The sequence below is a fragment of the Zeaxanthinibacter enoshimensis genome (assembly GCF_004362865.1).
Lineage (GTDB): Bacteria > Bacteroidota > Bacteroidia > Flavobacteriales > Flavobacteriaceae > Zeaxanthinibacter > Zeaxanthinibacter enoshimensis.
This window is the reverse complement of record NZ_SNYI01000002.1, coordinates 173015-230685: the sequence shown is the minus strand read 5'-3', so window position 1 is coordinate 230685 and position 57671 is coordinate 173015. Positions and strand designations below refer to the sequence as shown.

General features: G+C 47.1%; 50 protein-coding genes (2 of these 50 running past the window's edge). 34 read left to right on the top strand and 16 right to left on the bottom strand.

Features of this window, described 5'->3' with window-relative positions; all coding sequences use genetic code 11:
- The 5 genes from CLV82_RS07245 to CLV82_RS07225 form a co-directional block, all read left to right on the top strand.
- Positions 1-647, top strand: partial view of a D-alanine--D-alanine ligase gene (locus CLV82_RS07245; protein ID WP_133643663.1) — the 3' portion only. It extends 328 nt beyond the left edge of the window; only the last 647 of its 975 coding nucleotides appear in the window; the start codon falls outside the window, past its left edge; the stop codon is at positions 645-647.
- A gap of 33 nt (positions 648-680) precedes the next feature.
- Complete coding sequence (gene coaD, locus CLV82_RS07240) at positions 681-1136, top strand: pantetheine-phosphate adenylyltransferase (RefSeq protein ID WP_133643662.1); 456 nt, start codon at positions 681-683, stop codon at positions 1134-1136.
- A gap of 182 nt (positions 1137-1318) precedes the next feature.
- Entirely contained in the window at positions 1319-3169 is a 1851-nt protein-coding gene (locus CLV82_RS07235; RefSeq protein ID WP_133644480.1) for a PAS domain-containing protein, read from the top strand.
- Positions 3156-3569 (top strand): response regulator, encoded by a 414-nt coding sequence (locus CLV82_RS07230; RefSeq protein WP_133643661.1) that lies wholly within the window; start codon positions 3156-3158, stop codon positions 3567-3569. The genes CLV82_RS07235 and CLV82_RS07230 overlap by 14 nt, the downstream gene beginning before the upstream one ends.
- 50 nt (positions 3570-3619) lie before the next feature.
- Entirely contained in the window at positions 3620-5365 is a 1746-nt protein-coding gene (locus CLV82_RS07225; RefSeq protein WP_133643660.1) for a M14 family metallopeptidase, read from the top strand.
- Positions 5366-5382: 17 nt separating this feature from the next.
- On the opposite strand, the gene CLV82_RS07220 is transcribed toward CLV82_RS07225, so the two are convergent.
- Positions 5383-5970, bottom strand: a complete 588-nt coding sequence (locus CLV82_RS07220) for an NUDIX hydrolase (protein WP_133643659.1) — start codon at positions 5968-5970, stop codon at positions 5383-5385.
- Positions 5971-5977: 7 nt separating this feature from the next.
- Here CLV82_RS07220 and pyrE point away from each other — a divergent pair, with 7 nt between their 5' ends.
- Together pyrE and CLV82_RS07210 are read left to right on the top strand one after the other, a co-directional pair.
- Positions 5978-6619 (top strand): orotate phosphoribosyltransferase, encoded by a 642-nt coding sequence (pyrE, locus tag CLV82_RS07215; protein WP_133643658.1) that lies wholly within the window; start codon positions 5978-5980, stop codon positions 6617-6619.
- Between the two features lie 3 nt (positions 6620-6622).
- Positions 6623-7015, top strand: a complete 393-nt coding sequence (locus CLV82_RS07210) for an SRPBCC family protein (RefSeq protein ID WP_133643657.1) — start codon at positions 6623-6625, stop codon at positions 7013-7015.
- Positions 7016-7036: 21 nt separating this feature from the next.
- Here the strand turns inward: CLV82_RS07210 and CLV82_RS07205 are convergent, their stop codons facing one another.
- Positions 7037-7768 carry a biotin--[acetyl-CoA-carboxylase] ligase gene (locus CLV82_RS07205; protein ID WP_133643656.1) on the bottom strand — a complete coding sequence of 244 codons (732 nt, stop codon included), beginning with the start codon at positions 7766-7768 and terminating at the stop codon, positions 7037-7039.
- Positions 7769-7862: 94 nt separating this feature from the next.
- Between CLV82_RS07205 and rsfS the strand changes: the two genes are divergently transcribed.
- Genes rsfS through CLV82_RS07175 form a run of 6 tightly spaced genes read left to right on the top strand, consistent with a single transcriptional unit; the run spans position 7863 to position 12632 of the window.
- The gene (gene rsfS / locus CLV82_RS07200) at positions 7863-8240 is read left to right on the top strand and encodes a ribosome silencing factor (RefSeq protein ID WP_133643655.1); all 378 of its coding nucleotides are present in this window, start codon (positions 7863-7865) and stop codon (positions 8238-8240) included.
- Between the two features lie 9 nt (positions 8241-8249).
- Positions 8250-10241 carry an ATP-dependent zinc metalloprotease FtsH gene (ftsH, locus tag CLV82_RS07195; protein WP_133643654.1) on the top strand — a complete coding sequence of 664 codons (1992 nt, stop codon included), beginning with the start codon at positions 8250-8252 and terminating at the stop codon, positions 10239-10241.
- Positions 10242-10300: 59 nt separating this feature from the next.
- Positions 10301-10912 (top strand): LUD domain-containing protein, encoded by a 612-nt coding sequence (locus tag CLV82_RS07190; protein WP_133643653.1) that lies wholly within the window; start codon positions 10301-10303, stop codon positions 10910-10912.
- Positions 10913-10914: 2 nt separating this feature from the next.
- Positions 10915-11718, top strand: a complete 804-nt coding sequence (locus tag CLV82_RS07185) for a phosphatidate cytidylyltransferase (RefSeq protein ID WP_133643652.1) — start codon at positions 10915-10917, stop codon at positions 11716-11718.
- On the top strand, positions 11708-12376 hold the full coding sequence (locus CLV82_RS07180; RefSeq protein ID WP_133643651.1) for a phosphatidylserine decarboxylase family protein: 669 nt from the start codon (positions 11708-11710) through the stop codon (positions 12374-12376). The genes CLV82_RS07185 and CLV82_RS07180 overlap by 11 nt, the downstream gene beginning before the upstream one ends.
- On the top strand, positions 12366-12632 hold the full coding sequence (locus CLV82_RS07175) for an acyl-CoA-binding protein (protein ID WP_133643650.1): 267 nt from the start codon (positions 12366-12368) through the stop codon (positions 12630-12632). The genes CLV82_RS07180 and CLV82_RS07175 overlap by 11 nt, the downstream gene beginning before the upstream one ends.
- A 3-nt stretch (positions 12633-12635) precedes the next feature.
- Here CLV82_RS07175 and CLV82_RS07170 read toward each other — a convergent pair whose 3' ends face one another.
- From CLV82_RS07170 to CLV82_RS07155, 4 genes are all read right to left on the bottom strand, one after another.
- Positions 12636-13409, bottom strand: coding sequence for a creatininase family protein (locus tag CLV82_RS07170; RefSeq protein ID WP_133643649.1), 774 nt, complete (start codon positions 13407-13409; stop codon positions 12636-12638).
- A 3-nt stretch (positions 13410-13412) separates the two neighbouring features.
- The gene (locus CLV82_RS07165) at positions 13413-14681 is read right to left on the bottom strand and encodes a sterol desaturase family protein (protein WP_133643648.1); all 1269 of its coding nucleotides are present in this window, start codon (positions 14679-14681) and stop codon (positions 13413-13415) included.
- Between the two features lie 40 nt (positions 14682-14721).
- Positions 14722-15312 carry a hypothetical protein gene (locus CLV82_RS07160; RefSeq protein WP_208107973.1) on the bottom strand — a complete coding sequence of 197 codons (591 nt, stop codon included), beginning with the start codon at positions 15310-15312 and terminating at the stop codon, positions 14722-14724.
- Between the two features lie 116 nt (positions 15313-15428).
- Positions 15429-18062 carry a valine--tRNA ligase gene (locus CLV82_RS07155; RefSeq protein ID WP_133643647.1) on the bottom strand — a complete coding sequence of 878 codons (2634 nt, stop codon included), beginning with the start codon at positions 18060-18062 and terminating at the stop codon, positions 15429-15431.
- A 196-nt stretch (positions 18063-18258) separates the two neighbouring features.
- Here CLV82_RS07155 and CLV82_RS07150 point away from each other — a divergent pair, with 196 nt between their 5' ends.
- The gene (locus CLV82_RS07150; protein ID WP_394346159.1) at positions 18259-18648 is read left to right on the top strand and encodes a DUF1573 domain-containing protein; all 390 of its coding nucleotides are present in this window, start codon (positions 18259-18261) and stop codon (positions 18646-18648) included.
- A 48-nt stretch (positions 18649-18696) separates the two neighbouring features.
- Here the strand turns inward: CLV82_RS07150 and CLV82_RS07145 are convergent, their stop codons facing one another.
- A complete protein-coding gene (locus CLV82_RS07145; RefSeq protein WP_317128275.1) occupies positions 18697-20034 on the bottom strand; it encodes an aspartyl protease family protein in 1338 nt (445 codons plus the stop codon).
- Between the two features lie 152 nt (positions 20035-20186).
- Between CLV82_RS07145 and CLV82_RS07140 the strand changes: the two genes are divergently transcribed.
- The 9 genes from CLV82_RS07140 (at position 20187) to CLV82_RS07100 (ending at position 29138) form a co-directional block, all read left to right on the top strand.
- Entirely contained in the window at positions 20187-21380 is a 1194-nt protein-coding gene (locus CLV82_RS07140) for a pyridoxal phosphate-dependent aminotransferase (RefSeq protein ID WP_133643644.1), read from the top strand.
- Positions 21377-22396, top strand: coding sequence for a UDP-N-acetylmuramate dehydrogenase (gene murB, locus CLV82_RS07135; protein ID WP_133643643.1), 1020 nt, complete (start codon positions 21377-21379; stop codon positions 22394-22396). Before CLV82_RS07140 ends, murB begins: the two co-directional genes overlap by 4 nt.
- Positions 22397-22655: 259 nt before the next feature.
- The gene (locus CLV82_RS07130) at positions 22656-23222 is read left to right on the top strand and encodes an RNA polymerase sigma factor (RefSeq protein WP_133643642.1); all 567 of its coding nucleotides are present in this window, start codon (positions 22656-22658) and stop codon (positions 23220-23222) included.
- A gap of 11 nt (positions 23223-23233) precedes the next feature.
- On the top strand, positions 23234-23992 hold the full coding sequence (locus tag CLV82_RS07125; protein WP_133643641.1) for an anti-sigma factor: 759 nt from the start codon (positions 23234-23236) through the stop codon (positions 23990-23992).
- 69 nt (positions 23993-24061) lie between these two features.
- Complete coding sequence (locus CLV82_RS07120; protein ID WP_133643640.1) at positions 24062-24265, top strand: membrane or secreted protein; 204 nt, start codon at positions 24062-24064, stop codon at positions 24263-24265.
- Positions 24266-24301: 36 nt separating this feature from the next.
- Positions 24302-24868, top strand: a complete 567-nt coding sequence (locus tag CLV82_RS07115; RefSeq protein ID WP_133643639.1) for an RNA polymerase sigma factor — start codon at positions 24302-24304, stop codon at positions 24866-24868.
- 111 nt (positions 24869-24979) lie between these two features.
- Positions 24980-25861 carry a lipoyl synthase gene (gene lipA, locus CLV82_RS07110; RefSeq protein ID WP_133643638.1) on the top strand — a complete coding sequence of 294 codons (882 nt, stop codon included), beginning with the start codon at positions 24980-24982 and terminating at the stop codon, positions 25859-25861.
- Positions 25862-25908: 47 nt separating this feature from the next.
- The gene (gene gap / locus CLV82_RS07105; protein ID WP_133643637.1) at positions 25909-26919 is read left to right on the top strand and encodes a type I glyceraldehyde-3-phosphate dehydrogenase; all 1011 of its coding nucleotides are present in this window, start codon (positions 25909-25911) and stop codon (positions 26917-26919) included.
- A 23-nt stretch (positions 26920-26942) separates the two neighbouring features.
- On the top strand, positions 26943-29138 hold the full coding sequence (locus CLV82_RS07100; RefSeq protein ID WP_133643636.1) for a tetratricopeptide repeat-containing hybrid sensor histidine kinase/response regulator: 2196 nt from the start codon (positions 26943-26945) through the stop codon (positions 29136-29138).
- On the opposite strand, the gene lpxK is transcribed toward CLV82_RS07100, so the two are convergent.
- A complete protein-coding gene (gene lpxK, locus CLV82_RS07095; protein WP_133643635.1) occupies positions 29133-30125 on the bottom strand; it encodes a tetraacyldisaccharide 4'-kinase in 993 nt (330 codons plus the stop codon). The two genes, CLV82_RS07100 and lpxK, sit on opposite strands and share 6 nt — an antisense overlap.
- Before the next feature lie 49 nt (positions 30126-30174).
- Between lpxK and CLV82_RS07090 the strand changes: the two genes are divergently transcribed.
- The 3 genes from CLV82_RS07090 to CLV82_RS07080 are packed head-to-tail and all read left to right on the top strand — an operon-like array spanning position 30175 to position 32532.
- Positions 30175-31269, top strand: a complete 1095-nt coding sequence (locus tag CLV82_RS07090; protein WP_133643634.1) for a Nif3-like dinuclear metal center hexameric protein — start codon at positions 30175-30177, stop codon at positions 31267-31269.
- A gap of 3 nt (positions 31270-31272) precedes the next feature.
- The gene (locus tag CLV82_RS07085; protein WP_133643633.1) at positions 31273-32052 is read left to right on the top strand and encodes a zinc ribbon domain-containing protein; all 780 of its coding nucleotides are present in this window, start codon (positions 31273-31275) and stop codon (positions 32050-32052) included.
- Positions 32053-32112: 60 nt separating this feature from the next.
- Positions 32113-32532, top strand: a complete 420-nt coding sequence (locus CLV82_RS07080) for a DUF4174 domain-containing protein (protein WP_133643632.1) — start codon at positions 32113-32115, stop codon at positions 32530-32532.
- Between the two features lie 4 nt (positions 32533-32536).
- Here the strand turns inward: CLV82_RS07080 and CLV82_RS07075 are convergent, their stop codons facing one another.
- Complete coding sequence (locus CLV82_RS07075; protein WP_133643631.1) at positions 32537-33877, bottom strand: FAD-dependent oxidoreductase; 1341 nt, start codon at positions 33875-33877, stop codon at positions 32537-32539.
- A 141-nt stretch (positions 33878-34018) separates the two neighbouring features.
- Here CLV82_RS07075 and CLV82_RS07070 point away from each other — a divergent pair, with 141 nt between their 5' ends.
- From CLV82_RS07070 to CLV82_RS07060, 3 genes are read left to right on the top strand one after another with little or no spacing between them, the layout of a single operon-like run.
- On the top strand, positions 34019-34156 hold the full coding sequence (locus CLV82_RS07070) for a DUF2256 domain-containing protein (RefSeq protein ID WP_133643630.1): 138 nt from the start codon (positions 34019-34021) through the stop codon (positions 34154-34156).
- Positions 34157-34173: 17 nt separating this feature from the next.
- A complete protein-coding gene (locus CLV82_RS07065) occupies positions 34174-35499 on the top strand; it encodes a DASH family cryptochrome (protein ID WP_133643629.1) in 1326 nt (441 codons plus the stop codon).
- A gap of 1 nt (position 35500) precedes the next feature.
- On the top strand, positions 35501-37033 hold the full coding sequence (locus tag CLV82_RS07060) for a cryptochrome/photolyase family protein (RefSeq protein WP_133643628.1): 1533 nt from the start codon (positions 35501-35503) through the stop codon (positions 37031-37033).
- Between the two features lie 60 nt (positions 37034-37093).
- Here CLV82_RS07060 and CLV82_RS07055 read toward each other — a convergent pair whose 3' ends face one another.
- Positions 37094-37645 (bottom strand): ClpP family protease, encoded by a 552-nt coding sequence (locus CLV82_RS07055; RefSeq protein ID WP_133643627.1) that lies wholly within the window; start codon positions 37643-37645, stop codon positions 37094-37096.
- 493 nt (positions 37646-38138) lie between these two features.
- On the opposite strand from CLV82_RS07055, the gene CLV82_RS07050 reads away from it, so the two are divergent.
- The 4 genes from CLV82_RS07050 to CLV82_RS07035 all read left to right on the top strand — a co-directional run bounded on the left by CLV82_RS07050 (position 38139) and on the right by CLV82_RS07035 (position 50785).
- Positions 38139-47096, top strand: a complete 8958-nt coding sequence (locus tag CLV82_RS07050; RefSeq protein WP_166636680.1) for a Calx-beta domain-containing protein — start codon at positions 38139-38141, stop codon at positions 47094-47096.
- A gap of 10 nt (positions 47097-47106) precedes the next feature.
- The gene (locus CLV82_RS07045; protein ID WP_133643625.1) at positions 47107-48012 is read left to right on the top strand and encodes a PorP/SprF family type IX secretion system membrane protein; all 906 of its coding nucleotides are present in this window, start codon (positions 47107-47109) and stop codon (positions 48010-48012) included.
- A gap of 10 nt (positions 48013-48022) precedes the next feature.
- Positions 48023-49975, top strand: a complete 1953-nt coding sequence (locus tag CLV82_RS07040) for an OmpA family protein (RefSeq protein ID WP_133643624.1) — start codon at positions 48023-48025, stop codon at positions 49973-49975.
- A gap of 132 nt (positions 49976-50107) precedes the next feature.
- Complete coding sequence (locus tag CLV82_RS07035) at positions 50108-50785, top strand: hypothetical protein (protein WP_133643623.1); 678 nt, start codon at positions 50108-50110, stop codon at positions 50783-50785.
- A gap of 4 nt (positions 50786-50789) precedes the next feature.
- On the opposite strand, the gene CLV82_RS07030 is transcribed toward CLV82_RS07035, so the two are convergent.
- From CLV82_RS07030 to CLV82_RS07020, 3 genes are all read right to left on the bottom strand, one after another.
- On the bottom strand, positions 50790-51935 hold the full coding sequence (locus CLV82_RS07030; RefSeq protein ID WP_133643622.1) for an MFS transporter: 1146 nt from the start codon (positions 51933-51935) through the stop codon (positions 50790-50792).
- Between the two features lie 69 nt (positions 51936-52004).
- Positions 52005-53279, bottom strand: coding sequence for a kynureninase (gene kynU, locus CLV82_RS07025; RefSeq protein ID WP_133643621.1), 1275 nt, complete (start codon positions 53277-53279; stop codon positions 52005-52007).
- A 64-nt stretch (positions 53280-53343) separates the two neighbouring features.
- Positions 53344-53805 (bottom strand): GNAT family N-acetyltransferase, encoded by a 462-nt coding sequence (locus CLV82_RS07020; RefSeq protein WP_133643620.1) that lies wholly within the window; start codon positions 53803-53805, stop codon positions 53344-53346.
- Positions 53806-53860: 55 nt separating this feature from the next.
- On the opposite strand from CLV82_RS07020, the gene CLV82_RS07015 reads away from it, so the two are divergent.
- Positions 53861-54502, top strand: coding sequence for an O-methyltransferase (locus tag CLV82_RS07015; protein ID WP_133643619.1), 642 nt, complete (start codon positions 53861-53863; stop codon positions 54500-54502).
- Here the strand turns inward: CLV82_RS07015 and CLV82_RS07010 are convergent.
- The 3 genes from CLV82_RS07010 to CLV82_RS07000 all read right to left on the bottom strand — a co-directional run.
- Positions 54465-55040, bottom strand: a complete 576-nt coding sequence (locus CLV82_RS07010) for a phosphatase PAP2 family protein (RefSeq protein ID WP_133643618.1) — start codon at positions 55038-55040, stop codon at positions 54465-54467. The genes CLV82_RS07015 and CLV82_RS07010 overlap by 38 nt on opposite strands.
- A gap of 8 nt (positions 55041-55048) precedes the next feature.
- Complete coding sequence (locus CLV82_RS07005; protein WP_133643617.1) at positions 55049-55330, bottom strand: Sec-independent protein translocase subunit TatA/TatB; 282 nt, start codon at positions 55328-55330, stop codon at positions 55049-55051.
- A 92-nt stretch (positions 55331-55422) separates the two neighbouring features.
- Positions 55423-57671: the 3' portion of a M1 family metallopeptidase gene (locus tag CLV82_RS07000; RefSeq protein ID WP_133643616.1), read on the bottom strand. The gene runs 49 nt beyond the window's last position; only the last 2249 of its 2298 coding nucleotides appear in the window; the start codon falls outside the window, past its right edge; it ends in the stop codon at positions 55423-55425.

Sequence of the window (57671 nt, the reverse complement as noted above, 5' to 3'; positions counted from 1 at the left end):
AGGCCGCCCTGACCTTCAATAAAAGAGACCTGCTGAGCGTACTGAAACCCTACGGCATTAAATCGGCCACCTCGTATTACCTGAATTCGGGCGACACTTACAGGGAAGAGGAAATCATCGCAAGAGTCGGACTACCTTGTTTTGTTAAAGCTAACAAAGCAGGCAGCAGTTTCGGGATCACCAAAGTTTATAAGAAAGAAGAATTTGCAGACGCTATTGAGAAGGCATTTGCAGAGGATGACGAAGTCCTTATCGAGGCATTCCTGGACGGAACCGAGGTTTCTGTCGGGGTCATCAATTATAAAGGCAAGACCACGGTATTACCCATTACAGAGATCGTATCAGAAAATGACTTCTTCGACTTTGCCGCTAAATACGAAGGCAAGGCCCAGGAGATCACCCCGGCACGGCTGGGTGTTCAGCAGGAACGCAGGGTGACCGAGGTTGCCCGCAAAGTTTACGACCTTTTGAAAATGAAAGGGTTCTCCCGGAGCGAGTTTATTTTCGTCGAAGATGAACCTTATATGCTGGAAATGAACACCACCCCCGGGCTTACGGAAGAAAGCATCCTCCCGCAGCAGGCCAGGGCAGCGGGGATCTCCCTTCCACAACTCTTTGAAAATGCCATAACGGAGGCTTTAAAGTAATTTGAGTAAATTGGATAGCAGAAACACTGAAGTATGAGACGAGCCATTTTTCCCGGATCTTTTGACCCTATAACCCTGGGGCATTATGATATCATCCAGAGGGGAATCACACTTTTTGACGAACTCATCATTGCTATCGGTATCAATGCAGAAAAGAATTATATGTTCACCCTGGAAGAACGGCTGCGCTTTATTGAAGATGCTTTCCGTGATGAGCCCAAGATCCGGGTGCTGACCTATGAAGGACTAACCGTTGATTTCTGTAAGAAAGTCGATGCAGGATTTATACTCCGTGGCTTGAGAAACCCCGGGGATTTCGAATTTGAAAAAGCCATTGCGCATACTAACCGGAAACTTTCAGAAATAGAAACGGTATTCCTGCTTACCTCATCAGGGAAATCATACATCAGTTCCTCCATTGTCCGCGATGTGATCCGGCACGGGGGTGATTATACCGGTTTAGTTCCGGATACCGTCAGGATATCCTGAATTTCGAAGGATAAAATTCTTTCCTGTTTCCTGAGTCCCACGTCGATAACCTTTAATAATACAAGGATTTCAAAACTGTTCTTATCGGTAATTCAGGAACACACCACAAAATTAGAGCAATTCACAACAATGATTGCCATGTTCCCCGGATGCCCTATACATTAGTAGGAAATTTCAACATTATGCTGCGAGGCACCCCCACCACCGCTGCCAATTATTTGATCAAACAGCTGCCCAAGGCAACTGCTTTTATCAATTCAAAATTTGAGGTCGTCCACGTCTCTGACCGATGGATCACCGATTTTGATTTCGGTAAGAGAAATGTCCTGGGGAAATCCATATTTGATCTTTTTGATTCGGTCAGTGATGACCTGAAAGAATTGCTGGAATCCTGTCTTATGGGATCCGGGGGGGAAACCGGTGTGGAGCGCTTTGTTGACCGATCCAAAAAAGAACGCTGGTTTGAATGGACCAATATCCCCTGGTTTGACGATAAAGAGAATATTATCGGGATCATAATACAGGCTGAGGAAGTAACCGCACGTATCTTACAATCGGAAAAACTGAAAAAACTGGAACTACTGCTCCAGAATAAATCAGAGGTTGCCGGGATAGGCAGCTGGGAATACGATACTTTTACCCAACAGCTTCACTGGTGCCCTACGATCCGGAAGATCAAAGGGGTTGCTGATGATTATATTCCCACTGCAGAAGAAGCCATTAATTTCTACAAGGAAGGATATAGCCGGAATACTATAGCCATGGCCGTTGAGAATGCTAAAAATAATGGTACTCCATGGCACGAGAAATTAGAAATGATAACCGCTGACGGACGAGAGATCTGGGTGATCGCAGCGGGTAAACCCCTTTACCGGGATGGCCAGTACATCGGGTTACTGGGTACCCTGCAGGAGATCACAGAGCATGTGAATTCCGAAAATAAGATCAAAGAAAGTGAAACCTTACTCAGGACTGTTATAGACAACCTACCTCTTAACCTTTATATTAAAGACCGAGATTCCAGGAAGACCCTGGTTAACAGGGCTGAATGTGAGTACCTGGGGGTCTCCAGCCCCGAGGAAATATTAGGAAAAGATGACTACGATCTTTACGATAAAGAGATCGCAGACATCTCCCGGCAGGAAGATCTGTCCGTCATGCGAAGCCTGACCCCGATTTACAGCAGGGAAACACTTAATGTCACTTCCGATGGCTCAGCCACCACCTTCCTGACTTCGAAAATACCATTGATAGGCAAGGACGGGCGTGCCAGTGGCCTGATGGGCATAAGCCTTGATATCAGCAACCTGAAGAGGCAGGAAAGTGAACTCAGGAACCTGATCAACGTTACCTCCCTGCAGAATAAGAAATTAGTAAACTTTGCGCATATTGTATCGCATAACCTGAGATCACATACGGCTAACTTCTCCATGTTACTTGATTTCCTGAAAGATGAGAAGGATGAAGCAGAAAAGGAGAATATCCTGAAAATGCTTACTGCCGCTTCTAACAACCTGTTGGAAACCCTGGAGAACCTCAATGAGGTGGTAACCATAAATACGAATGTCAACCTGGACAAGAAGCCTGTCAGGCTTTATGAAAGAGCACATACCATTGTGGAAAGTCTGTCAGGCTTCTTGCAGAATGCCGATGCGAAGATCGATAACCGGATCTGCCCCGACCTTGACGTCAAAGTCGTTCCTGCATACCTGGATAGCATCCTGATGAACTTTATTACGAATGCCGTTAAATACAAGGATCCATCCAGACCTCCTCAGATCACCCTGACCACGGAGAAAAAGGACAACTATATTGTCCTGGGCATAGCGGACAACGGGCTGGGGATAGACCTTGAACGCTATGGAGAAAAGCTCTTCGGGATGTACAAGACTTTCCATGAGAATGATGAAGCCAGGGGAATTGGTCTGTATATTACCAAGAACCAGGTAGAAGCCATGGGTGGTTTTATCACCACAAGCAGCGAAGTAGGAAAAGGCACTACATTTAAAATACATTTTAATGACAAAGATTAATACGGTCAGTATTATTGATGACGACCCTATAACCATATTTGGAATTACTAAAATGCTGAATGCCCTGGAATGTTGTGAAAGCATTGAGACCTACATGAACGGTGAACAGGCAATCCAAGCGATCCGCGAACAACTGGACACGCAGCAGGCTGTCCCGGAAGTGATCTTCCTCGACATCAATATGCCTATTATGGACGGTTGGCAGTTCCTGGACCAGTTTATCGAGTTGAATATCAGCAGGACTATAAGGATCAATATCGTAACCTCCTCTATAGACCCCGTAGACCGGCAGAATTGGAAAGATTACAGGAGCAGGACCCACCACCTTATAGAATTCAGAAATAAACCAATTACCAGGGATGAAATTGCTTTGATCACAGAAGCAGTAAAGCAGTCTTAATTTTATTTACATTTGGGTACGCTCTTTCCGGAGCTTTAGCTTATTAAACCATGAGGTACCTGATCATCCCCGTTCTGATTTTCTTTTTCATATCCTGTGAAACTGAAAAGGAGAATAAGACCGACGATTTCACAACGCATTTTGAAAACAGCAGTGGCAATGAGACTGCCACCTACCTGCAGGTCATTGAATTCTATATCCGCCTGGCCAGGGAATTCCCGGAAGTGAATGTACAGACCATCGGGCAGACAGACAGCGGCAGGCCGCTGCACCTGGTCACCCTAAACCCGGAAAGCGATTTCAATTTCAGGAAATTGCAGCAGGAGAAACTGGTCATCTTCATCAACAACGGCATACATCCAGGGGAAAGTGATGGTATAGATGCCAGTATGATGTTATTCCGGGATTACGCGACCGGTAAACTGGAACTACCCGAAAATACCATTATTGTTACCATCCCCGTATACAATGTAGGCGGAGCACTAAACCGGAACAACAGCAGCAGGGCAAACCAGGAAGGCCCTGAATCTTACGGGTTCCGTGGCAACGCAAAGAATTTTGACCTCAATCGCGACTTTATCAAGAGCGATTCTAAAAATTCAAGAACCTTCGCCCAGATCTTCCATCTTGTGAAACCGGATATATTTATCGACACCCACGTCAGCAACGGGGCAGATTACCAGTATACCCTTACCCACCTGTTTACCCAGCACGACAAAATGGGCCACCCCCTGGGATCCTTCCTGCACGCTCAATGGAGACCCGGAATCGAAAATGCACTAAAGGAATCCGGGGAAGAGATAACCCCGTATGTGAACGTGTATAACAAGCCTCCTGACAGCGGCTTTTCCCAGTTTATGGATTACCCCCGGTACTCCACCGGTTATACCACACTTTGGAATACCCTGGGCCTCATGATAGAGACCCATATGCTTAAACCTTATAAAGAAAGGGTAACAGCAACTTACCTTATGCTGAAGACCATAGTGGAGTATTCGGCCTCTGAATCAGCGATGATCAAAGACCTCCGGAACAAGGCGTTCGAAGAGCAATTATTACTCGAGAATTACCCTATCCGCTGGGAGCTGGATACTACCCAGACAAGAACACTGCAATTCAGGGGATACGAAGCAGATACTATCCCAAGTCAGGTTACCGGCTTACCACGGTTAAAGTATAACAGGGAGCAACCTTTTACCAAAGAATTACCCTATATGGACCGTTATGTTCCCACGGATTCTGTAAGCATTCCCGAGGCTTATATAGTACCCCGGCCATGGGAAGAAGTGAGAGAATTGCTGGACCTGAACAAAGTAAATTACACTGTCTTACAGAAAGATACCACCATGGCCGTGGAGTCTTACCGTATAACAGCTTACCAGACCCGTACTTCGCCCTATGAAGGTCACTATCCTCATTTTGACACCAGAACGGAAACCAGGCTCGTAACCAAAACTTTCGGGGAAGGAGACCTGTTGGTCCCTACGGCCCAACCGGCGTTGCGATACCTGGTGGAGACCCTGGAACCGGGAGCCCCGGATTCATTTTTCAACTGGAATTTCTTTGATGCCATCCTGCAACGAAAAGAAGGTTTTTCATCTTATGTATTTGAAGATGCCGCAGCTAAAATACTGGAGATGAATCCCGGGCTGGCCAGGGAATTCCGGGAAAAGAAAGAGACGGATGCAGGTTTTGCCGCAGATTCTTATGCGCAGTTAAACTGGATCTATGAAAGATCTCCATATTACGAGGCTGCACACATGCAGTACCCTGTCTACCGTATTCCTAAGAAATAAGCTGAGGTGATCCCTGCTCAATGTTCAAATAGCAGGGTGATGTTGGCGTAAGAGTTCTGCAGGGCCTCGGAGATCTGTACAGGGTCCTTCCACTTCACTTTCTTTATGCCTTCGCTCTTCTCTGCCTTCAGAGGACCCTTGTAGTTGGTTTTCATGGCATACCAGTGCACCTCTTTCAGCTTGAATTTACCTTTCCTCTTAAACACATGGTAAGTGGTCTTCAGGTAATTTTCGATGACCAGTCCCTGAACCCCCGTCTCCTCTTCCACCTCGCGGAGAGCACATTCTTCTATCGTTTCCCCTTTATCGAGTTTCCCTTTGGGAAGATCCCATTTATCATTCCTGTATATAAAGAGAACTTTTCCTTTCTTATTGGTGACCACGCCCCCGGCAGCAACTACCAGAGGTATCTTTTTCGTGAATTTTTTAAGGATCTCCTCCGTATTGGGATGGTAGATATAAGCTTCACTGAGCTTCTTTTTTGCCAGGGCCTTGATAGCGCTCTTGATCGATCTTCCATTAAGCAGGAAGTAATTACCGTTCACCGTTTCTGTTAAGGTGTTCGTTAAAATCAAAGGCGAATCATTAACAAAAACTTTATACATTTGCGCCATGGTTTTAGACAAAGATACCGCAAAGAAAACGGCCGAGCTTTTGCTGCAAATTAATGCAATTAAGTTGAAACCAGAAAATCCCTTTACATGGGCTTCGGGGTGGAAATCACCTATTTACTGCGACAACCGCATAATACTTTCCTACCCCGCTATCCGTAATTATGTACGGCAGGAAATCTCCAGGCAACTGGAATCCCTTTACGGGAAACCTGATGTGATCGCAGGGGTAGCAACTGGGGCAATAGGTATAGGTATGCTGGTAGCCGAGCAATTAGGCTTGCCTTTTATTTATGTCCGCCCTGAACCAAAGGCTCATGGGAGGCAGAACCAGATCGAAGGGCAGCTGGAAGCCGGGCAGACCGTTGTGGTAATAGAAGACCTGATCAGTACCGGTAAAAGCAGCCTGAACGCCGTAGACGGACTACTCAAGGCAGGTGCCCAGGTTAAGGGAATGCTCGCCATATTTACTTATGGATTTGAACAGGCCGATAAGGCGTTCAAGGAGAAAGGCATCGACCTACACACGCTCAGCGATTATGAGAACCTGATAGAACAGGCATCCGAAACCAATTATATCCGGGAAGAACAACAAAAAACACTCATGGAATGGAGAAAGGCTCCTTCCGAATGGCCTTCATAACTTATGCAGATAAACACCACTCCTACTACCGTTAATAAGAGCGCAAAAGAACTGTACGATTTCCTGACCAAGCTGGAAAACTTTGAACAGATCATGCCCCAGAACCTGGATAAATTCCAGCTGATCAATGAAGACCGTTTTCTCTTTGGCCTCAAAGGGATGCCGGAGATCGTCCTGGAAAGAAAAGAACAGTTACCTGATCAGAAACTGGTATTGGGCGCTGCCAGCGATAAACTACCCTTTACATTGACCGCGCACATCGCGGCCAAAGAGGCGGACAAAAGTGAAATATCACTGGATTTCGACGGGGAATTTAACGCCATGATGGCAATGATGATCAAGGGACCGATCACCAACTTCCTGAACACTTTATCTAAGAACCTCGGTGAATTATAAGCAGGAGAGATTCCGGCAATCTCAATATAGAAGTTTTATCTCTTTGAGACCGTAGTGCTTTTCTACCCGGTCTTCGAGTTCTACCCTGAGTTGGCCATCCCGGGTTACCCCCCTGATAAAACCCATGAACATCTTGCCTTCCTCGTCTTCAAAAGTGGAAGGTTTATCCTTGCGGAATAACAGCGATTCGTAATCACTGAACAACCGAGACTCTTCCTGTGATAGCAGGTCCACGAAACTTGTCTTCAGTTCTGCCATGAGAGTATGTAAGACCTCGTCCAGTTCATGCTCCTGCCCGGTTTCCAGTTTAAGAGAAGTTACCTGGGGTAAACCATCGAAATCAATTTGGTTGACATTCAGCCCCATACCGATCACCGATGCAGATATCCGGCCGCCCGAAACCATATTTTCTATGAGGATTCCGCATATTTTCCGGTTTCCTGACAGAATGTCGTTAGGCCATTTTATAGAAAGATCGGGAATTAGGAAGTTTTTGAGGGTGCGGTAAACTGCGAGGGAGGTTCCTATATTGACCCGAAACTGCTGCGCGGCGCCCAGGTCCTCAAAACGCTTTAAAACGCTTATTGTCAGGTTCTTATAAGGCTCAGATACCCAGCTCGTTCCCATTTGGCCCCTGCCCATCAACTGGCGATCTGCCTGCACCACGGTCAGATCCCGGGGGCTTCCCTGGGCCAGGATCTCCTTTAAGTAAGTATTAGTAGAATCCGTGGCATCAAGTTTGATTAAAAGCATGGTGAAGCCTAGGTATTTGATGTACAATGTTATGTTAAAACCATTAGCAAAAAAAACAAAAAAACAATAACTTTGTAAAAACTAAAACAATTGAATGCAGAAAAGGGAAACGAGCGCAGATGAATTGATTGCCTTAATCTTACACGGAATTGAAGAAGTAAAGGGTCTGGAGATTAACTTGCTGGACCTCAGAGATATAGAAAATACTGTTTGTGACTACTTTATAATTTGTAATGGTACTTCCAATACTCACGTGAATGCCATTGTGAATTCCATCCAAAAAACCGTTAGTAAAGCAACCCAGGACAAGCCCTGGCATGTTGAGGGATCTGAGAATGCCGAGTGGATCCTTATGGACTATGTCAACGTGGTAGTTCATGTTTTTCAAAAGCAAACCAGAGAGTTTTATGATATTGAAGGACTTTGGGGCGATGCCAAGGTGACCTTGGTAGAAAGTAGCTTTAATCAGTAAAAAATTACAATGTCAAAAGATAACAAAACACCCCAAAAAAAACCTAAGTTCAGTTCATGGTGGATCTACGGACTGATCGCAATTCTGTTAATCGGGTTCCAGTTCTTCGGATCTGGCAGCCTGTCTACAACACAGAAGACCACTACCTCCGAGTTGCAGGAATACCTGCGCAACGGGGATATCAGCAAGATCCTGATCATTACCAACACCCGCCAGGCCAAAGTATTCCTGACAGAAGAGGCCATGAGCAAGGATGTGCACAAAGATGTGGTAGATCAACCCCTGATCCCATCTACCGGGATGGTACCTCAGTACGTGCTGGACTACGGGGATTTACAGAATTTTGAGAACGATATCAAGAAGATAAAGCAGGAAAACAACCTGGATACTATCGTGGATTACGACACGGAATCTAACGTATTCATGGAACTGCTGCTGACTATACTCCCGTTTGTGCTGATCATCGGGATATGGATCTACCTGATGCGCAGGATGTCTGGCGGAGCCGGAGGCGGTGCAGGAGGACAGATCTTCAACATCGGGAAATCCAAGGCAAAACTCTTCGATGAGAAGACAGATACCAGGACATCTTTCAAAGACGTGGCCGGGTTAGAAGGTGCCAAGGAGGAAGTGGAAGAGATCGTGGAATTCCTGAAACACCCTGAAAAATATACTTCCCTGGGAGGTAAGATCCCTAAAGGAGCCCTGTTGGTAGGACCTCCCGGAACCGGTAAGACGCTCCTGGCAAAGGCCGTGGCCGGAGAAGCCAAAGTTCCATTCTTCTCCCTTTCTGGATCAGACTTCGTTGAGATGTTTGTAGGAGTTGGTGCATCCCGTGTACGGGACCTGTTCAAGCAGGCGAAAGACAAATCTCCTGCCATTATTTTTATAGATGAGATCGATGCTATCGGGCGTGCAAGGGGTAAAAACAACTTTACGGGTTCTAATGATGAACGCGAGAATACGCTGAACCAGCTCCTTACGGAGATGGATGGTTTTGGTACGAATACCAACGTGATCGTGCTGGCTGCGACCAACCGCGCAGATGTTCTGGATAAGGCACTGATGCGAGCAGGTAGGTTTGACCGCCAGATCTACGTGGATCTTCCGGATATCAGGGAACGAAAAGAGATCTTTGAAGTTCACCTGAGACCGATCAAAACGGCAGAAACCCTGGACCTTGAGTTCCTGGCGAGGCAAACACCCGGCTTTTCCGGTGCTGATATTGCCAACGTTTGTAACGAAGCTGCCCTGATCGCAGCAAGGAAAGAGAAGAAAGCCGTATCAAAACAGGATTTCCTGGATGCGGTGGACCGTATTGTGGGTGGACTTGAGAAGAAAAACAAGATCATCACCCCGGAAGAGAAAAAGACAATTGCCTACCACGAGGCCGGTCATGCCACGGTTAGCTGGATGCTGGAACATGCTGCTCCCCTGGTTAAGGTTACTATCGTTCCAAGGGGTCAGTCCCTGGGAGCTGCCTGGTACCTGCCAGAAGAAAGGCTGATCGTTCGCCCGGAACAAATGCTGGACGAAATGTGTGCCACCCTGGGTGGACGGGCCGCGGAAAAAGTGATCTTTAACAAGATCTCTACCGGTGCGCTCAGCGACCTGGAAAAGGTAACCAAACAGGCACGGGCTATGGTCACGATCTACGGCCTGAACGAATCCATCGGGAACCTCACCTATTACGATTCTTCCGGTCAGAACGAGTACGGCTTTACTAAGCCTTACAGCGAGGAAACTGCTCAAAGGATTGACAAGGAGATTTCCAAGATCATCGAAACCGAGTATAAAAGGGCTATCGATGTACTCGAGAAGAACAAAGACAAACTTTCCGAATTAGCAGAACGTTTATTGGACAAAGAAGTTATCTTTAAGGAAGATTTAGAGAAGATTTTCGGTAAGCGTCCGTTCGCAGAAAAGTTTGACGAGCAGGGGCAGGAAGAGGTAGCCACCGAGAAACTGGCTTCCGAGGAATCGACTGAGGAAAATAAATAATCGAATTTTAACGTTGTCCATATAGCAACCGGACATGTTTTAGAACCACAAAGATATTCATGGGTCTCTTAGACAAACTCTTCGGGGGGGGTAAGAAAAAGGTTTCCAAAGAAACTGCGGAAACCCGTGGCGTTCATATGCCCGACCTGAATATCCCGGTGGATGAGAAGTTCACCATACACTTTAAGAAGAACGGGGGTAAATTCCTCTATTGCGACTCCTTCGGGGAAGTTTCGGAGGCTTTGAAAAATATCATCCTGGAGAATAACTGGCAACAGGAACCCTTCTTCAGTATGAATCCCCAACTCGAGGAGCGCTTTAAGAAAGAGGGACTTACATTTACCAACAAATCCAAAGAAAGCGAAGTTTTCTTCACAACCTGTGAACACCTGATTGCCCAGAACGGGTCTATCCTGGTTTGTTCTAACCAATTACAGGAAAAGAAACTTCACGAGGTTCCCGACAATGTCATTGTATTTGCCACGACCAGCCAGCTGGTGGAATCTATCGGCGAAGGACTTAAACTGATAAAGAAGAAGTACAAACAAGGCATCCCTGCCAATATCACTACCATTAAACATTTTCAGGCTTCCGCAGAGAATAAGGATGATTTCCTGACTTACGGCAGCAGCTCCAAGCACTTGTACCTGTTACTCCTGGAAGACCTGTAATTATGAAGGAAGTTCTCAGGAGATCCATAACAGGGGTAGTTTATGTAGCCCTTTTACTATCCGCAGTCTTCCTAAGCACAGACGCATTCGACTTCCTGTTCATGATCTTCGGTCTCGCTTGTCTTTATGAATATAAGCGGCTTACCGCGCTCAAGGGATATTATATTTTCATGGCTTACCTGGCACTCTGGTGGGCCTTCATTTACCTGATCCACGACAAGCTGCTCATCAATATCCTGATGTTTATCACCATTACTATCAACATCATTTTATTGTATTACCTCTTCAGCAATAGGAAGCCCAAGGAGAATGGAGTAATGAAATTCCTTATCGGGCTTTTCTATATAGGGGGAGGATGTATTTTTCTTACTATGATCCCCTATAAGGATGACGCCTTTGCGAAATTCCTCATCATGGGCATCTTTATCCTGATCTGGGTAAACGACTCTTTTGCGTACTTAGTGGGGAAAACCATAGGCCGGACCAAATTATACCCGGCTATCTCTCCAAAAAAGACAGTTGAAGGGAGCCTGGGCGGACTTGTTTTTACCGTGGCCGCCGCTTATTTCATGGCTCGGTACGAACCAATCGTTAATCCGGCCCAATGGGTTATCCTGGCTGTAGTCATAGTAATTGCTGGTGGTTTAGGCGATTTAGTGGAATCTAAATTAAAACGTGAAGCCGGGGTGAAAGACAGCGGAGCTATACTTCCTGGTCACGGAGGTATGTTAGATAGGTTGGATAGTCTTATATTTGCTGCACCATTCGCCTACTTAACACTTAACCTTTTGACCAATGTTTCATAAAGAGGGACAAAAAATAATATTAATTACATTTTTCCTGCTCAGCGCCATCATCGTACTGGCTCACTTCTACGTCGGTATATCCTGGGTAAAGACAGCGGTGCAAATAGCTGCCCTCCTGATCCTGGTCGCCATCCTTCAATTCTTCAGGAACCCAAAAAGGGTTGCCACTAAAAATTTTGACGAGATCCTTGCTCCGGTAGACGGGAAGGTGGTCGTCATAGAGGAAGTGGAAGAGAATGAATACTTTAAAGACAAACGCCTGCAGGTCTCCATTTTCATGTCGCCCGTGAATGTCCACGTGACACGATACCCGGCCAGTGGGCAGATCCGTTTCTCGAAATACCACCCCGGGAAGTACCTTGTCGCCTGGCACCCTAAGTCGAGCGAGGAGAACGAGCGTACTACTGTCGTTATCAACACCCCGAAATTCGGCGATATCCTTTACCGGCAGATTGCGGGGGCCATGGCCAGGAGGATCGTCAATTACGCGGAAGTAGGAGAAAGCGTGGTACAGGGTGAAGACGCAGGTTTTATTAAATTTGGTTCTCGCGTGGATCTTTTCCTGCCCTTAAACAGTATTATCACGGTTAAACTCAACCAGAAAGTGAAAGGGGCAAAAACCTGTATTGCCACCATACCTAAAAAGGATGAAGACTGAGGAATTACATATGAAATTTACAAAAGCAGTTGAGATCGTCAACAATTTCAACGATCCGTTACCCGCCGATCTTCTCCTGAAACTATATGCCTATTACAAGATAGCGAACCGCAATTTTGACCACCCGGGAAGTAAGACACCGCTGATCAATGCTTTTAAAGCCAATGCTCTCATCCAGGCGCGGGATATCAGCAGTGCAGACGCCATGAAATTGTACGTAGACCTGGTAAGGAGTGAGATTTCTCCCGAACTCTGAGAATTAATCTTTCGAATACATATCGCTGGGATCTGCCTTACAGAGTTCCAGCATAAATTCCCCGGTTTTTTCCACCAGGTCTTTAAAGTAGCGCTTTCCTTTTTCCGCGGTGGCCTCGGAAGGGTCTCCGATCCCGGTATCCTCGCTAACAGCACTCCATTTCCGTTCGGCCCAGGCCCAGCCTTCAGAGAATGATTTGATCCGGAATTGCCGATGTGCACCACTCCCCCACTCCTTTTTGGGCAATACCAGTCCGGGTTTTAGGTACAGCATAAGTGAAGTTTCCATTTCATCGGCATGGTCACCTTCATTATCAAAGTATTTAGTTTTATCAAGCGCCCTGAAACTATCGGCATAACAAATAAAGAGCTCAGGGAATTCCAGCCCGAGTTCCCGTACCAGCGGTTTAAAATTATTACCCCCATGCCCGTTAAATATCAGCAGCTTAGGTATACCTTGTCTTTTCAGGGTAGCTGCGATATCTCTAAGGATAGCCAGTTGGGTTGATGGATTCAGGTTGATGTCCAGGTAAATATCATGCTGCCCCGTATTCGTCCCGAAGGGTACGGCGGGAAAGACCATTACCTTGCCTCCCTTATCCCAGGCTTTTCCGGCTGCCGCTGCTGCGATAGCTTCGGCCTGAAAATTATCTGTCCCGTACGGCAGGTGGTAATTATGCGCTTCAGTCGCTCCCCAGGGGAGTACAGCAAGTTCTACGTGGTGATCTTTGAGTAATTTATAATTGGTTTCGGCGAGTACGTATGGCCTTTGTTCCATATATCAGACAGCAAGATTAGAAGAAACGGTTTCTTTTTCAAAAAAAGTAAAATAAACGGTGGCGCCAAGGGTAATGATGAAATAAAACTGCAAAACCAGTCCCGCCTCAGCAAAATAGCTGTTCATCCCGAACCAATCCCCGGACAGGTAAATAAAGATAAAACCCGCAGCAGCTCTGGCGACCTCCACGTAGAATGCGTACCGTTGCCGGTCCATAAGACTGCTGTATCCAAAGATCGCCAGGAACAGAAAGCCACCGTAGAGCAATAGTCCCTGGTAACTAATAGCCGAAAAATTGTAGAACATGAACATCAGCAAAGCAAGGGTTACCAGCATCTGCAGCAAGATATAACCCTTAAACCAGGGAGTTGCCTCGGTATGGTATTTTTCATAGTTATACACATCACTGATGACCGTATAAGGGTGCTTTTCTTTAACATCGGCCGGACGCCATCCCGTAGGCATAAACCATATCCTGATTTTATCCCAGGCATTCCGGGTGCGCCAGGCATCTACTGCCAGTCTCCAGAAGTGTTGAAAATTGATCAGGAAAGGATTCCAGGTGGCCGCCGGTTTCAGCACCCCGTACTGAGGGGGCACCTCCTCCAATTCTTCCTGGAATGTGCCGAACCAACGATCCCAAACGGAAAGGATCTGTCCCAGGTTCTTATCGATGTATTCGGGGTTGATGGCGTGGTGAACCCGGTGTTGGGAAGGGGTGACAAATAGGTATTCGAACCATCCAAGCTTACCGATGTGCTGCGTATGGTACCAGAATTGCGCAAATAGATGGATAGGGGCCAGGATGGCGATGACTTTCGCCGGCACGCCCAGCAAGGCAGCAGGGAGAAGCAGTAAAGCAAAGTAGCCGACCAGGTTAGAAATGGGCTGCCGCAGTGCACAAGCCAGGTTGAACTCCTCGCTGGAATGATGAATTACATGCTGGTTCCAGAAAACATTGATGTGGTGACTGAGCCGATGGTTCCAGTATCCGGCGAAATCTATCGCAATAAAAGCCACCAGCCAAACTGCCCAGGTTGCATTTATTTCCGTCAGGGCGAGGGTATCCCGCAGGTAAGGATAAGAAAAGATGATAAGGCCAAGCCCCAGGGAATCCTTGATGACATTGGTAAGCCCGGAACTGATACTGCTAACGCTATCCAGGAGTTTGTGCTTCTGGTCCTTTACGAAATGTCCGTACCCGATTTCCAGGATCAGCAGGATAATAAAGAACGGGATGGCATAAAGTAAGGCCGTGGCATATTGCTCCATAATATAAGTTTGATGGTCTTTTTCGCAGTTTATCCGGGTTTCAGAAAGGTCCGACCATTATATGTGCCCGGTGTGTCCCGGGATCCATAAGCCACGGCATGCCGGGGGCATGAGGCTTATCCGGCAAGCCTGTAGATTCTGTTGTGGCAAAGGGGATATAGATCACGTAACGGAATTTCCCATTGGCCAATTCGCCCGTGCTGCGGTCGTAATCCTCATCTTTCCCGTAATAGATATAGGTCATACTGGGGGCCTCCGGCATTTTAAGTTTCCCTTCGGCTACCTCCTTTCCGCGGGTTTCCATTTTTTCCTTGAAGTCGGCACCTGCGGCACTGAGTTCCCTGCCCCTGGCCATAAATGGTTCCAGGGCCTTGGAATAACAGGATACGCTTATCCCCTCCTTTTCCGGGTCGTCTGCCAGGCATACCATATTATTGGTGCCTTCCCTGAACACTTCCAGCTTTCCTTCGCTGTTATAGCCGTAAACCATGGCCCCGGCCTTCTCGGCATCAGGTAAGGGTAATACGGCTGTTTTAATCTGTATCTCCCTGGGTAATATCTTATTTTGGCCGGACTGGGAGTAGCCGGCCCAGAACATAAGTCCTAAACAAAGGGTTAATATATATTTCATGGGATGGTTCTTTTTATAAAGATAAGAATATGAGGGAAATGGGAATAACACCAACCCGACAAAAAAAGGGTGCCCTATCGGGCACCCTTTGATCATAATATAATTCCGGCCTTCTGTTATTCAAGACTAGCGAGGCTTTTTTCCAGGGTTTCGATCTTAGCCTCAGCATCCGCAGCTTTCTTCTTCTCCATCGCCACCACCTTTTCAGGTGCATTATTCACGAAGCGATCATTGGATAGCTTTTTCTGCACAGATTTAAGGAAGCCTTTGGTATAAGCCAGCTCTTCCTGAATCTTTTCGATCTCTGCGGCCACATCTACTTTCCCGCTCACAGGAATAAAATATTCGTTGCTCTTTACTCGGAAAGACAGTGCACCTTCCGGGGCGGTCTCAATGGTCCTGATCTCTGTCACATTGGTCAGCTTGGCTATTATCCCATTCCAGAAATCACCGGTTTCCTCTGCATCTATAACCTGTAATTCCAGCGACTCCTTCATGGGAATATTCTTTTCTTTCCGGATGGTACGGATGCCGGAAATGACCTCTGCAGCATATTCAAACCCCGCGGTAAGCTCAGTGTTTGTCCCCCTGATCTCGGGCCAGCTGGCAATGATAAGGGCTTCTTCCTCGGTGCGCTCTGCCATATGCTGCCAGATCTCCTCGGTAAGGAAAGGCATAAAGGGATGGAGTAATTTTAGCGTCTCTTCAAATTGCCGGGTTACTTCTTCCAGGGTTTTGGTATCTACAGGCTGCTGGTATGGCGGCTTCACGATCTCCAGTAACCAGGAACAGAAATCGTCCCACACCAACTTATAGATCGCCATCAGGGCGTCAGAGATGCGGTACTTGGAAAAATGATCCTCGATCAGTTCAAGGGTCTGCTGGAATTTAGCATCATACCACTGAATACCTTTGGCGGCAGATTCCGGTTGTTCAAATTCGGCCACTTCCCATCCTTTAACAAGGCGGAAGGCATTCCATATCTTATTGGCAAAGTTCTTTCCTTGCTGGCAGAGGTTTTCGTCAAACAAAAGATCGTTCCCCGCGGCCGAGCTCAGCAACAGCCCGACACGGACACCATCAGCCCCGTATTCTTCGATGAGCTTGAGGGCATCAGGCGAGTTCCCCAGGGATTTTGACATCTTGCGGCGCTGCCCGTCGCGGACCAAACCGGTAAAATATACGTTCTTAAAAGGTCTTTTATCCCGGAATTCATACCCGGCCATGATCATACGGGCCACCCAGAAAAACATAATATCGGGGGCTGTGACCAGGTCACTGGTCGGGTAATAGTAATTGATTTCTTCGTTATCAGGCTCCATGATCCCTCCAAAGACACTCATAGGCCATAACCAGGAAGAAAACCAGGTGTCGAGTACATCCTCGTCCTGCCTCAGGTCTGCCGCAGTAAGCATCCTTGTACCCTGCAGTCGTTTATTAGCCTTCTCCAGGGCTTCTTCAGGACTCTCGGCAACCACAAAGTCATCCTGTCCTTCTCCGTAATAATAAGCGGGGATCTGCTGCCCCCACCATAACTGCCGGGAAATGTTCCAGTCCCTTATGTTTTCCAGCCAGTGTTTATAGGTATTGATAAACTTATTGGGGAAGATCACGATATCACCGGACTCCAGGACAGCGTCCAGGGCCGGTTGGGCAAGGTCTTTCATTTTCAGGAACCACTGCTCAGAAAGCCTGGGTTCTATCACAGCCTTGGTACGTTCAGAGGTCCCCACTTTATTCATATGGGTTTCTGTCTTCACCAGGTAACCCTTTTCTTCCAATTCCTTTGATATAGCCTTGCGGACCACGAACCGATCCTGCCCCTCGTAATGTAATCCATAGGAATTCAGGGTGGCATCGGGATTAAATATATCAACGATATCAAGGCCATGTCTTTGTCCTATCTGCTGATCATTCACATCATGCGCCGGGGTGACCTTCAGGCAACCGGTACCGAACTCCATATCCACGTACTCATCAGCGATCACCGGTATTTTACGGTTACAGATTGGAACAACTACCTGCTTACCAATAAGGTGGGTATAGCGCTCATCTTCGGGATGTACACAGACAGCGGTATCTCCCAGGATAGTTTCAGGACGGGTAGTAGCAATAGTTACTTTTTCATCAGATCCCTCTACCTGGTAAGCCAGGTAATACAATAATCCCTGCTTTTCCTCGTGGATCACTTCCTCGTCAGAGAGAGTTGTCTGCGCCTCGGGATCCCAGTTCACCATGCGGTGACCCCTGTAAATCAGCCCTTTGTCGTACAATTCAACAAAAACCTTGATCACAGAAGCTGACATATCGTCATCCATGGTAAAGCGGGTTCGTTCCCAATCACAGGAACATCCCAGTTTTTTGAGCTGTTCCAGGATGACACCCCCGTATTCATGGGTCCATTCCCATGCGTGCTCCAGGAATTCCTCCCTGCTGAGACTCGACTTAGGGATTCCCTGCTCTTTTAACCTGGCTACAACTTTAGCTTCGGTGGCAATAGAAGCATGATCCGTCCCCGGGACCCAGCAGGCATTCTTACCCTGCAGGCGGGCGCGCCGGATCAGCACGTCCTGTATGGTATTATTAAGCATATGCCCCATATGCAGCACCCCTGTAACGTTAGGTGGCGGAATTACTATGGTGTACGGCTCTCTTTCGTCCGGTACGGAGTGAAAGTATCGATGCTGCATCCAGTAGTCGTACCAACGATTTTCTACCTGCTGCGGCTCATATTTTGAAGGGATTTCCATGTTAACGGTATGGTTTTTGTTTTAATGACCTGCGTATGACGCAAACTTTCCCGGTCTATCGCAATGATGCCGGGAAAACATGGGATTTATCCCATTTTGAAATACGAAACAAAAATAAGTAACGTTAGTAGATAACAAAAGAATTTTGGATGTTCATAGCAAAACATATACATTTGAAATTCACCCAAAACGAAATATGATGAAAAAAGTAGTTATTCTTGCCTTTGTCAGCCTACTTACCTTTGCCGTACAGGCACAGGAAAAAACCGCAAAGATCCAATTCAAAACTGAGACTGTGGATTATGGGGAGATCGCAAAAGGCAGTGATGGGATCCGGGTGTTCGAATTCACCAATACAGGGGATGCTCCCCTGATCATTTCCAAAGTGAGTTCCAGCTGCGGATGTACTATTCCCAAGAAACCCGAGGCACCTATTATGCCGGGTAAAACCGGAGAGATACAGGTGAAATACGATACTAATCGTGTTGGTCCTATCCGGAAAGCGGTTACGGTGATCTCTAATGCAGATACACCGACCAAAGTCCTGAAGATCAAAGGAGAAGTAATGCCCGAAGGCAGCAAGTAATATCACATATATAGAGAAATTAAAACCGGCTCGAAAGGCCGGTTTTTTTTATTCGAATAGTTTTTTCAAGACAAAGGAGAATAACAGGTCCTTATTATATCGCTCGATCAGTACCCGCACCTGTTTCCCTTCTCTTTCGTTCAGCATCTGGATCACCTCCTGTATCTTATACCGGTGCACAGGCTTACCGTTGACAGCGAGGATCACATCTCCTTCCTGCAATCCTGCTTCTGCTGCAGGACTACCGGCGCGGATTGTTGACACAATAATTTCAGGGACCAGGGACAGCCGGGTCCTGTTTTCCAGCAACAGCTGTACATTACCAAAGGAATCATCTTCCTGGTAAGCTACACCACTGGCATCTGCCAGGCTTTCTGCGACGTACCTCATGCCGTTATGCTGTACTTCTATCCCGCTCAGGTTATACCGGAATGGCTCCCTGAACAGGTTATTCTTTTTCAGGGTTACTTGCCCGGCATGATAATTAAACACTACGTTAAAGCGCCTGAGAATTTCTCCTCCAAGGCTGCCGTTCCTGTTCCCCAAATTTTTGATCAAAGAGAAAGAATTCATTTCCGGGAACGCTGCCTTGGCATCTTCCAGCACAAAATTTCCTATCCGAACCTTCTCTACCTTGGTTCTTTTGCCAAAAATGTCCCCATTTAGTCCTTTCCCGAGAAAATCGTCGTAGTGAGAGTCGGGTACCCCCAGGCCTTTCTCAATATCCTGGAATAACCAGACCGCATCACTACTGCCCGTATCGACAAGCAGGTTGACAGGTACTTCCTTGTCGTTAGCAAGGACTACTGCACCATCCAGGTATGCCTTATTATCAATAATGGTGAGGGGTAGCGTCTCACATTTTTTGGATTTCTTTTGCTGGTAATACCTGGGATCATGGAATTTAATATGTTGTGCCGAGTAATTGATCTCCACGACAAAATCCCGGAACAGATCATACCCTATAATCCCGTGAACATTTACCCCCAGGGTGGTGGAAAAATTAAGATCCCGATCCAGGACCACGTAGACCTGTTGATTAGGGTTTACCATGTCTTCCCGGATACGGAATTCGTTTCCTACCGAACTTAATGCTTCTATAGCCTCTCCTTCACCCAGTCCCCTGATGGTTATGGCTCGTACGTTATTAAGAGAAACGGAATCCTGGTCGGTCAGGCTGAAGATGATCGGCTTATTAACCCCGGTATCCAGGATAAAGGACAGAGGGGTGCCATTCACCTCGATGGGCAGTACGATAAGGTTATTGATAAGTTCAAATTTGACCTTCAGTGAGCGGTCACCCTCGGGTAAAGAGAAAACCTGTCCGAAAGTGAATATCGGGGACAAGATTGCGAAGAGCAGACCATATATGAGGGAAGAACGCAATTGTTTAATTATTAGGGCGTTACTTCTTAAATATACGCAATTTTAGCGTACCCTGGGTAGACATTTAACATTCCCGATGAAAGGTCAAATAATTAAGAGGTACAGTTGCCCAGTATATAATGATTTCTCATTTTTGCCTAAAATTTATACCTATGCCATCCATCTCAAGGAAAGGGCAGTCCATGCCGGAATCCCCTATACGTAAACTGGTCCCATTTGCTGAAAATGCTAAGAAGAAAGGGGTCAAGGTCATACACCTGAATATCGGCCAGCCCGATATAAAGACGCCCAAAGTTGCGCTGGATGCGGTAAAGAACAACACCCTCGAGGTACTGGAATACAGCCGCACGGAAGGTTCTGACACCTACCGTGAAAAACTGGCCGGGTATTACGAGAAGCAGGGGGTACATATCAATGCTTCCGAGATCATTGTGACCACCGGTGGTTCAGAAGCACTTGCCTTTGCCCTGGGAACCGTGACCGACATGGGGGACGAGATCATTATCCCGGAGCCTTTTTATGCCAATTACAACGGTTTTGCCACCGCGAACGGGGTCAAAGTAGTCCCGGTAGTATCCGGGATCGAAACAAATTTCGCCTTACCTCCTATCGAAGCATTTGAGAAAGCGATAGGCCCAAAGACCAAAGCTATCCTGATCTGCAACCCGGGGAATCCTACGGGCTACCTGTACAGCAAGGAAGAAATTGAGCAATTGGCCGCCCTGGTCAAAAAACACGACCTCTACCTTATAGCGGACGAGGTTTACCGGGAATTCACCTATGAAGGTAAAAAACACCATTCTATCCTACAGGAGAAGGGACTGGAGCAGCATGCCATAGTGGTCGATTCGGTCTCTAAACGGTACAGTATGTGTGGTGCGAGGATAGGATGTCTTATCTCGCAGAATAAGATGGTGATCAAAACCGCAATGAAGTTTGCACAGGCCAGGTTATCTCCCCCCACCTTCGCACTGATAGCCAGTGAGGCTGCCCTGGACACACCACAAAGCTACTTTGATGACGTGATCGAGGAATACGTAGAACGCCGTGATCTCTTACTGGATGCCCTCAAGGAGATAGAAGGCATCAAGGTTGCGAAACCGCAGGGAGCATTCTACTGTATTGCGGAACTGCCGATAGCTGATGCCGATGATTTTGCACAGTGGTTGCTGGAATCCTTCCAGCTGGATGGGGAAACCGTTATGGTAGCCCCTGCAGCAGGATTTTACGCCACCCCGGGTCTCGGCAAGAACCAGATCAGGATCGCATATGTCCTGGAAAAAGAACAGCTGGTTAAAGCCGTGACCATCCTTAAAGAAGCTCTGAAAGTCTACAAGAAATCTTGAAGATACAAGAAAACATATCCCTCAGACCGTACAATACATTCGGGATAGATGCCAGGGCAAGGCATTTTATATCGGTCAATACGGTCCAGGAATTACAGCAGGCCCTGGCCCTGGAAGAATACCCGGAAAAATTTATTCTCGGGGGCGGTAGCAATATGCTGCTGGTATCGGATATCGAAGCCCTTGTAGTGCATGTTAACCTGAAGGGTATTTCCGAGGTGGAGCGCGAGGGTGACCATCTGCTATTAAAGGTAATGGCCGGTGAAAACTGGCACCAGTTAGTCCTCTGGACAATGCAGCAGGATCTGGGTGGGTTGGAGAACCTTTCCCTGATCCCCGGGAATACCGGCACAGCCCCCATTCAGAATATCGGTGCTTATGGCGTAGAGCTCAAAGATGTCTTCCATAGCTGTGAGGCCGTAGAAGTAGCCACCGGGAAACTTCATTCCTTCACGAAAGAAGAGTGCGAGTTCGGCTACCGGGAATCTATATTTAAGAACAAAGCCAGGGGGAAATTCGTAATTACCGCGGTTACCTTCCGGTTGAGCCTGCAAGATCATCACCTGAACACCTCTTACGGTGCAATCGAAGCAGAACTCGAAGCCATGGGCATAAGTGATCCTGGTATTCAGGATGTATCCAGGGCAGTAATTGCCATCAGGCGTAAGAAATTACCCGACCCTGCAGAATTAGGTAACAGTGGAAGCTTCTTTAAAAACCCGGTGATCGATGGGGATGCTTTCAGGGTATTCCAGCAAAAAAACCCGGAGGCGCCCTTTTATAAAGTATCTGAAACGGCCTATAAGATTCCTGCAGGATGGATGATCGAACAGTGCGGATTTAAAGGCAAGCGATTTGGGGATGCGGGGGTACACAAGCACCAGGCACTGGTACTGGTCAACCATGGTAATGCTACGGGGAAGGAGATCCTTGGGCTGGCCCACAGGATACAGGAAGCTGTTAGTGAGCGATTCGGGATCACGATACAACCCGAGGTCAATATCATCGGGAACTGATCCGGCCGGGCTGCATTTATCCTGCCACTTTCCTCCCGGGGTTAAAAGAAATAACCCCCGGAAAAATTCCCGGGGGTTATACCAAACCAAACTAACCAAAAACTAAATGTACAATTACCAGTTGTACATTCTTCTAATTAAAAATTGAGATATCAGATTAATAACAATCAATTTTATAAATTAGCGTTACCCTATATACGACGCCAAAGATGATATTGGATGCCATCTCTGGCATTTTTTTTACAGACCGTACCGAGGAATGAGCACACTACTGGAAAAACATATTGTAGAACTACTGCAGGAGCGCAATGACAAGGCGATCTCCCTGCTGTATGAGCATTATGGAGATACCCTTTACGGGGTAGCTCATAAAGTAGTCCGGGATGAAGAAATGGCCCAGGATGTGGTACAGGAAAGTTTTGTGAAAATCTGGAAAAAAGCAGATTCCTATGATGCCTCAAAAGCCAAATTGTTCACCTGGCTTTTCAGGATCACCCGGAACACGGCGATCGACAAACTCAGGAGCGTCAACACAAAAAACGATAAGGAGATCCAAATGGATGTTTCTGACGTATATAACTTAGGTGTCCACAGTATACGGCCCGATCTCATGGATGTCCGTGAGAATCTTGACAAAATCGAAAGCAAATACCAGATCGTACTGGATGCATTGTTTTTTCAAGGCATGACCCAACAGGAAGCCAGTGATGAACTGGATATTCCCCTGGGTACGATCAAGTCAAGGCTCAAGATCGGCTTAAGAGAACTTAAGAAGTTGTATGGCACAAGCTTGGCACTGATCATAGTTGTATTTAGTACGTTTTAAAAACCAATTTGATGAAAGAGAAGATTCGCCTTTTCCTGGAAACTGATCTACTGGAGAGTTATCTCCTCGGCAATACCACGACCGAGGAAACCCTGCAGGTAGAAAGGTACATTGCCATGTACCCTGAAGTACGGGAAACCTACAATGAATTGCAGAGCAATTTAGAGGCATATGCCAAAATGCATGCCATAAAAGCCCCTGAAGGCTTAAAGGCACGTATTTTACAAAAGATCAAGGCCCAGGACGCCGGCAGGAGAAAATTCAGGAGGTTCGCGATCGCCGCAAGTATATCTGCAGTGATGTTCGCAGCTTCTGCTTATTTCTTCTACAACCAGAACCTGAACTTACACCAGGAGAATGCGATCGTTAACACCAAGATCCAGAACCTGGAAGCTGATATGAAGCAGCAGCTCGAGGATGTGCGTAACCAGTTTATCGTACTGAACAACCCTCAAACCCGTAAAGTTTCTATCAAGGGTAATAAAAAGGCGAAAGACCTGAAGGCTTTGGCCTATATCAACCCGGTGAAGAAACTATCGTATATTAATGTACAGAACCTGCCACAGCTACCTGAGAACCAGTGTTACCAGATGTGGGCAGAGGTGAACGGAGAAATGCTGAACCTGGGAGTGATAGAAAGCGCTGATGACAAGGAGAAACTGAGAGCTCTTCCCTATGCCGAGGATGCGGTGAGTTATATCACCATAGAACCACAGGGCGGAAATCTTACTCCAACCGTACAAAATATTGTTGCCAATATCAGTTATTAAGACAACTTTAATGAATTTACAGGCCCCTCCAGGGGCCTTTTATTTTATATCTTTGCACAAAGTCTGATTATGGAATTGATATTTCTTACCATAGCCCTGTTAGGTTTAGCATTTGCAGGTATTGCCATTAAGATCTGGTCAAAAAAAGACGGCAAGTTCGCAGGAACCTGTGCCAGCCAGAGCCCTTTCCTGAATAAGGATGGTGAAGCCTGTGGATTCTGCGGAAAGCTCCCTGAGGAGCAGGAGTGCAAGAAGGATACCGTGATGGAATAGAGGACGTACCCTGTTCCCAGCTTCGAAAACAATAATTTGCAGTATACAGAGAATTCATTACAGCTTATAATCCAAGAGGCCAAATCGGGCAACCAAAAGGCCTTCAGCCAGCTATTGGACAATTTCTGGAACGAGGTATACGGTTTCCAGCTGCAAAGAACGAAGAACGAGAACGATGCCGAGGACATCACGATCCAGACCTTTTCCAGGGCATTCGATAAAATTGAGACTTACAAGGAGGAATATGGATTCAAGACCTGGCTCTTTACAATTTCTAAAAACCTGCATGTAGACCTGCTGAGAAAGCAAAAACGGAACATCTTTGAAAATTCCAGTTATGCCAACCATGACGCGGTAAAAAGTGTGCTGGACGATGCCCCGAGTGCAGAAGACCGGCTGATCTCCGAACAACAGCTGGCAAACCTTTTACACCATATCAAATCCCTGAAACCGCATTACCAGGAAGTCATCAACCTGCGGTATTTTCATGAACTTCCCTATGCAGAGATCGCTGAAAAACTTGGGGAACCTATGAATAATGTCAAGGTAAAATTACTCCGGGCCAAGAAACTGCTTGCCGAGAGTATTAAGAACCAGTCATAGACCAACTGCCCCGGTAGTCCCCTCAACCCGCTTCTCCCATCTGGAAATCCCATCTATTTACTTGTTATTTATCCCCAGTATTTGTTCGTATATTTGCTCTAAATTTTGCTTATGAGTACAGTCACTGCCAGTCCGGCTACTGCCGAACCGCATAAGAAGAAACCAAAATGGTTACGGGTTAAGCTCCCGACGGGGAAAAAATACACCCAGATCCGTGGCCTGGTTGAAAAATATGACCTCCATACCATCTGTACCTCGGGTAGTTGCCCTAATATGGGTGAATGCTGGGGGGAAGGAACCGCCACCTTTATGATACTCGGGAACGTGTGTACCCGTTCCTGTGGATTCTGCGGGGTAAAAACAGGGCGGCCCCAGATGGTAGACTGGGCAGAACCTGAGAAAGTAGCCAGGTCTATCAAGATCATGGGCATAAAACACGCCGTAGTAACTTCTGTAGACCGGGACGATCTTAAAGATATGGGATCTATTATCTGGGCAGAAACAGTAAAAGCGATCCGCAGGATGAACCCGGACACTACCATGGAAACCCTAATACCAGATTTCCAGGGAATAGAGGCTCACTTGGACAGGATCATTGCTGTAGGACCCGAAGTGGTTTCTCATAACATGGAAACGGTACGTCGCCTGACCAGGGAAGTACGTATCCAGGCCAAATACGACCGAAGCCTTGAAGTTCTTGCCTACCTTAAAAGAAACGGGGTAAACCGTACAAAATCGGGCATTATGCTGGGGCTTGGCGAACTGGAAGAGGAAGTGATAGAGACCATGCAGGATCTTCGGAATGCAGGGGTAGATGTCATCACCATCGGGCAGTACCTGCAACCTTCTAAGAAACATCTGCCGGTCAAGGAATTCATCACCCCGGAACAATTCAAGAAATACGAGACCCTCGGTCTTGAAATGGGCTTCAGGCATGTAGAAAGCGGTGCGTTAGTGCGTTCGTCTTACAAGGCTCATAAACATATCCATTAATCCGATCAAAACAGTCTAATTCCCCGCTTAGGCGGGTTTTTTTATAGATGGAACCACTGAAAATAGGAATTAACGGGTTTGGGCGGATCGGCCGTACCTTCTTCCGTTTACTCGAAAAGGAACCCGGCATACAGGTAGTCGCTGTCAACGATCCCGCGGATACGGCTACCCTGGCCCACCTGCTTAAATACGACAGTATACACGGTCCCTTCCACGGCACCGTTTCCCACGAAGGAGACAGCATCTCAACCGGGGAACACCAATTCGCGGTACTGCATGAACCTGGTCCTGAGACTATAGACTGGGCATCCCATGGCGTAAAACTGGTGGTTGAATGCAGCGGGAAATTTAAAACAACCGGGGAATTAAAAGCACACCTGGAAAACGGGGCCAAAAAGGTGATCCTGTCCGCTCCCCCGGCCGATGACGAAATCCCGATGACCGTTTTTGGGGTAAATGAAACGGAGCTTACCGCTGAAGACAGTATCATTTCCGCCGCCTCCTGTACCACCAATAATGCCGCGCCCATGCTTAAGGTGATGGATGAACTTTGCGGGATAGAGCAGGCATATATTACCACCATACATTCCTACACATCTGATCAGAGCCTTCATGACCAGCCCCACCGCGATCTGCGAAGGGCCAGGGCAGCAGGGCAGTCGATCGTCCCCACCACTACCGGCGCCGCCAAAGCGCTAACCCGTGTATTTCCCCATCTTGCACCGGTGATCGGGGGCTGCGGTATCCGTGTACCGGTACCCAATGGGTCCTTGACAGACATAACCCTGAATGTTAAAAAATCGACCAGTATATCGGAGGTAAACCATGCTTTTAAAGATGCGTCAGAAAAATCTCTGAAAAATATCTTATTTTACACTGAAGATCCGATAGTTTCTATCGATATAAACAATAGTTATCACTCTTGTACGTTTGATTCTCAGATGACATCCGTAATTGGCAAAATGGTCAAAATTATCGGTTGGTACGATAACGAGACCGGCTACAGCAGCCGCCTGGTAGATGTCATCAAATATTTGATGCAGAAAAATTACATTTGAGATATATAAACCTACATAGACCAATGCGCCCCTTACTTACTGTGGTCTTTGCATTGTTGTTTGCATGTACGGTCCTGTCGCAGGAGAATACGCTCCCGGATAAGGATATAGATTCCTTTTTTCTCAAATCAAAAAGCCTTAAGAACCAGAATAAACTGGATGTGGCCCTGGAAGCACTAAATGAGGCCGCACTGTTGGCCGAATCCCAGGAAGATTTTAAAGCCCTGGTCGATGCCTTCCACCAGTCTGCCCTTCTCTACCTGGATCTTGGAAAAACAGAAAACGCTTCCTTCTTCTGGCAACGGGCCACAGTGACCCTGAAGAATATTTCTTATCCTTACGGACAGGCGGTACACGAATATATAGACGCCTTATTGAAATTCAGGAACGGGAACAATTTCCAGGCGATCGATGCCCTGATCGAATCCAAGAAACTGAGTAATGACAGGAACTTACTGAACCATATCCTCTTGCTGGAAGCTGATATCTACCTCAGCATGAAACGGTATGAGCAGGCAGCTACGAATCTCAATGCCCTGATCGTCAACAATGACCTTTACGAAAAGCAATACCTGAAAATGCGGGCCCATATGGGCCTGGCGCGCTTGTTCCTGGAACAGGAAGAATACGAGGAAAGTGTTAAACACGGTAAGGAGGCCTTACAGCTGGCAGTACAGAACAGCTTCGCCAAAGAGATCGTGGACGCCAACGAGTTACTCGGCCGTGCATACGAGCAAGGGGAACAATACGATATGGCCCTGGTACACAACCGGAACCTGCTCAGGATCCGGGATTCTATTTTTACTGTCAGCAAATTACAGGCCGAATCCAAAACGGCAGACCGTATCCAGTTCGAATTTATGAACGAGGAGATCAAGAGACAGGACGCCAAGATCGAAGACTTAAGCGCCTCTGCCAACCGTTCCGAAATTACGGCCATACTAACTTCTGCCTTCCTGACCATTATTTCTTTACTGGCCGTCTCCCTATACAGGAACAACCAGATAAAATTAAAGACCAACGACCTGCTGCAGACCAAGAACAAGGAATTACAGTCCGCAAGAGATGCTGCGGTCTCTGCCATGGAAGCGAAGACCAATTTCCTTTCCACGGTAAGCCATGAATTAAGGACACCACTATATGCGGTAACAGGACTGACCCACCTTTTACTGGAGGAGAACCCGACAGAAAGCCAGAAAGAACACCTGAAATCCCTGAAATTTTCCGGGGATTATTTGCTGAATTTTATCAATGATATCTTACAGATCAATAAGATCGATGCTGATAAGCTGGAGCCTTTGCATATCGAATTCAATCTTAAAAAGGTTCTGAACGAGGTACTGAACTCCCTGCAACAGACTGCCAAAAGCAATAAGACCAAACTGATCCTGGACTACGACCCTGAGATCCCCACTACCCTTCTCAGCGACCCGATCAAATTATCCCAGGTATTTATGAACCTTGTTGGGAATGCGTTGAAGTTTACCAAGGAAGGGGAAGTTACGGTCATCGCCAAACTAAAAGAAAAGACAGAGGAAGATGTGCGGGTATACTTTGAAGTCCGAGATACGGGTATCGGGATCTCCCCGGAACAACAGGAAAACATATTTGATAGCTTTGAACAGGGATCAGTACAGATCAACCGCGAGTATGGTGGTACCGGGCTTGGCCTCACCATTGTAAAGAGCTTGTTGGGTCTGTTTGAAAGCAAGATCTACCTGGAAAGCCAGCCAGGAAAGGGAAGTTCCTTTTTCTTTGAACTGGAAATGAAGAGCAAGGACAGTGTTCTTGAAGACCTGTCATTTGAACCAGTCGAGAAGGAATATGACCTGGAAGGCCTGCATTTACTGGTAGTAGAGGATAACAAGATCAACCAGGTAATCACCAAGAAAATGCTGAATAAAAGAGGTGTTAACTGTGATATAGCCTCGAATGGTACAGATGCCGTAGCCATGGCGGAGAGCAACCCCTATGATGGTATCCTGATGGACATCCACATGCCGGGGATCAGCGGGGTGGAAGCTACCATAGAGATCCGGAAATTCAACCCGGATATCCCTATCATCGCCCTGACAGCAATCTCCCTGGATGACAGCCTGGAAACCTTCTATGCTGCCGGTTGTAATGACGTGGTCACCAAGCCTTTTAAGCCTGAAGTATTCTACCAAAAGATCGGCGAGAATATCCTTGATAAGAAGATGAACAGACCTGCCTCATAGCGGCAGCAGCTTCTCTTTTAACAGTTCCTCACCCCCGAACAGGAACCGGTGCCTGACAGGGATGTAATACATTCCCGGGATCCTGCCACCAATCCTCGTATAATCCTTCTCAGTGGTTAGCAACAGCTGCTCCTCTCTTATCCGTGATAATTCCTTTTCCGTAAAATCGTGGTGATCAGGGAATCTCAAGTGTTTAAAACTCAAACCTTTTCCGGACAGGTAATTCTCCAGGGGTTCCGGTTTGGCTATTCCCGTGAGCAAGGTAATTTCCCGTCCTTTCAGATCTTCCAATTCAATCTCCATATCACCTCCCCTTAAACGTGTATCATATTCCAGGCAGGAGAATAATAACAGCTGTTGTACTCCCGGGTTCAGCTTTTCTTTTATCTTTTCCCGCTCCGGGATTGAAAGCCCTCTGGGACATTTGGTCACTATGATCACATCAGCCCTTTTCGCCTCCGCTTTGCTGTCACGCAGATCCCCTGTTGGCAGGTACCAATCGTCTGTGTACAACAGATCATGGGGAGTCAGGAGTATAGAGATATCCGGTTTTACCCTGCGGTGCTGGAAGGCATCGTCCAGGATGATCATATCGGGCTTCACCAGTTTCTCCAGCTGGCTTATCCCTCTCCTCCTGTCGGCATCAACTGCCATATGGATCCCCGGGAATTTCCTGTAGATCTGCAGAGGTTCATCCCCGAGATCTGAAGCCGTACTGTTTTCGTCTGCCAGCACGAAGCCCGAAGTCTTCCGCCTGTAGCCACGGCTAAGCACAGCCAGCTTCATGGACGGCTGTAACATCCGGACCAGCAGTTCTGTCATAGGGGTCTTCCCGCTTCCCCCTACACTGATGTTGCCCACACAGATCGTTGGGGTATCAAAGCGTACTGAGGATAAAATACCGGTATCGAAGAGAAAATTTCGCAGGTATACTGCCAGTGCATAGAGCAGGGAGATGGGAAACGCTATTTTTCTGAGCAGTTGCATCGTCAGCGAAATTATAATATTTTATCTTTGAAGGCCTTAAAATCCTCAAATGATTGTAAAAGACGTTACTGATATACTGGAGGAACTTGCTCCGCTGTCACAGGCAGAGGACTTTGATAATGTAGGATTACTGGTGGGCGACGCCCAGGCCGAGGTCACCGGAATACTCGTCACCCTGGACACCCTGGAGAACGTAATTGACGAGGCTATAAAAAAATCGTGCAACCTGGTGGTCAGTTTCCACCCCATCATATTCGGGGGGCTTAAAAAACTAACGGGTAGAACCTACGTTGAACGCGTGGTAATGAAAGCCATCGCCAATAATATCAGCATATATGCTATTCACACTGCCCTGGACAATGCATGGGAAGGGGTTAATGCCAAGATATGCGAGGTACTGGGCCTAAGGGAAAGGGCGATCCTGATCCCCAAGAAAGGCAGTATCCGTAAGCTGATGACCTATGTTCCTAAAGAGAATGCGGAAAAGGTCCGGGAGGCTCTTTTTGCCGCCGGGGCCGGTCAGATCGGGAAATACAGTCACTGCAGTTTTAACCTCGCCGGAACAGGAACCTTCCGGGCCGGTGAAGGCTCCAACCCTACCCTGGGTCAGATAGGTTCTACACATTTCGAGGAAGAAGTCCAGGTACAGGTCGTGTTCCGCGATGACCTGCAACACAAGATCATCACTGCTCTTAAAGAAAATCACCCTTACGAAGAAGTTGCCTACGAAGTGCTGACTACCGAGAACCTGCACCAGGAGCTCGGAATGGGTATGATAGGGGAACTGGAAGATGCCATGGAAGAAGAAGATTTCCTGCAGCTGCTCAAAGACAGGATGGATGCCAAGGTAGTACGCCATTCGGAACTGTTGGGCAAAAAGATCAGGAAGGTAGCAGTCCTGGGGGGCAGCGGAGCCTTTGCCATAGGCGCTGCGAAGGCCGCAGGAGCGGATGCCCTGGTGACATCAGACCTTAAATACCACCAGTTTTACGAGGCAGAAAAAAAGATCTTGCTGGCAGATATCGGACACTTTGAATCTGAGCAGTTTACAAAAACCCTATTGGTTGACTATCTTACAAAAAAAATTCCTAATTTTGCAATCTCTTTATCCGAGAGTATAACAAATCCCATCAAGTATTTTTAAAGTATGGCAACAAAGACAGAAGCTACAGTAGAGGAAAAATTAAGGGCACTATATGATCTGCAACTAATTGATTCCCGTGTTGACGAGATAAGGAATGTAAGAGGCGAATTGCCGCTGGAAGTAGAAGATCTCGAAGACGAAGTACTGGGCCTCAAAACCAGGATCGATAAGCTGAAGACCGATGTAGAGACGATCAACTACGAAATTACCGCCAAAAAGAACCTCATCGAGGAATCTAAAACCCTGATCAAAAAATACGCGGACCAGCAGAAGAATGTCCGTAATAGCCGGGAGTTCAATTCCCTGGCCAAGGAAGTTGAGTTCCAGGAATTGGAAATTCAGTTAGCTGAAAAGAACATCAAAGAATTCAAAGCTCAGATCGAGCAGAAGAAAGAAGTTATAGCAGAGACCAAGGAACGCCTTAGTGAGCGGGAGACACACCTGAAGCACAAGAAAAGCGAATTGGATGCAATCCTTGCAGAAACAGAAAAAGAAGAAAAGGCACTGCTGGCTAAGTCAGAGGAATACCAGGAGCAGATCGAAGAAAGGCTGATCAAAGCTTACAAGAGGATCCGTAATAATGTAAAGAACGGACTGGCCGTAGTACCGATAGAGCGTGGAGCTTCCGGCGGATCATTCTTTACCATCCCGCCACAGGTACAGGTTGAGATTGCTTCCCGCAAGAAGATCATCACTGACGAGCACAGCGGCAGGATACTGGTAGATCCCGTACTGGCTGAGGAAGAGCAGGAGAAAATGCAGAAGATGTTCGGCAAGATCTAAATTATTGCCCCAACAGATAATTAAAACCACCCAACAGGGTGGTTTTTTTGTTATATTCTGATGATGAGAATCACGGTTGTTATAATAGCAGTACTGCTCTCGGGTTTTAGTGCCTGGGCACAGGACATCCGTGACTACCGGTGGAAGAACCGGCTGCTATTCCTGTCGGTAAACCAGGCAGTAACGGTGACAGCCAGTGAGGCTGCCGGCAAATATATGACGCAGAAGAAGGCGATGTCCGAAAGGGAATTGTTGTTATTCTTTATTAAAGATGATGCAATTTTCGACGCAGCAGGGAATTCAGTAGACCTGGAACTGCCCGCTCAATATTACCCCGTAGCCGGGGGAACAGTGCTGGTGGGTAAGGATGGCGGGGTAAAACTGCTTCAGAAAGGAATCGCAGATCCTGTCAGGATCTTTGAAGTAATAGACGGAATGCCGATGCGGAGGGCAGAAATGCGCCGGAAAAAGCCTGATTGAAGTATTATAAGCGTTCGAGGATCATCTTTTCTACCATTTCACTGTCCCACTCCTCCTCTATCTGTGGATGTGCCATTACCTCTTTCATTATGGCTTCCTGCCTGTCTCCTATCTCCAGTGCTTCGGCATACGGCCTGTCAGAAAATGTAACCCTGGAATAGGCCGGTATCCATTTTTCCGGGTATTTGGCAGAAAAGCGTTTTTCGATCTTCTTTTGCAGCAGGAACATTGGGTCTGCCGTTTTACTGCTCATTTCTATAAAATTCCTGTAACTGAGTTCAGCAATGGCATCGGCGTTAGGTTTGCGCTTTCTCTCGTAGGTCTTAAAGATCTGCTCCCAATCATCTCCCAATTCGCGCATTAACTGGTTGAGTACGTAGATGTCTTCAAACCCCGCGTTCATCCCCTGCCCGTAAAATGGCACCACGGCATGGGCTGAGTCGCCGACCAGGGCTACCTTGTCCCAGTATGTCCAGGGAAAACACTTCATGGTCACCATGGCACTGGTAGGGTTACTGAGAAAGTCCTCTGCCAGGTTCTCAATATCCTGCATCACGTTGGGAAAGTACTTTTTAAAGAATGCCCGAGCTTCTTCCTTGGTTTTCAGGTTTTCAAAGGAAACCTCCCCTTCGAACGGAAGGAAAAGAGTACAGGTGAAACTGCCATCGAGATTCGGCATTGCAATGAACATGAATTTACCCCTGGGCCAGATGTGGAAAGAATTCTTATCCAGTTTATGGGTCCCGTCTTCATTGGGGGGAATCGTAAGTTCTTTATACCCTACATCAATAAAATGTTGCGAATAATCAAACCTGCTGCGCCTTTGCATCTTATGCCGGATACGGGAAAATGCACCGTCACAACCAAAGATGATATCGTAGCTGTATTCCTTCCATTCGCTTTTTTCGGTCTCCCCGGTATACAGCTTAGCCTCCGGGAGATTGACATCCCAAACTTTTTCATTAAAGCGGAAGGACGCCCCAGCTTCTTCCGCCAGGTCGATCATCCTCCGGTTCAGTACTCCCCGGGATATCGACCAGATGGCCTCTCCTTCTTTCCCGTACTTCTGGTAATAGACCTCCTCGTCTAACAAGTGCATTGCCCTTTTATCCAGGGGGATGGCAATTTCCTTGATCGCATCTTCCAGACCCACTTCCCTTAAAGCTTTCCACCCACGATTGCTCATGGCCAGGTTAATAGACCTCCCGGAAAACCTGATGGTACGGATATCAGGCCTGCGGTCAAAGACCGTGACTGTGTGGCCAAGCCTCCTGAGGTAGATTGCCAGTAAAGATCCTACAAGACCGGAACCGGCTATGGCAATGTTTTTTGGAGTTTGTGTCATGAATCAAGCAAGAAGAGGTAAATGTACTAATTAAAGTGGGTATTACCAGCTTCGCGGACGCAGATACACAGTTTTCAATATATATTTTACGAGACTCTTAACAACTTTTTGTTCTGCTTTAGGGTATTTTTATTAAACAAAATGGCGCATTCAAAACTAAACCTGCCAACAAAGATCTGTCCTGTCTGTAACCGGCCTTTCCAGTGGAGAAAGAAATGGGAACGCAACTGGGAATCGGTGGTCTATTGCAGTAAAAGGTGCAGGGGAAACAAATCATAAATAGAAAAATCCACCACATGTCTAATTCGCTCGTCTGGTTCCGCAATGACCTCCGGATTACCGATAATTTTGCACTTACCCAAGCCTGCAAAGGAAACCGTGTAATAGCTGTATACTGTTTTGACCCCCGGTACCGGGCAATGGATGCATTTGGCTTTCCTAAGACAGGACCCTTCCGCAGCCAGTTCCTCTACCAGAGCATAGAGGATCTCCGGCAACAATTAGCCGGGCTGAATATCAGCTTGTTCGTATTCCAGAACCCCCCAGAACATGTGATCCCCGATCTTATCCGGGCATTCGCCATTGAAAAGGTATACTCCCAAAAAGAATGGACCCAGGAAGAGGTTACTATTTATGACAGGGTTACCGAATGGAGTCCGGAAGGTGTTCAATGGATTGAAGTATACAACCAATTTCTTTATCATCCTGATGATATTCCTTACGAGAGTTTTAACGACATCCCGGATATCTTCACCCCTTTCCGGAAACATTGCGAAAAAACCGTGGAAGTAAGGGAAGAAACACCCCCACCCCAACCTATGCCTGCAGAAAACCGAGTTCATACTTTGCCTCCTTTCCCATCCATGAGCCAGCTGGGGATGACACCTTTTACACCTGACAACAGGTCTGCATTCCCTTTCAGCGGGGGGGAAACCCAGGCTGCCGAGCGACTTGAGGAATATTCTTGGAAAACAGGAAACCTGTCCGAATATAAAGAAACCAGGAACGGGCTGATCGGTTCTGAATACAGTTCCAAGCTGTCTGCCTGGCTGGCCAATGGGTCGTTATCTCCGCGCACCGTGTACTGGAAGGTAAAAGCTTACGAAGCTGAACGCGTTGCCAACCAGGGCACCTATTGGCTGATCTTTGAACTGATCTGGAGAGATTTCTTCAAATACATTTCCCTGAAACACGGCAACCTTATATTCCGGTTAGGTGGCATCCACAAGAAGGAACTTGAATGGGAAAATGATAAGGAAAAACTGGAAGCCTGGATCAATGGTACCACTGGGGTCGATTTTATTGATGCAAACATGATAGAGCTAGCACTGACCGGTTTCATGAGTAACCGGGGCCGGCAGAATGTAGCAAGTTTCTGGGCCAAGGAATGGCAACAGGACTGGAGAATCGGCGCGGCCTATTTTGAATCCATGCTCATTGATTACGATGTACACAGTAACTGGGGGAACTGGATGTATAACAGCGGGGTTGGTAACGATCCCCGTGACAGAAAATTCAATATCAGCCGGCAAGCCGAACAGTACGATAAAGAGAATACTTACCGCGACCTATGGCTTCAACAGAATTTCCTGAAGGAACAGGGGCAATACACCAAAAAATAATATGAAAACATTAAGGCTTATCCTGGGCGATCAACTGAACCACAACCATAGCTGGTACCGGGAGACTGACGACAGGGTCACCTACCTTATGGCCGAGATGAGACAGGAGACCGATTACGTGACCCATCATATCCAGAAGGTCCTTGGCTTCTTCCAGTCCATGCGGAACTTTGCCGCAGAACTGGAGGAAAAAGGTCACCAGGTAAAATATTTCAGGATCAACGACGAGGATAACACCCAGCAGCTCGAATCCATTATCAGTAATACTATTGAAGCGACAGAGGCCGAATGCTTTGAGTACCAGTTACCCGATGAATACCGGCTGGATCTGCAGTTAAAAGAGATCACCCAAAACCTGGAAATTAAAACAGCCACCGCGGATACTGAACATTTCCTGACGTCGCGGGAGGAACTAACCGAATTCTTCAAGGGTAAGAAACAGCTCCTGATGGAAAGTTTTTACCGCTACATGAGGAAAAAACATAACATCCTGATGGATGGAAAAGAACCTGAAGGCGGGAAATGGAACTACGACAAAAGTAACCGTAAGAAATGGAAAGGTGAACCGGAGATCCCCCATGAGCGCGGATTCCGAAAAGATCTTTCGGGCCTTTTAAAAGAAATTGAAGACGCAGGGGTAGAAACCATTGGTACAGTTGATGCAGGTTCGTTCAGCTGGCCTACCAGCAGGGCAGACGCCCTCTCTGTACTGAACTACTTCTGTAAGAACCTGCTGGTTCATTTCGGGGATTACCAGGATGCAATGCATACCAAGGAAAAGTTTCTATTTCATTCCCGTATATCCTTCGCCCTGAACAGCAAAATGATTGGCCCCGGGGAGACCCTGGAAAAGGTGATCGGGCATTACAGGAAGAATGGTGGGGAAATCGAATTATCGCAGGTTGAAGGTTTTGTAAGGCAGGTCCTGGGATGGCGGGAGTATATGCGCGGTATTTACTGGAAAGAAATGCCTTCCTATGCCAACCGGAACGAGCTCGATAATAAGAACCCACTGCCTTCCTTTTTCTGGGATGCCGATACCCGGATGAGCTGTCTTCATCACTCCATAAAACAAAGCCTCGATGACGCTTATGCCCATCATATTCAACGGCTGATGATCACCGGCAACTATGCCCTGCTGGCACAGACGGACCCGGCAGAAGTTGACCAGTGGTACCTCGGTATTTATATAGATGCCATAGAATGGGTGGAACTTACAAATACCCGGGGAATGTCCCAGTTCGCGGATGGAGGTCTGCTCGCCACCAAACCCTACGTGAGCAGTGCAAATTATATCAACAAAATGGGGAATTACTGCTCGGAATGCAAGTATTCACACTCTAAGAAAACCGGGGAGAATGCCTGTCCATTTAATTCACTTTATTGGAATTTCCTCCACGAAAAAAGACCCTATTTTAAGGATAACCAGCGGATGTCCCTTATGCTTTCCCTGCTCGATAAAATAGAACCGGATGAATTAAAGGCGATCAGGGAACGGGCGGCTAAGATCATCCGGAATCCAGGTAATTTCTGAGAAATTAAACGATAAAAAAAGCCGGGTGATGCCCGGCTTCTATAGTGAATTGCTGAATTATTATTCTTTCCAGACCCCGTCTACTATACCGTAGTCGATAGATTCCTGGGCATCCATCCAGTAATCCCGGTTAAAATCTTTCATGATCTTCTCAAAGGTCTGTCCACAATTTTCTGCAAGGATCCGGGCCCCGATCTCCTTGGTTTTCAGGATCTCCCTGGCTTGTATTTCTATATTAGAAGCCTGTCCCTGTGCTCCTCCACTAGGCTGATGGATCATTACCCTGGCGTGGGGCTGAATGAAGCGCCTTCCCTTCTTACCGACAGATAACAGTATGGAACCCATGGATGCAGCCAGGCCGGTACAAATAGTACTCACCGGGCTCTTTAACGAAGTAATGGTATCATAAATAGCAAAACCGGAAGTAACGTATCCCCCGGGGCTGTTGATAAACAATTGTATTTCCTTGTTATTCTGCATATCTAAATAAAGCAGGCGGTCTATGACATGCTTGGCAGAATCGTCGTTGACCATTCCCCAGAGAAACACTTTTCTTTCATCCAATAATTTTTCGTCAATAGCTTCCTGTACTTTATTCTTCTTACTCTTCATCGTAGATATTTATTTGTTTCAAATGTAAACAATTCAACCCCATTTTGCCAAGCTTCTTTTCTGCTAAAATACACCCAAATAAATTCTGTCAGATTCCTACAAGTGAGCCCTGACTAGAATTGGGCCCCTTCCATTCATCCCATTATACGGCCTATTGAACGATACCTACTTACAAATGACCGATTTCCTATGTCGGAAAAAGCGGCCCGTTCAACGAGACTTTGGTTCTATATCGAGTATTTGCAGCCTTAATCGCCTGTTTCTAAGCATAATCTTTAATTGGCCGTTTCTTTGGTACACAGTTTAACCTACTGAAAATTAACGCTTAAAGTCTAACCCCAAAACGGACGAAGCTATGGATTACAAAACTACTTTCAAGATCAACGCACGGTTGGATCAACTCCAATCACTTTCCTCCAGGCTTTTTCACCGTATGGATTTTTCCATCGGGAGACCAACGCAATTAATTCCAGTACGGATTAATAACCGACCCATGCAAAAAACTACCTACGCTCCGGTGCGATTTCTTTTCGCCCTGGTATTATTCAGTTTCACTTTCCTGGCCCAGGCCCAGGAGAAGAAAAAATTTGAGCCTCGTTATGTCGGAACCGTTTCAGGAAATGTAACGATGATCGCTAACAATGTTCTAAATCAACATCCAATTAATTCCTACCACGGGAATACAGATAACCAGGATGGGACAGGGGTGTATGTAGATATTGACGGTGATACCTCTACCTTTAATTCAAGTAGTGCCAACCTGACCAACCCGGAACCGGGAGCAGGATGCCTGGAATTCGTGAAGGTTTACCTTTACTGGGCTGCATCTGATAAAGAAGCGGGTGGAAGTACACTGAACGACGAAAGCTGGGCACATAACCAGCTGAAGTTACAACTGCCGGGTCAGACTACATATTCTACAATTACTGCGGACGAAGTATTATACCGCGGACGTGATGAGCACTTCTATAATGATCCATATGTATGTATAAAGGATATTACCAACGAGGTAACATCTTTGGGAGATCCTTACGGAAAATATCAGGTTGCTAACTTAAAGGCATCGCATGGCGGACTTAACCCACACAACGGGGGAAATTTTGGTGTTGCAGGCGGATGGCAGATCGTATTTGTGTATCAGTCACCGGATCTCACCAGGAGAAATATTTCTCTTTTTGACGGGTATGCACACGTTGCTAACAACCAGACTACAGAATTTAACATAGACGGTTTCCAGACTATCCCTTTCGGGGAGGTAAAAGCCGATTTTGTTCTTGGTGTTATTGAAGGTGACCGGGTATTATCTGGTGATAAGTTCGAGATCAGAAAACCAGATGGAAACTGGGAAAAACTGAGTTCCCTTAAACGCGGAACCGACAACTTCTTTAACAGTAGGATTACAAAACCTAATGACATTACAGGAATAGAAGAGGATTTCATCAATCGGAACCCTGCCAGTACAAACACCCTTGGTTTTGATGCTTCTATCTTTAAACTTAATAACCTGGGAAATACCCTGATCGCGAATAATCAGACCGAGACAGACTTGAGAGCTACCTCGGGATCAGAGTCTTACGGTCTTTTCCTGGTTGGACTTTCGGTGGAGGTCTACGAACCTAACCTGGGATCGCTCGACTTTACTACCAATCCATTGAACAGTACCTATGACGCGGGTGAAACTGCTACCATGGTAGTTAATGTAAAGAACTCCGGTAATGATGATATCCGCGACCTGGAACTGGTAGGGATAGTTCCCCCTGAAGTAGAACTGGTTGAACCTATCAGCCTGCCATCCTGGATCTCTTATGATTATAAAGCGGGGAGCAGGGAACTCACCTTTACTGTAGATGATGGTTATACCGATGTGGATGATGATCCTTATTCTATACAGTTCGACATGGTGGTAAAAGACCCGTGCTATTTCCTGGAAGGAAGTTGTACGGGAAATTTCTCTATTCAGATGGTAGCCACCTATAAGGGAGTTATTAATGGTGATAAGCAGACAACAAATAGTTCAGGAACCCAGAACGAATGTGGTTTTGGTAACCACGACCCAAGTGTCGTGACCATCAATACCCCGGACCAGGTTGAGTGGGCTACCACGGCTGGTGCACTAGATCGTACGGTTTCCTGTGAGGACACTGCCGGGCTGAATGCCGCCCAGTCCCTGGAGCCGGCGTATGCTTCCTGCAACTTTACTATCCAGAAGACCAGTGGTGCTTTTGTACCCGCCCCCGGCTGTGACGCCATCGGAACATATACCAATACCTTCGTATTCACAGACGCCTGCGGAAGGGAAAGTGAGACTTTTACCCAGGTCATTACTGTTGAAGATACTACGGCGCCCCTGTTCAATGAAACCCTGCCTGCTGATACAGCAGCAGCTTTCGACAATATTCCTGCCCCGGAAATCCTTACAGCATCCGACACTTGTGACAGTAACCCACAGGTGAATATGGTGGAGAGCTATATTGGGGATAGCAACAGTACCACGTATACTATCGTGCGTACCTGGACCGCTTCAGATTGTGCCGGAAATACGACTGAACACATTCAAAAAATATTTGTTACTAAGAACGGCGACCCAATAGGATTAAGCATCAGCGATGTGATCGTTAATGAAAATGTGGGATCTGCTTTATTTACCATCAGCCTGGTCGGTGAGGTAGCCGGTGGGTTTACGGTAGATTACAGGACCGTTAATGCAGCAGCAGTTGCCCCGGCTGATTTTACCGCTTTACCGCTGACCTCGCAATTCTTTAACGGGAACCATGCCGAGACAAGAACTTTAATAGTGGATATTAACGACGACAACATCGTGGAAGCCACTGAAAATTTCACAGTATTGCTTTCTGATCTTTCCACTACAGAGATCACTATCAACGATAATGAAGGAGAAGCTACTATCCTGGATAATGACAGTGCTACCCTGAACATTTCAGATATTGATGTGAACGAGGACGCCGGTTTTGCCAACGTACAGGTGATCCTTTCAGGATTTGTACAGGAGCCTTTCAGCATGGATTATGAGACCTCCAGCGGCGGTGCCTCTGCCACCCCCAATGTAGATTATACCAGTATGAATTCACAACTGAACTGGGGAGCCAACGCTGCTGATGGTGCCGCAATGACCATTGCCGTTCCTATCATCAATGATGACTTTATAGAAATTACCGAGAATTTCCTGGTGTTACTTTCTAATCTCTCTGCAACCGGGAATCTTAGCATTGCCGATGCAAGTGCGAATGTAAATATCCTGGATAACGACGGTGGTGCAGGAACAGGGATCGATTTCGTTAATGATGATGTAACCGTAAATGAAGCTGACGGAACTGCAACCTTTACCGTTACCCTAAGCGGTGCTGTTCAAGGTGGATTCACCCTGGATTATGCTACTGCTGATGGTACTGCTGTTGCCAATGGGGATTACGATTCCAAAAGTGGTACGCTGACCTTCGCAGGTACTGACGGGGAGACTCAGAATATCGTGATCGATATCAATGAAGATCTTTTAATCGAGGCGACTGAAAACTTTGTAGTTAATCTTTCGAACCTCTCCACTACCCTGATCGCTATCAATGATAGCCAGGCAAACGGGAACATCACCGATAACGACGGTGGTGCCGGAACAGGGATCGATTTCTCGAATGATGATGTAACCGTGAATGAGGCTGACGGAACTGCAACCTTTAGCGTAACCCTTAGCGGTGCTGTGCAAGGTGGATTCACCCTGGACTATGCTACTGCTGATGGTACTGCTGTTGCTGATGGTGATTACGATTCCAAAAGTGGTACGCTGACCTTCGCAGGTACTGACGGGGAGACCCAGAATATCGTGATCGATATCAATGAAGACCTATTAATCGAGGAGACTGAGAATTTTGTAGTAAACCTTTCTAACCTTTCCACTACCCTGATCGCTATCAATGATAACCAGGCAAACGGGAACATCACCGATAACGATGGTGGTGCCGGAACAGGGATCGATTTCGCTAATGACGATGTAACCGTAAACGAGGCTGACGGAACTGCAACCTTTAGCGTAACCCTTAGCGGTGCTGTGCAAGGTGGATTCACCCTGGATTACGCTACTGCTGATGGATCTGCTGTTGCCGGTGCGACGGGTGCAGGTGATTATGATGCTGCTTCCGGACAATTAGTGTTCGCTGGTACTGACGGGGAGACCCAGCAGATCGTGATCGATATCAATGAAGACCTGTTAATAGAAGAAACTGAAAACTTTGTAGTTAATCTTTCAAACCTCTCTACTACCCTGATCGCTATCAACGATAACCAGGCGACAGGGAACATCACCGATAACGACGGTGGTGCCGGAACAGGGATCGATTTCTCGAATGACGATGTAACTGTTGACGAAGGTGCTGGTACGGCTACTTTCACTGTAACTCTTACCGGAGCTGTACAAGGTGGATTCACCCTGGATTATGCTACCGCTGATGGGACTGCCGTGGCTAACGGGGATTACGATTCCAAGAGTGGTACGCTGACCTTTGCCGGTACTGATGGGGAGACCCAGCAGATCGTGATCGATATCAATGAAGATCTTTTAATAGAAGCGACTGAAAACTTTGTAGTTAATCTTTCGAACCTCTCCACTACCCTGATCGCTATCAATGATAACCAGGCTACCGGGAATATCACCGATAACGACGGTGGTGCCGGAACAGGGATCGATTTCTCGAATGACGATGTAACTGTTGACGAAGGTGCTGGTACGGCTACTTTCACTGTAACTCTAACCGGAGCTGTACAAGGTGGATTCACCCTGGATTACGCTACCGCTGATGGGACTGCCGTGGCTAACGGGGATTACGATTCCAAGAGTGGTACGCTGACCTTTGCCGGTACTGATGGGGAGACCCAGCAGATCGTGATCGATATCAATGAAGACCTATTAATCGAGGAGACTGAAAATTTCTTTGTAAATCTTTCGAACCTTTCCACTACCCTGATCGCTATCAATGATAGCCAGGCAAACGGGAACATCACCGATAACGACGGTGGTGCCGGAACAGGGATCGATTTCTCGAATGATGATGTAACCGTGAATGAGGCTGACGGAACTGCAACCTTTAGCGTAACCCTTAGCGGTGCTGTGCAAGGTGGATTCACCCTGGACTATGCTACTGCTGATGGTACTGCTGTTGCTGATGGTGATTACGATTCCAAAAGTGGTACGCTGACCTTCGCAGGTACTGACGGGGAATCCCAGAATATCGTGATCGATATCAACGAAGACCTGTTAATAGAAGAAACTGAAAACTTTGTAGTTAACCTTTCTAACCTTTCCACTACCCTGATCGCTATCAACGATAACCAGGCGACCGGGAACATTACCGATAATGACGGTGGTGCAGGTACAGGGATCGATTTCGTTAATGATGATGTAACCGTAAATGAAGCTGACGGAACTGCAACCTTTACCGTTACCCTTAGCGGAGCTGTTCAAGGTGGATTCACCCTGGATTACGCTACCGCTGATGGTACTGCTGTTGCCAACGGGGATTACGATTCCAAGAGTGGTACCCTGACCTTTGCAGGTACTGATGGGGAGACTCAGCAGATCGTGATCGATATCAATGAAGACCTGTTAATAGAAGAAACTGAAAACTTTGTAGTTAATCTTTCAAACCTCTCTACTACCCTGATCGCTATCAATGATAACCAGGCGACCGGGAATATCACCGATAACGACGGTGGTGTAGGAACAGGGATCGATTTCTCGAATGACGATGTAACTGTAAACGAGGCTGACGGAACTGCAACCTTCACCGTAACCCTTAGCGGTGCGGTACAAGGTGGATTCACCCTGGATTATGCTACTGCTGATGGTACTGCGGTTGCCGGTGCGACGGGTGCAGGTGATTATGATGCTGCTTCCGGACAATTAGTGTTCGCTGGTACTGACGGGGAGACCCAGCAGATCGTGATCGATATCAATGAAGATCTTTTAATCGAGGCGACTGAAAACTTTGTAGTTAATCTTTCGAACCTCTCCACTACCCTGATCGCTATCAATGATAACCAGGCGACAGGGAACATCACCGATAACGATGGTGGTGCCGGAACGGGGATCGATTTCTCGAATGATGATGTAACTGTTGATGAAGGTGCTGGTACGGCTACTTTCACTGTAACTCTTACCGGTGCTGTACAAGGTGGATTCACCCTGGATTACGCTACCGCCGATGGTATTGCTGTTGCCGGTGCGACGGGTGCAGGTGATTATGATGCTGCTGCCGGACAATTAGTGTTCGCTGGTACTGACGGGGAGACCCAGCAGATCGTGATCGATATCAATGAAGACCTATTAATCGAGGAGACTGAGAATTTCTTTGTAAATCTTTCGAACCTCTCTACTACCCTGATCGCTATCAATGATAACCAGGCGACCGGGAATATCACCGATAACGATGGTGGTGCCGGAACAGGGATCGATTTCTCGAATGATGATGTAACCGTGAATGAGGCTGACGGAACTGCAACCTTTACCGTAACCCTAAGCGGTGCGGTACAAGGTGGTTTCACCCTGGATTATGCTACCGCCGATGGTACTGCAGTGGCCAACGGGGATTACGATTCCAAGAGTGGTACCCTGACCTTCGCCGGTACTGACGGGGAGACCCAGCAGATCGTGATCGATATCAATGAAGATCTATTAATCGAGGAGACGGAAAACTTTGTAGTTAATCTTTCTAACCTCTCTACTACCCTGATCGCTATAAACGATAACCAGGCGACCGGGAACATCACCGATAACGACGGTGGTGCCGGAACAGGGATCGATTTCGCTAATGACAACGTAACCGTAAACGAGGCTGACGGAACTGCAACCTTTACCGTAACCCTTAGCGGTGCTGTTCAAGGTGGATTCACCCTGGATTATGCTACTGCTGATGGATCTGCTGTTGCCGGTGCAACGGGCGCAGGTGATTATAACTCGAAGAGTGGTACGCTGACCTTTGCCGGTACTGATGGGGAGACCCAGCAGATCATAATCGATATCAACGAAGACCTTTTAATAGAAGAGACTGAAAACTTTGTAGTTAATCTTTCTAACCTCTCCACTACCCTGATCGCTATCAATGATAGCCAGGCGACCGGGAACATCACCGATAACGACGGTGGTGCCGGAACAGGGATCGATTTCTCTAATGACAACGTAACCGTAAACGAAGCGGACGGAACTGCAACCTTTACCGTAACCCTTACGGGAGCTGTTCAAGGTGGATTCACCCTGGATTACGCTACTGCTGATGGTACTGCTGTGGCTAACGGGGATTACGATTCCAAGAGTGGTACCCTGACCTTCGCAGGTACTGACGGGGAGACCCAGCAGATCGTGATCGATATCAATGAAGACCTTTTAATAGAAGAGACTGAAAACTTCGTAGTTAATCTTTCTAACCTCTCTACTACCCTGATAACTATCAATGATAACCAGGCGACCGGGAACATCATCGATAATGATGCGGTAGCAGGTACAGGACTTGATTTTACAGCCACCGAGGTGAATGTAAATGAAGATGGAATCAGTGCTGTATTCAGTGTGGTTCTTACAGGTGCTACCCAGGATGGTTTCAGTGTTGATTTTGCGACCACGGACGGTACCGCGGAAGCTCCTGCTGATTACCTCAGCAATGCCGGTACATTGAATTTTGCCGGTAACGACGGGGAAACTCACACTATAGAAATACTGATCGAAGATGACAACCTGATCGAATTCACAGAGTCGTTCCAGCTGAACCTTTCCGGCCTTACCACGGACCTGATCACCATCAATACCCCTGTGGCCAATGGTAATATCCTGGATAATGACGCTGTAGATGGAACAGGGCTCGACTTTACTGCTACAGATGTAATGATTAACGAGGCAGACGGTACTGCAATCTTTACTGTAGTCCTGACGGGAAATGTCCAGGGTGGTTTTAGTGTGGATTATACTACGCTGGAAATGTCTGCGACCAGTAATATGGATTATACTGAGACCGCAGGTACCCTCAGTTTTACGGGTACAGACGGAGAGTCGTATGACATCACTGTGCCGGTTACTGATGATATCATAATCGAAAGTACCGAGATATTCATCGTCAGGCTGTCCAATATTTCCAATATCCTGGTGAACATCAACAACGGGGATGCTTCTGGAACTATACTGGATAATGACAGCACCAATGATTTCCCTGCAGATGAAACTGCCAGTTGTGATGACATCCCGGCCATTGCGGAAATTAACCTGAACGCAGAAGGATGTGCTTATACGATCGATTTCCAGGAAGTGATCAGCGGACAGGATGACGAATGTGCTACAGAATACAGCATTACCAGGACCTGGATAGTAACCGACTGTGTGGGCAATGTTCGTGAGCACAGCCAGGTAATCACAGTGATAGACACCGAGGCACCTGAATTTGCAGAAGCCCTGCCGACCGATATGACAGTGACTTGTGATACTGTTCCGGTTGCTGCCGTCCTTACTGCAAATGATAACTGTAGCCCTGACGTCATCGTAGTTTTCGAGGAGACTGTTACGAATGATGCCAATTGTATGAATGGTTATATGATAACAAGGGTATGGACGGCCGCGGACTGTGCCGGGAACAGTGTAACGCATACACAGACCATTGCTGTCCCTGCCACAGGTCCAATCACGGCCAGTGCATACGAGGAAGAGATCTCCCTGTTATGTGGTGATGAGATCCCTGAAGTTCCCGTATTGGAATTCTCCGGGGGATGTGGAGACTATGAAGTTAACTATACAGAAGAAACGCAGTTCTCTGAAGATTCGGAAGATTTCATGATCATCCGCAGCTGGGCAGTAACAGATGCCTGTGGTAACAGCGCGCTCTTTGAGCAGATCATTTTTGTGCTGCAGCCTGCCCTTGAAACTGTATCAATTGACATTTGCGTGGAAGATCCCGCAATAGACCTGGTCAACTACCTGCCTGCAGGTTTTGACACTAATGGAACCTTTGAACTGGTTTCGGGAACTACTGAACTACAAGGAAGCACCTTTGATCCTTTTGAACTGGAAGTCGGGGTATACGAAGTGCAATATACCTCTACAGGAGGCACTTGCAAATACTACGTGGACTTCGTGATCAATGTGAATTCTGACTGTGTTCCTTGTGGTCGGGAAAATATTATTGCATCTAAAACCGTTACTGCTAATGGAGATGGTATGAATGATTACTTCGAGATTACAGGAGTTGAGTATTGTGACTTCAGTTTTCACGTGATGATCTTTAACCGTTGGGGTGCGAAAGTATTTGACGGGCAGAACTACCAGAACGACTGGGGCGGCTATTCCCCAAATAGCGCTTTCGGAAATTCGGGTATGCTTCCTGCCGGAACCTACTATTACATCATCGAGGTGAGTAATAAGGAAATGGAGCCTATCAACGGTTATATCTATCTCGGAACCAACTAAACCTACTAAAATGGAAAGTCTGAAGAAATACATCGTACTGATGATACTGGTAGTATGCTCTGGAGTCAACGCCCAGCAGTTGCCACAGTTCACCCAGTACATGTTCAATACCATATCAGTGAACCCGGCCTATGCAGGCAGCAGGGGTACGCTCAACCTGACGGCCCTGCACAGGAACCAATGGACAGGGATAGAAGGAAACCCGAGGACCAATACTTTTTCCCTGCACGCTCCATTGCGGAATGACAGGATCGGCTTAGGGTTATCCTATATCAATGACCGTCTAGGTTTTGAAAAGACCAATTATATCTACGGAGATTTTTCCTATACCATCCCGGTTACCCAGGCTGCAAAGCTCTCGTTCGGGTTAAAAGCCGGTTTTACGAACTATTACCTGGAAAGTCCGGATGGCAGCGACCCGTTTTTCAATGCTAATTTCACCCAATGGTCCCCGAATATCGGTGCAGGAACCTTCCTGAGCACGGATCGTTGGTACGTTGGGATCTCCTCTCCCCGAATCCTCAATACAGACCTAAACGAGGGAGAATTCCAGGCCGTTGAACGGAACAGTTATTACGCCATCGGCGGGTACGTGGTAGATCTATCAGCAAATCTGAAATTCAAGCCTACCATGTTGAGCAAGTTCACCAATGGTGCTCCCTCTTCCTATGACCTTTCGGCTTATTTCCTTTATTCAGAAAAGATCTGGTTTGGAGCAACCTACAGACTAAATAATTCGTCCGGCTTCGGAGCCCTGATCGATTACCAGATCAGTAAGGATTTCCGGATCGGATATGCCTATGACACCCCTACCGGGGACCTGAAACCTTATTCTTCGGGAACACATGAAGTGATCCTGATCTATGAAACTGGATTTAAAAAACTAGGACCTGCTAAATCCCCCAGGTACTTTTAAAAACCGCATTATGAAGAACCAATACACGAAGTTTCTGATAGTGCTTCTGAGCTTTACCATGCAATTGGGTATGGCTCAATACGGGGCACAGAAAAGAGGTGACTATTTTTTCGGCCAGTTTGCTTACAGTAAAGCGATCAAGGAGTATGAGAAGATGGTAGAAGGTGGTTTTAACCTGGATCACGCCCATCAACAGCTGGCAGAATGTTACCTGCTGATCCGTGATTACAAGAAGGCCTTACCACATTTTGAAAAGATCATCAACAACTCCAGCGTACCCACAGATTACTATTTTAAGTACGCTATGGCTCTCTATAGTGACGGGCAGTATGATGAATCTGAAAAATGGTTGAAGAAATACAAGAAATACAACAAGAACGACTCCCGGGTGAAGCGTTTCCTGAAAGACGGGAACCTGGCCTCGGTAGTGTTCAACAGTCGCCAGCGTTATACTGTAGAGCTGGCTGATTTTAATACCGAAGAAAGTGATTTCGGGGTCTTTGCACAAAATGGTTACCTCTACTTTGCTTCCTCAAGTAAAGAGCAGGTGGATGGGGAAGAATACGGATGGAATGATGAGCCCTGGCTGGATCTCTTCAGGATCAGGGAGGATGTTCCCGGTGCCATCCCGGAACTGGTGAATGGTGATGTAAACACGAAGTTCCATGAAAGTAACCTCATCTTCACCACCGATTATAAGAAGGATACAGTCATCTACTTTACCCGGAATAATTTTTATAAGAATAAAAAAGCCTACGGGATAGAGAAAGAACTGAACCTGAAGATCTATCGCGCTGAGAAAGAAAATGGGGAGTGGAAGGTAAACAAAAGCCTGCCGATGAACAGCGATTATTATTCCACGGGTCACCCCTATGTAAGTCCCGATGGCAGGAGGTTGTATTATACCTCTGACAGGCCTGGAGGCTTCGGGGGCACAGATATCTATTATTCTGAGATCCATGAAAGAGGGGGAATTGGTCCGCCGATCAATGCCGGCCCGGTAGTGAATACGGAAGGAAACGAAATGTTCCCTTTTATCAATAACGAAAACCAGTTGTTCTTCTCTTCTGACGGGCACGTCGGGTACGGGCAATTAGACATCTTCTCCACTATTACTAACGAAGAAGGGAAGATCGTCGATGTGATCAACCTGGGAACCCCGGTCAATTCGGGTGCAGACGATTTTGGTTACTACGCCCATGAAAATGGAATTTTCGGTTATATCAGTTCTAACCGGGAAGGTGGTAAAGGCAGTGATGATATTTATAAATTCAAGTTCACCCCTTCCCTTACCGTGGAAGGATACGTACATGACGGAGTGAACGGACAGCCCCTGGATAGTGTGCGAATCACCATCTATGACCAGAAGACAGGTATCAAGGAGGGAGAAGTAACCACGGATTCAAATGGTTACTACAGTATGTTCATCAACAGGGAGCGGAATTATATGCTGGAGGCGGTACGCCGTACACATCCCCATAAGTCCGTATATTTTAACACCTACGTGACGCCTCTCACAACCCGTATCATGAGGCAGGATATCATCCTGGAACCGGTACTGGACCTGAAACTGCTTGCTAACCTGAAAAAGATATATTTTGATTTCAACAAACACGATATCCGGCCGGATGCGGCAAGGGAATTAGATAAGGTAGTAAAACTGATGACCGTGACCTATCCGGAAATGATCATCCGCCTGGAAGCCCATACCGATCCCGTGGGTAGCCATGCCTATAATGATGATCTTTCGGAAAGAAGGGCCAGATCTACCTATGAATACCTGATCGCTCACGGGGTTTCCCCTGATCAGATCGTATCTTACAAAGGATTCGGGAAAAGGGAACCGGTAAACGACTGTACGGGCAGATCAGATTGCACGGCTGATGAACTGGAGCTGAACAGGCGAACAGAATTTCCGATCATACAGATCAAAAAAGGCAGACAGTTACTGGCGAAACACTGATAATGGTATTTATACAAGTCGACTAAAAAAAGAGACAGGATCTATCCTTGTCTCTTTTTTTTATCCCCATCCCGTGCTAAAACAATTTGGAACACATTGTTTTAAGCCTGTATATTTGAAAAAAGATGAATAATGAAAAAGTCGCTCCTTTTACTTCTCTTAGTTTTATTAACCACAGTATCCTGCAAGAACCCAACGGAAAAACCGGGAACGGCTGAAGAAGAAAAAACCATCCTGGAAAAAGTCGCTTATGCGCACGGGTATGAGCATTGGAAGGATGTCCGCCAGATACAGTTTACTTTTAACGTGGACAGGGACACTACCCATTTTGAACGGCACTGGCGCTGGGAACCCGGAAGCCAGGCGGTGACCATGCAGATGAGCGCAGATACCCTGAGCTATAACCGCAAGGAGGTAGATAGTCTTAATATGAAAGCTGATGCCAGTTTTATCAACGACAAATACTGGCTGCTCGCTCCTTACCAGCTGGTTTGGGACCAGGATAATTTTGAGTATGAATACCAGGAAGCGGTAACTGCACCTGTATCGGGGAGTAAAATGAATAAGCTGACTATTGTTTACGGGAACGAAGGCGGGTACACCCCCGGGGATGCCTACGATTTCTACCTGGGCGAGGATTACCGGGTGAAAGAATGGAGTTTCAGGAAAGCAAATGCGCCCGAACCCAACCTGAGTACCACCTGGGAGGATTATAAGGACTTTGGAGGCTTACTAATCGCCACCATGCACAAGAACGAGGAAAGCGGTTCCAGGCTATATTTTACTGACCTGAAAGTGGCGATGGAATAAAAGGTCACTGCTTTGCCCTAAGGCGCAGCGTAGCGAGAAGAACAACCAGGGACCCTCCCAACAGCACCATAAAACTGATCTTCAGGGACGAACTTTCTGCAAGGAAGCCGAGCACGGGCGGCGCCATCAGGAAGCCTGCATAACCCGATCCTGCGATGAAGGCCACTCCCTGGGAGGAATCCACCCCTTTCACATGACCTCCGATACGGAACAACTCCGGTATGATCACGGAAAACCCCAGGCCGATCAAAGCGAACCCGAGAATGGCCACGTAAGTGAAGCTTGCCAGGACAGCGAGGTAACCAGCTATGGCGACCAATATTCCCAGAGCAACGATCTTTACCGACCCTATCCTGGCACTGATCGCGTCACCCAGGAAACGGCCCAGGGTCATCGTGATGGAAAATGCCAGGAAGCCTGATCCCAGGAGCACCTCTGGGGCCATACTGATTTCTTTAAGATACAGGGCGCTCCAGTCTACAACAGCACCCTCACTGGCCATGACGATAAAAGAAACAATTCCCAATAACAACAGAGGCCGGAACAACCGCAGGCTGAAAGGTTCTTTTTCCACAGGAGCCGCCTTGATATGGAGATAATGGCGGTGAAACCTGTAATTTATGATCAGCACCACCAGCACCACGATCAACATATGAATAGCAGGAGATGGCATAACCGGGATCATAAAACTGCCCAACCCGGCAATCACCCCGCCCAGGCTGAAAAACCCGTGAGCGGAAGACATGAACTTTCTCCCATCTTCCTTCTCGATCTCGGTCACGAGGGTATTCATGGAAATATCGAGGAATCCATTGGTAGCTCCGAAAAAGAAAAGGGATAACATCAGCAGGTAAAAGTCGTTCACCAGTAACGGCAGTAATGCCGCAACACTGGCCGCCAGCACAGCGTACCAGGTAGCTTTTCCTACTCCCATTCGGTTAACGAGCCTGGGTGCCACGGGGAAGATCGCAAATACACCTAAAGACAGGCAAAAGAGCGCGATTCCCAGGCTGGCTTTATCAATCCCCAACTGGCTTTTTACCGCCGGGATATAGATGGCCCAGGTGCCAAACCAGATATTGAGACTCGCAAAGACCCAGGCCGGTGCAAAATACCTGGACCTGGAGAGTATCAGTTGAAGTGAGCTCATAGAATGCGGTGCATCCCGGTATTAATACCCGGAGTGTGAAGTATTAAATATAGATCACTTCCGTAAAACTCAGGAAACTTTTTCGAGAATTCCTTTCTTGAGCAACTGCCCGAAATGATACATATCTTCGTAACTACAATAGAACGGTGCCGGGGCGAGCCGGATCACGTTGGGTTCGCGCCAGTCAGGGATAACGCCGTTCTCCATCAGGAAATCAAAGAGCGGACGTCCCTCTCCGTGAAGAAATACCGAGAGCTGGCACCCGCGGTCTTCCGGGGTGATGATCTCAAAACTGCTGTCTACTTCTTTATCAATTTCTTTCAGGATGAATTCCAGGTAGGCGACAATTTTGTTGCGCTTCTTGATCAGAGCCGGCATTCCCACTTCCTCGAACAGTTCCAGCGATGCCAGGTAAGGAGCAACCGACAGGATCGGGGCATTACTCAATTGCCAGGCGTCGGCGGTAGAAATAGGTTCAAACTCGGGCCGCATCAGGAAACGGGTTTCCTTCTTGGTACCCCACCAGCCTTCGAACCTGGGGATATCCGTACGATCCAGGTACTTTTCGTTAATGAAGACACCCGAGGCATTCCCCGGGCCGCTGTTCATATATTTATAGCTGCACCAGGCGGCAAAATCCACATCCCACTCGTGCAGTTTCAGGGTAATATTACCGGCAGCATGGGCCAGGTCCCAGCCTACCATTGCCCCCACTTCATGGCCAGCTTCGGTGATGGTCTTCATATCAAAAACCTGCCCGTTATAGTAATTGAGCCCTCCTATCATCACCAGGGCCAGCTCATCCCCTACTTCGTGGATCTTAGCCACAATATCCTCTGTTCGCCAGAAGTTCTCTCCTTCTCTCTTATTTACCGTCACAACAGCCTCTTCCGGATCAAATCCGTGAAACCTCACCTGGCTCTGCAGCATATACTGGTCAGAAGGAAATGCTTTCTCTTCACAAAGGATCTTGAATCTTTTCTTGTCCGGGCGATAGAAAGAAACCATCAGCAAATGAAGGTTAACCGTAAGGGTGTTCATCACCGAAACCTCCTCTGGTTTGGCCCCGACGATCTTCGCAAGCGGCGCAGCCAGCCGTTCGTGGTAATCCCACCAGGGTTTGTCTGCCTTAAAATGACCTTCCACAGCCATATTCTTCCAGTCAGACATCACTTCGTCTATATATTTTTGGGTGCGTTTTGGCTGTAATCCCAGGGAATTCCCGGTGAAATAGATGACAGGCTTACCATTGTGCTCGGGAAAATGAAATTCAGACCTGTACGACCTGAGCGGGTCTTCTTCATCAAGTTTTCTTGCGTAAGCGAGGGTATTCTGAAATTCCATCTGGTGTTTTTTTCAAAAATACGACAAGCCGGATGATATCTCCATATCCTGATAAGAAGTTCTGCTATTCCCTGCGGTACCGCATCTCTATGAGGTGCTTCGCAAATCCGGCTTTTTCATAGGCCCTGATGGCAGGGTAGTTTTCCGTATACACCGTTAGCCTCAATTCGTTAAGCCCTTGCTTTCCGGCCCAGTGCTCCAGGTGCCCCATCAACAGTTTGTTTATTCCCTTCCCACGGTATTCCGGGTCTGTATACATGAAGCCCAGGTAGGCGTAATCGGTATGATCCAGGTAAGGCCGGGCCGGTTTAGGGCGGGCATAACCGCAGGCGATCACTTTATTATCTATCTCTGCCACGAGGAAATGCACCTCGGGGTTACTGATCAGTTCCTGCAGGTCATAATAAGTAACCGGGTCGGGTTTAATGGTTGGGTCCATCGGTCGTTCTGCACGGATGAGTTCCTGCTCAAAACGGGCCAGAGTCTTCAGGTCCCCGGTCTCAGCTTTTCGTATTTTGATCGCCATGGTTGAAATTGTTAAGACTGTGCCATAAATGGCTATTTTTGCACAAAATGAAGATATGCATTTTCTGCCTGAATCACTGGAATGGTACGTGGAGAATCACTCCCAGGATGAACCCGAATTATTGAAAGAGCTCACCCGGGAAACCCATCTGAAAGTAATCCAGCCCCGGATGCTCACCGGGCATTACCAGGGAAGGTTGCTGAGTATGCTTTCCAAGTTACAGCGCCCGAAGAATATCCTGGAAATAGGAACCTATACCGGGTATTCTGCCATTTGCCTTGCTGAAGGACTACATCCTGAAGGCACACTTCACACCATAGACGTCAACGAGGAATTACATGCCATGCAGAGAACCTATTTTGACAGGAGTGGTGCGGGGGATCGTATCGTACAACATACCGGGAATGCCCTGGATATTATCCCCGGGCTACCCTTAAAGTTTGACCTGATGTACATCGATGCTGAAAAAAAGGAATACCTCTCTTACTACGAGGTGGTAATGGAAAAAGTTAACCCGGGATGCCTGATCATCTCTGATAACGTGTTATGGTCCGGGAAGGTACTCGAGGAAGTGAAGTCCGGCGATAAGACCACCCCTGTATTGCTGGAATACAATAAAAGACTGAAAGAGGACCCCAGGGTGGAGACGGTCCTGTTATCTATTCGTGACGGCTTGACGCTAAGTAGGGTCCTATAAAACCGTTGTACATGTAGAAGAAAAAGAATGCCGAAGCAGTACCCACAAACGTCCCTACCAGTATATCCACGGGATAATGTACTCCTACATAGATCCGGCTGAAAGCGAAGATGAAAGGCCATAAGAAGAATAACCATACCCATTTGTACTTATCTTTCAGGAACAGGTATACCAGGGTGGTAATGGAAAAACTGGAAGCCGCATGGCCGGAGAAAAAACTATAATTCGTCGGACTCTTGAGGATCCTGATCAGGGTATTGATCTCTTCTTCATTGTTTGGCCTTAACCGGGCAACAAACTCCTTGGTAACATCGGTCAGGAACACCACAAAAAACAGCAGGCAGATTATCCATAAAGACATGAACAATGCCTCCTTTCTCCGGTGCTTGAGAAGGATCAGTAAGAAGAATAAGATATAGAGAGGGATCCAGGTAGTAATATTAGTAACAAAAGACCAGAAGCCATCCAGGCGTTCAATTCCCAGGCTGTTCAGGTAGATAAATGTTTCCCTGTCCCACTCTAGTATTTTCTTTAACATAGGTAATATTACTTACGTTTGATGGTCCCGGTGACTTCATCAACATTTTTCTTCACCTGGTCTATCTCCTTCTTGATATCGTCCGTAAAACTGGTATCTATTCCCTGCTTCTCGGCACTCTTCTGGATCTCCTGTTTGATATCTTCAGTAGCATCCCTGAGCTGTCGCATACCTTTGCCTAACCCCTTGGCAATTCCCGGGATCTTGTCCGCGCCGAATACCATGACCACGATGAACATGATAAAGAAGATTTCGGCCCCGCTGATGAATAAAATTACACTGGCATACATGCCACAAATATAAGCAAGTTTGATCTCCAAAAACAAAGTCCCGCCAGTTTAAAAAACCGGCGGGACTCATTTTTTATTCTACAGCGTTCAAATTAATTATCGCCCTGTATACTTTGCTTAAACTTGTTGAAATCAGATTCCTCTGCCTTTTTAGGCCAGCTGTTGTTCGAGGTATCAATATCCGCAGTTTCAGCTTTCGGATCTACCACTACACCTACCAGTTCTTTCTGGGTGGCCATAATCCTGCTTACCTCCTTGTCACTTTTCCTCCAGATCTCTGGCGGGAAAGTCACGTTTTCTTTGCTGCCATCGGCATAGGTGTACTCAACGATCAATGGCATTGGAATACCACCCGGCTTTTCAAAAGTAACTTCGTAAAAGTACTTAGGTTCTTTTACCGCAGCCCTTTGTTCCGGGGTCAGGTTATCCATCATAAAGGCATTAAGCGTCTGCGAGCTTTCTGAAGGGGTTTTCCCTTCTCCGTCTTCACTTTCCTCTGAAAGGTAAACCAGGGGCGGCAGGTCTGACGGACTCATGTTATTGGCAGCGATATACTCCTCCATCTGGGGAGTGGGTTTGTCGCTCACATAATATTTCTTTACATCTTTCACCCCTATGTCTACATAGTCTGTGGTGTAGAACCAGGATCTCCAGAACCAGTCCAGGTCTACCGCAGAAGCGTCTTCCATAGTACGGAAAAAGTCTTCAGGGCTGGGATGTTTGAACATCCAGCGCTGGGCATAGGTTTTAAAAGCGTGATCAAATAATTCCGGTCCCATTACAGTTTCCCTCAGGATGTTCAGCGCAGTGGCTGGTTTGCCATAGGCATTTGGCCCCAGTTGGTAAACATTCTCCGGGTTAGACATGATCGGGGCAAGCGTGCTCTGGTCCCCGCTCATGTAAGGCACGATCTTGGAAGGTGCCCCGCGTCGAGAAGGATAATTCTCATGGGGAGCGATAACTGATGGATTTTCTTTCCCGAACTGCTGCTCGGCCAGGTATTGCATAAAGGTATCCAGTCCTTCATCCATCCATCCCCACTGACGCTCGTCAGAGTTGACGATCATTGGGAAGAAATTATGTCCCACCTCGTGGATGATCACACTGATCATCCCGAACTTGACGCGGTCAGAATAGGTCCCGTCCTCGTTTGGACGACCGTAATTCCAGCAGATCATCGGGTACTCCATTCCCTGGTTCTTGGCGTGGACAGAGATCGCCTTGTGGTAAGGGTAATCAAAGGTGTGCTTGGAATATGTCTTCAGGGTGCTGGCAACTGCCTTGGTAGACTGCTCTTCCCATAAGGGGTTCCCTTCCTTAGGATAAAGGCTAACAGCCATAACATCCTTGTTCCCGATCTTAACGGCCTGCATATCCCAGATAAATTTACGGGAGGTTGCAAATCCGTAATCCCGTACATTTTCAGCTTTGAACTTCCAGGTCTTTTTCTTCTCAGAAAAACCTTTCTCAGCTTGCTCAGCTTCTTCCTGGGTTACGATCAGTACAGGTTTGTCGTAAGATTTCTTAGCGCGCTCGTAACGCTCCATCATGGTCTTTGAGAATACCTCCTTGCGGTTCAGCAGTTCTCCTGTAGCGTCCAGGATGTGGTCTGCAGGGACAGTGATATTCACCTCGTAATTACCGAAAGGCAACGCAAACTCGCCACTTCCCCAGAACTGGTGGTTCTGCCATCCTTCCACATCGTTATAGACAGCCATCCTTGGAAAGAACTGCGCAATTACGTAAGCGCGGTTACCATCCTTCTCAAAGTATTCATACCCGGATCTTGCACGGTCTACTGTATGATCAGGGATGTTATACCACCACTTGATATCAAAAGAGAATTTCTCACCACTCGCAAGCGGGGTTGGCAGGTCTATCCTCATCATGGTCCTGTTGATAGTGTAAGGCAGGGCCTTGCCGTTGGTATCTTTTACATATTCAATATTGAAACCTCCGTCAAAAGGCTCACTCATGTATTCTTTTGTGAATGTTGCCGGCTGGTAAGCCACCGCGATCCTGCTCGGGTTCCGTAAAGGAGACTTGGAATCTTTGGCCCGTACATTCTGGTCCAGCTGTACCCAGAGGTACTCTAACACGTCCGGGGAATTGTTGTGGTAAGTGATGGTCTCTTTCCCGTAGAGCTTGGCATTCTTATCATCCAGCTCGATGTCCATCTTGTAGTCTGCCTGTTGCTGGTAATAATCAGGCCCGGGGGTTCCGGAGGCAGACCTGTAGGTGTTGGGGGTAGCGAATTCCTCGTACATCTGGCGGAATTTGCTCTGGTTAGTGTGGCCGGGTTCCTTGGTGATGGTGGAATCGTCCTGGGCAACCACTACTG

What these genes read in the sequence shown, in the direction of transcription:
- coaD (WP_133643662.1), top strand. Translation starts at nt 681, where the DNA reads ATGAGACGAGCCATTTTTCCCGGATCTTTTGACCCTATAACCCTGGGG.
- CLV82_RS07235 (WP_133644480.1), top strand. Translation starts at nt 1,319, where the DNA reads ATGCTGCGAGGCACCCCCACCACCGCTGCCAATTATTTGATCAAACAG.
- CLV82_RS07230 (WP_133643661.1), top strand. Translation starts at nt 3,156, where the DNA reads ATGACAAAGATTAATACGGTCAGTATTATTGATGACGACCCTATAACC.
- CLV82_RS07225 (WP_133643660.1), top strand. Translation starts at nt 3,620, where the DNA reads ATGAGGTACCTGATCATCCCCGTTCTGATTTTCTTTTTCATATCCTGT.
- CLV82_RS07220 (WP_133643659.1), bottom strand. Translation starts at nt 5,970, where the DNA reads ATGTATAAAGTTTTTGTTAATGATTCGCCTTTGATTTTAACGAACACC.
- pyrE (WP_133643658.1), top strand. Translation starts at nt 5,978, where the DNA reads ATGGTTTTAGACAAAGATACCGCAAAGAAAACGGCCGAGCTTTTGCTG.
- CLV82_RS07210 (WP_133643657.1), top strand. Translation starts at nt 6,623, where the DNA reads ATGCAGATAAACACCACTCCTACTACCGTTAATAAGAGCGCAAAAGAA.
- CLV82_RS07205 (WP_133643656.1), bottom strand. Translation starts at nt 7,768, where the DNA reads ATGCTTTTAATCAAACTTGATGCCACGGATTCTACTAATACTTACTTA.
- rsfS (WP_133643655.1), top strand. Translation starts at nt 7,863, where the DNA reads ATGCAGAAAAGGGAAACGAGCGCAGATGAATTGATTGCCTTAATCTTA.
- ftsH (WP_133643654.1), top strand. Translation starts at nt 8,250, where the DNA reads ATGTCAAAAGATAACAAAACACCCCAAAAAAAACCTAAGTTCAGTTCA.
- CLV82_RS07190 (WP_133643653.1), top strand. Translation starts at nt 10,301, where the DNA reads ATGGGTCTCTTAGACAAACTCTTCGGGGGGGGTAAGAAAAAGGTTTCC.
- CLV82_RS07185 (WP_133643652.1), top strand. Translation starts at nt 10,915, where the DNA reads ATGAAGGAAGTTCTCAGGAGATCCATAACAGGGGTAGTTTATGTAGCC.
- CLV82_RS07180 (WP_133643651.1), top strand. Translation starts at nt 11,708, where the DNA reads ATGTTTCATAAAGAGGGACAAAAAATAATATTAATTACATTTTTCCTG.
- CLV82_RS07175 (WP_133643650.1), top strand. Translation starts at nt 12,366, where the DNA reads ATGAAGACTGAGGAATTACATATGAAATTTACAAAAGCAGTTGAGATC.
- CLV82_RS07170 (WP_133643649.1), bottom strand. Translation starts at nt 13,409, where the DNA reads ATGGAACAAAGGCCATACGTACTCGCCGAAACCAATTATAAATTACTC.
- CLV82_RS07165 (WP_133643648.1), bottom strand. Translation starts at nt 14,681, where the DNA reads ATGGAGCAATATGCCACGGCCTTACTTTATGCCATCCCGTTCTTTATT.
- CLV82_RS07160 (WP_208107973.1), bottom strand. Translation starts at nt 15,312, where the DNA reads ATGAAATATATATTAACCCTTTGTTTAGGACTTATGTTCTGGGCCGGC.
- CLV82_RS07155 (WP_133643647.1), bottom strand. Translation starts at nt 18,062, where the DNA reads ATGGAAATCCCTTCAAAATATGAGCCGCAGCAGGTAGAAAATCGTTGG.
- CLV82_RS07150 (WP_394346159.1), top strand. Translation starts at nt 18,259, where the DNA reads ATGATGAAAAAAGTAGTTATTCTTGCCTTTGTCAGCCTACTTACCTTT.
- CLV82_RS07140 (WP_133643644.1), top strand. Translation starts at nt 20,187, where the DNA reads ATGCCATCCATCTCAAGGAAAGGGCAGTCCATGCCGGAATCCCCTATA.
- CLV82_RS07130 (WP_133643642.1), top strand. Translation starts at nt 22,656, where the DNA reads ATGAGCACACTACTGGAAAAACATATTGTAGAACTACTGCAGGAGCGC.
- CLV82_RS07125 (WP_133643641.1), top strand. Translation starts at nt 23,234, where the DNA reads ATGAAAGAGAAGATTCGCCTTTTCCTGGAAACTGATCTACTGGAGAGT.
- CLV82_RS07120 (WP_133643640.1), top strand. Translation starts at nt 24,062, where the DNA reads ATGGAATTGATATTTCTTACCATAGCCCTGTTAGGTTTAGCATTTGCA.
- lipA (WP_133643638.1), top strand. Translation starts at nt 24,980, where the DNA reads ATGAGTACAGTCACTGCCAGTCCGGCTACTGCCGAACCGCATAAGAAG.
- gap (WP_133643637.1), top strand. Translation starts at nt 25,909, where the DNA reads ATGGAACCACTGAAAATAGGAATTAACGGGTTTGGGCGGATCGGCCGT.
- CLV82_RS07100 (WP_133643636.1), top strand. Translation starts at nt 26,943, where the DNA reads ATGCGCCCCTTACTTACTGTGGTCTTTGCATTGTTGTTTGCATGTACG.
- lpxK (WP_133643635.1), bottom strand. Translation starts at nt 30,125, where the DNA reads ATGCAACTGCTCAGAAAAATAGCGTTTCCCATCTCCCTGCTCTATGCA.
- CLV82_RS07090 (WP_133643634.1), top strand. Translation starts at nt 30,175, where the DNA reads ATGATTGTAAAAGACGTTACTGATATACTGGAGGAACTTGCTCCGCTG.
- CLV82_RS07085 (WP_133643633.1), top strand. Translation starts at nt 31,273, where the DNA reads ATGGCAACAAAGACAGAAGCTACAGTAGAGGAAAAATTAAGGGCACTA.
- CLV82_RS07080 (WP_133643632.1), top strand. Translation starts at nt 32,113, where the DNA reads ATGATGAGAATCACGGTTGTTATAATAGCAGTACTGCTCTCGGGTTTT.
- CLV82_RS07075 (WP_133643631.1), bottom strand. Translation starts at nt 33,877, where the DNA reads ATGACACAAACTCCAAAAAACATTGCCATAGCCGGTTCCGGTCTTGTA.
- CLV82_RS07070 (WP_133643630.1), top strand. Translation starts at nt 34,019, where the DNA reads ATGGCGCATTCAAAACTAAACCTGCCAACAAAGATCTGTCCTGTCTGT.
- CLV82_RS07065 (WP_133643629.1), top strand. Translation starts at nt 34,174, where the DNA reads ATGTCTAATTCGCTCGTCTGGTTCCGCAATGACCTCCGGATTACCGAT.
- CLV82_RS07060 (WP_133643628.1), top strand. Translation starts at nt 35,501, where the DNA reads ATGAAAACATTAAGGCTTATCCTGGGCGATCAACTGAACCACAACCAT.
- CLV82_RS07055 (WP_133643627.1), bottom strand. Translation starts at nt 37,645, where the DNA reads ATGAAGAGTAAGAAGAATAAAGTACAGGAAGCTATTGACGAAAAATTA.
- CLV82_RS07050 (WP_166636680.1), top strand. Translation starts at nt 38,139, where the DNA reads ATGCAAAAAACTACCTACGCTCCGGTGCGATTTCTTTTCGCCCTGGTA.
- CLV82_RS07045 (WP_133643625.1), top strand. Translation starts at nt 47,107, where the DNA reads ATGGAAAGTCTGAAGAAATACATCGTACTGATGATACTGGTAGTATGC.
- CLV82_RS07040 (WP_133643624.1), top strand. Translation starts at nt 48,023, where the DNA reads ATGAAGAACCAATACACGAAGTTTCTGATAGTGCTTCTGAGCTTTACC.
- CLV82_RS07035 (WP_133643623.1), top strand. Translation starts at nt 50,108, where the DNA reads ATGAAAAAGTCGCTCCTTTTACTTCTCTTAGTTTTATTAACCACAGTA.
- CLV82_RS07030 (WP_133643622.1), bottom strand. Translation starts at nt 51,935, where the DNA reads ATGAGCTCACTTCAACTGATACTCTCCAGGTCCAGGTATTTTGCACCG.
- kynU (WP_133643621.1), bottom strand. Translation starts at nt 53,279, where the DNA reads ATGGAATTTCAGAATACCCTCGCTTACGCAAGAAAACTTGATGAAGAA.
- CLV82_RS07020 (WP_133643620.1), bottom strand. Translation starts at nt 53,805, where the DNA reads ATGGCGATCAAAATACGAAAAGCTGAGACCGGGGACCTGAAGACTCTG.
- CLV82_RS07015 (WP_133643619.1), top strand. Translation starts at nt 53,861, where the DNA reads ATGCATTTTCTGCCTGAATCACTGGAATGGTACGTGGAGAATCACTCC.
- CLV82_RS07010 (WP_133643618.1), bottom strand. Translation starts at nt 55,040, where the DNA reads ATGTTAAAGAAAATACTAGAGTGGGACAGGGAAACATTTATCTACCTG.
- CLV82_RS07005 (WP_133643617.1), bottom strand. Translation starts at nt 55,330, where the DNA reads ATGTATGCCAGTGTAATTTTATTCATCAGCGGGGCCGAAATCTTCTTT.